Annotated in this window: 53 protein-coding genes and 1 tRNA gene (1 of these 54 only partly in view); 28 read left to right on the forward strand and 26 right to left on the reverse strand. The window is 70.8% G+C overall.

The window, feature by feature from the left end:
• The first annotated feature begins 1,545 nt into the window (after positions 1-1,545).
• Positions 1,546-2,871 carry a PIN-like domain-containing protein gene (locus tag K1T35_RS33145; protein ID WP_220255704.1) on the forward strand — a complete coding sequence of 442 codons (1,326 nt, stop codon included), beginning with the start codon at positions 1,546-1,548 and terminating at the stop codon, positions 2,869-2,871.
• Positions 2,872-3,150: 279 nt separating this feature from the next.
• Complete coding sequence (locus K1T35_RS33150; protein WP_220255705.1) at positions 3,151-3,354, forward strand: hypothetical protein; 204 nt, start codon at positions 3,151-3,153, stop codon at positions 3,352-3,354.
• Positions 3,355-3,797: 443 nt separating this feature from the next.
• Here the strand turns inward: K1T35_RS33150 and K1T35_RS33155 are convergent, their stop codons facing one another.
• Positions 3,798-6,404, reverse strand: a complete 2,607-nt coding sequence (locus tag K1T35_RS33155) for a LuxR C-terminal-related transcriptional regulator (RefSeq protein WP_220255706.1) — start codon at positions 6,402-6,404, stop codon at positions 3,798-3,800.
• 351 nt (positions 6,405-6,755) lie between these two features.
• Between K1T35_RS33155 and K1T35_RS33160 the strand changes: the two genes are divergently transcribed.
• The 3 genes from K1T35_RS33160 to K1T35_RS49875 all read left to right on the forward strand — a co-directional run bounded on the left by K1T35_RS33160 (position 6,756) and on the right by K1T35_RS49875 (position 8,907).
• Entirely contained in the window at positions 6,756-7,685 is a 930-nt protein-coding gene (locus tag K1T35_RS33160; RefSeq protein ID WP_220255707.1) for an NADP-dependent oxidoreductase, read from the forward strand.
• A 46-nt stretch (positions 7,686-7,731) separates the two neighbouring features.
• Complete coding sequence (locus K1T35_RS33165) at positions 7,732-8,550, forward strand: alpha/beta fold hydrolase (RefSeq protein ID WP_220255708.1); 819 nt, start codon at positions 7,732-7,734, stop codon at positions 8,548-8,550.
• 69 nt (positions 8,551-8,619) lie between these two features.
• Positions 8,620-8,907, forward strand: a complete 288-nt coding sequence (locus tag K1T35_RS49875) for a tyrosine-type recombinase/integrase (protein ID WP_220255709.1) — start codon at positions 8,620-8,622, stop codon at positions 8,905-8,907.
• Between the two features lie 6 nt (positions 8,908-8,913).
• Here K1T35_RS49875 and K1T35_RS33175 read toward each other — a convergent pair.
• Positions 8,914-8,988, reverse strand: a tRNA-Ile gene (locus tag K1T35_RS33175).
• A gap of 203 nt (positions 8,989-9,191) precedes the next feature.
• On the opposite strand from K1T35_RS33175, the gene K1T35_RS33180 reads away from it, so the two are divergent.
• Positions 9,192-9,554 (forward strand): VOC family protein, encoded by a 363-nt coding sequence (locus K1T35_RS33180; RefSeq protein ID WP_220255710.1) that lies wholly within the window; start codon positions 9,192-9,194, stop codon positions 9,552-9,554.
• 174 nt (positions 9,555-9,728) lie between these two features.
• On the opposite strand, the gene K1T35_RS33185 is transcribed toward K1T35_RS33180, so the two are convergent.
• Complete coding sequence (locus K1T35_RS33185) at positions 9,729-10,661, reverse strand: DoxX family protein (RefSeq protein ID WP_220255711.1); 933 nt, start codon at positions 10,659-10,661, stop codon at positions 9,729-9,731.
• 114 nt (positions 10,662-10,775) lie between these two features.
• Here K1T35_RS33185 and K1T35_RS33190 point away from each other — a divergent pair, with 114 nt between their 5' ends.
• From K1T35_RS33190 to K1T35_RS33205, 4 genes are read left to right on the forward strand one after another with little or no spacing between them, the layout of a single operon-like run.
• Entirely contained in the window at positions 10,776-11,720 is a 945-nt protein-coding gene (locus tag K1T35_RS33190) for an ROK family protein (RefSeq protein ID WP_220255712.1), read from the forward strand.
• Positions 11,721-11,760: 40 nt separating this feature from the next.
• On the forward strand, positions 11,761-13,230 hold the full coding sequence (locus K1T35_RS33195; protein ID WP_220255713.1) for a hypothetical protein: 1,470 nt from the start codon (positions 11,761-11,763) through the stop codon (positions 13,228-13,230).
• A gap of 40 nt (positions 13,231-13,270) precedes the next feature.
• Entirely contained in the window at positions 13,271-14,878 is a 1,608-nt protein-coding gene (locus tag K1T35_RS33200; protein ID WP_220255714.1) for an alkaline phosphatase D family protein, read from the forward strand.
• A gap of 10 nt (positions 14,879-14,888) precedes the next feature.
• Entirely contained in the window at positions 14,889-15,410 is a 522-nt protein-coding gene (locus K1T35_RS33205; protein ID WP_220255715.1) for a GNAT family N-acetyltransferase, read from the forward strand.
• On the opposite strand, the gene K1T35_RS33210 is transcribed toward K1T35_RS33205, so the two are convergent.
• The 3 genes from K1T35_RS33210 to K1T35_RS33220 all read right to left on the reverse strand — a co-directional run bounded on the left by K1T35_RS33210 (position 15,391) and on the right by K1T35_RS33220 (position 17,025).
• Positions 15,391-15,993, reverse strand: a complete 603-nt coding sequence (locus K1T35_RS33210) for a hypothetical protein (RefSeq protein WP_255621014.1) — start codon at positions 15,991-15,993, stop codon at positions 15,391-15,393. The genes K1T35_RS33205 and K1T35_RS33210 overlap by 20 nt on opposite strands.
• Positions 15,990-16,199, reverse strand: coding sequence for a hypothetical protein (locus K1T35_RS33215; RefSeq protein WP_220255716.1), 210 nt, complete (start codon positions 16,197-16,199; stop codon positions 15,990-15,992). Before K1T35_RS33215 ends, K1T35_RS33210 begins: the two co-directional genes overlap by 4 nt.
• Positions 16,200-16,278: 79 nt before the next feature.
• Positions 16,279-17,025, reverse strand: coding sequence for a maleylpyruvate isomerase family mycothiol-dependent enzyme (locus K1T35_RS33220; protein ID WP_220255717.1), 747 nt, complete (start codon positions 17,023-17,025; stop codon positions 16,279-16,281).
• Between the two features lie 73 nt (positions 17,026-17,098).
• Between K1T35_RS33220 and K1T35_RS33225 the strand changes: the two genes are divergently transcribed.
• The 3 genes from K1T35_RS33225 (at position 17,099) to icmF (ending at position 21,380) form a co-directional block, all read left to right on the forward strand.
• Positions 17,099-17,374: a hypothetical protein gene (locus tag K1T35_RS33225; RefSeq protein WP_220263317.1), complete on the forward strand. Its 276-nt coding sequence runs from the start codon at positions 17,099-17,101 to the stop codon at positions 17,372-17,374.
• 53 nt (positions 17,375-17,427) lie between these two features.
• On the forward strand, positions 17,428-18,024 hold the full coding sequence (locus tag K1T35_RS33230; protein ID WP_370645180.1) for a phosphotransferase: 597 nt from the start codon (positions 17,428-17,430) through the stop codon (positions 18,022-18,024).
• 158 nt (positions 18,025-18,182) lie between these two features.
• Positions 18,183-21,380, forward strand: a complete 3,198-nt coding sequence (icmF, locus tag K1T35_RS33235; RefSeq protein ID WP_220255718.1) for a fused isobutyryl-CoA mutase/GTPase IcmF — start codon at positions 18,183-18,185, stop codon at positions 21,378-21,380.
• A gap of 25 nt (positions 21,381-21,405) precedes the next feature.
• Here icmF and K1T35_RS33240 read toward each other — a convergent pair whose 3' ends face one another.
• Genes K1T35_RS33240 through K1T35_RS33250 form a run of 3 tightly spaced genes read right to left on the reverse strand, consistent with a single transcriptional unit; the run spans position 21,406 to position 24,020 of the window.
• Positions 21,406-22,653 (reverse strand): MFS transporter, encoded by a 1,248-nt coding sequence (locus tag K1T35_RS33240; RefSeq protein ID WP_220255719.1) that lies wholly within the window; start codon positions 22,651-22,653, stop codon positions 21,406-21,408.
• Positions 22,650-23,126, reverse strand: a complete 477-nt coding sequence (locus K1T35_RS33245; protein WP_255621015.1) for a MarR family winged helix-turn-helix transcriptional regulator — start codon at positions 23,124-23,126, stop codon at positions 22,650-22,652. Before K1T35_RS33245 ends, K1T35_RS33240 begins: the two co-directional genes overlap by 4 nt.
• A 33-nt stretch (positions 23,127-23,159) precedes the next feature.
• A complete protein-coding gene (locus K1T35_RS33250) occupies positions 23,160-24,020 on the reverse strand; it encodes an NAD(P)-dependent oxidoreductase (RefSeq protein WP_220255720.1) in 861 nt (286 codons plus the stop codon).
• 240 nt (positions 24,021-24,260) lie between these two features.
• Between K1T35_RS33250 and K1T35_RS33255 the strand changes: the two genes are divergently transcribed.
• Positions 24,261-25,040, forward strand: a complete 780-nt coding sequence (locus tag K1T35_RS33255; protein WP_220255721.1) for a phosphotransferase — start codon at positions 24,261-24,263, stop codon at positions 25,038-25,040.
• On the opposite strand, the gene K1T35_RS33260 is transcribed toward K1T35_RS33255, so the two are convergent.
• A complete protein-coding gene (locus K1T35_RS33260; RefSeq protein WP_220255722.1) occupies positions 25,029-25,907 on the reverse strand; it encodes an NAD(P)H-binding protein in 879 nt (292 codons plus the stop codon). The two genes, K1T35_RS33255 and K1T35_RS33260, sit on opposite strands and share 12 nt — an antisense overlap.
• Before the next feature lie 89 nt (positions 25,908-25,996).
• Between K1T35_RS33260 and K1T35_RS33265 the strand changes: the two genes are divergently transcribed.
• Entirely contained in the window at positions 25,997-26,863 is an 867-nt protein-coding gene (locus tag K1T35_RS33265; RefSeq protein WP_220255723.1) for a LysR family transcriptional regulator, read from the forward strand.
• A gap of 1,216 nt (positions 26,864-28,079) precedes the next feature.
• Here K1T35_RS33265 and K1T35_RS33270 read toward each other — a convergent pair.
• Genes K1T35_RS33270 through K1T35_RS33305 form a run of 8 tightly spaced genes read right to left on the reverse strand, consistent with a single transcriptional unit; the run spans position 28,080 to position 36,731 of the window.
• Positions 28,080-29,120 (reverse strand): NAD(P)-dependent oxidoreductase, encoded by a 1,041-nt coding sequence (locus K1T35_RS33270; RefSeq protein ID WP_220255724.1) that lies wholly within the window; start codon positions 29,118-29,120, stop codon positions 28,080-28,082.
• Positions 29,117-30,199 (reverse strand): ABC transporter ATP-binding protein, encoded by a 1,083-nt coding sequence (locus K1T35_RS33275; RefSeq protein ID WP_220255725.1) that lies wholly within the window; start codon positions 30,197-30,199, stop codon positions 29,117-29,119. The genes K1T35_RS33270 and K1T35_RS33275 overlap by 4 nt, the downstream gene beginning before the upstream one ends.
• Positions 30,196-31,308: an ABC transporter ATP-binding protein gene (locus K1T35_RS33280; protein WP_220255726.1), complete on the reverse strand. Its 1,113-nt coding sequence runs from the start codon at positions 31,306-31,308 to the stop codon at positions 30,196-30,198. The genes K1T35_RS33275 and K1T35_RS33280 overlap by 4 nt, the downstream gene beginning before the upstream one ends.
• Entirely contained in the window at positions 31,308-32,177 is an 870-nt protein-coding gene (locus K1T35_RS33285; RefSeq protein ID WP_255621016.1) for a carbohydrate ABC transporter permease, read from the reverse strand. Before K1T35_RS33285 ends, K1T35_RS33280 begins: the two co-directional genes overlap by 1 nt.
• On the reverse strand, positions 32,177-33,115 hold the full coding sequence (locus K1T35_RS33290) for a carbohydrate ABC transporter permease (protein WP_220255727.1): 939 nt from the start codon (positions 33,113-33,115) through the stop codon (positions 32,177-32,179). The genes K1T35_RS33285 and K1T35_RS33290 overlap by 1 nt, the downstream gene beginning before the upstream one ends.
• Positions 33,116-33,127: 12 nt before the next feature.
• A complete protein-coding gene (locus tag K1T35_RS33295; protein WP_255621017.1) occupies positions 33,128-34,564 on the reverse strand; it encodes an ABC transporter substrate-binding protein in 1,437 nt (478 codons plus the stop codon).
• Positions 34,561-35,226: a histidine phosphatase family protein gene (locus K1T35_RS33300; RefSeq protein WP_220255728.1), complete on the reverse strand. Its 666-nt coding sequence runs from the start codon at positions 35,224-35,226 to the stop codon at positions 34,561-34,563. Before K1T35_RS33300 ends, K1T35_RS33295 begins: the two co-directional genes overlap by 4 nt.
• On the reverse strand, positions 35,223-36,731 hold the full coding sequence (locus K1T35_RS33305) for an FGGY-family carbohydrate kinase (RefSeq protein ID WP_220255729.1): 1,509 nt from the start codon (positions 36,729-36,731) through the stop codon (positions 35,223-35,225). Before K1T35_RS33305 ends, K1T35_RS33300 begins: the two co-directional genes overlap by 4 nt.
• A 225-nt stretch (positions 36,732-36,956) precedes the next feature.
• Here K1T35_RS33305 and K1T35_RS33310 point away from each other — a divergent pair, with 225 nt between their 5' ends.
• The 4 genes from K1T35_RS33310 to K1T35_RS33325 are packed head-to-tail and all read left to right on the forward strand — an operon-like array spanning position 36,957 to position 41,600.
• Complete coding sequence (locus K1T35_RS33310) at positions 36,957-37,775, forward strand: DeoR/GlpR family DNA-binding transcription regulator (protein ID WP_255621018.1); 819 nt, start codon at positions 36,957-36,959, stop codon at positions 37,773-37,775.
• Positions 37,776-37,786: 11 nt separating this feature from the next.
• Entirely contained in the window at positions 37,787-38,434 is a 648-nt protein-coding gene (locus K1T35_RS33315; RefSeq protein ID WP_220255731.1) for a class II aldolase/adducin family protein, read from the forward strand.
• On the forward strand, positions 38,431-39,900 hold the full coding sequence (locus K1T35_RS33320) for an FGGY-family carbohydrate kinase (RefSeq protein WP_220255732.1): 1,470 nt from the start codon (positions 38,431-38,433) through the stop codon (positions 39,898-39,900). The genes K1T35_RS33315 and K1T35_RS33320 overlap by 4 nt, the downstream gene beginning before the upstream one ends.
• The gene (locus tag K1T35_RS33325) at positions 39,897-41,600 is read left to right on the forward strand and encodes a glycerol-3-phosphate dehydrogenase/oxidase (protein ID WP_220255733.1); all 1,704 of its coding nucleotides are present in this window, start codon (positions 39,897-39,899) and stop codon (positions 41,598-41,600) included. The genes K1T35_RS33320 and K1T35_RS33325 overlap by 4 nt, the downstream gene beginning before the upstream one ends.
• A gap of 655 nt (positions 41,601-42,255) precedes the next feature.
• Here the strand turns inward: K1T35_RS33325 and K1T35_RS33330 are convergent.
• From K1T35_RS33330 to K1T35_RS33345, 4 genes are read right to left on the reverse strand one after another with little or no spacing between them, the layout of a single operon-like run.
• On the reverse strand, positions 42,256-42,975 hold the full coding sequence (locus K1T35_RS33330; RefSeq protein WP_220255734.1) for an SDR family NAD(P)-dependent oxidoreductase: 720 nt from the start codon (positions 42,973-42,975) through the stop codon (positions 42,256-42,258).
• Between the two features lie 34 nt (positions 42,976-43,009).
• The gene (locus tag K1T35_RS33335; protein ID WP_220255735.1) at positions 43,010-44,020 is read right to left on the reverse strand and encodes a 1-aminocyclopropane-1-carboxylate deaminase; all 1,011 of its coding nucleotides are present in this window, start codon (positions 44,018-44,020) and stop codon (positions 43,010-43,012) included.
• An 11-nt stretch (positions 44,021-44,031) separates the two neighbouring features.
• On the reverse strand, positions 44,032-45,309 hold the full coding sequence (locus K1T35_RS33340; RefSeq protein WP_220255736.1) for an MFS transporter: 1,278 nt from the start codon (positions 45,307-45,309) through the stop codon (positions 44,032-44,034).
• Positions 45,306-46,697, reverse strand: coding sequence for a M20 family metallopeptidase (locus tag K1T35_RS33345; RefSeq protein WP_220255737.1), 1,392 nt, complete (start codon positions 46,695-46,697; stop codon positions 45,306-45,308). Before K1T35_RS33345 ends, K1T35_RS33340 begins: the two co-directional genes overlap by 4 nt.
• 142 nt (positions 46,698-46,839) lie before the next feature.
• Between K1T35_RS33345 and K1T35_RS33350 the strand changes: the two genes are divergently transcribed.
• Positions 46,840-47,769 (forward strand): LysR family transcriptional regulator, encoded by a 930-nt coding sequence (locus K1T35_RS33350; protein ID WP_220255738.1) that lies wholly within the window; start codon positions 46,840-46,842, stop codon positions 47,767-47,769.
• 12 nt (positions 47,770-47,781) lie between these two features.
• Positions 47,782-48,405 (forward strand): maleylpyruvate isomerase family mycothiol-dependent enzyme, encoded by a 624-nt coding sequence (locus tag K1T35_RS33355; protein WP_220255739.1) that lies wholly within the window; start codon positions 47,782-47,784, stop codon positions 48,403-48,405.
• Here the strand turns inward: K1T35_RS33355 and K1T35_RS33360 are convergent, their stop codons facing one another.
• Complete coding sequence (locus K1T35_RS33360; protein ID WP_220255740.1) at positions 48,406-49,596, reverse strand: alcohol dehydrogenase catalytic domain-containing protein; 1,191 nt, start codon at positions 49,594-49,596, stop codon at positions 48,406-48,408.
• Positions 49,597-49,684: 88 nt separating this feature from the next.
• On the opposite strand from K1T35_RS33360, the gene K1T35_RS33365 reads away from it, so the two are divergent.
• The 3 genes from K1T35_RS33365 (at position 49,685) to K1T35_RS33375 (ending at position 51,595) form a co-directional block, all read left to right on the forward strand.
• Positions 49,685-50,485 (forward strand): SDR family oxidoreductase, encoded by an 801-nt coding sequence (locus K1T35_RS33365; protein WP_220255741.1) that lies wholly within the window; start codon positions 49,685-49,687, stop codon positions 50,483-50,485.
• Positions 50,486-50,495: 10 nt separating this feature from the next.
• Entirely contained in the window at positions 50,496-50,978 is a 483-nt protein-coding gene (locus K1T35_RS33370) for a GNAT family N-acetyltransferase (protein WP_255621019.1), read from the forward strand.
• Between the two features lie 170 nt (positions 50,979-51,148).
• Entirely contained in the window at positions 51,149-51,595 is a 447-nt protein-coding gene (locus tag K1T35_RS33375) for a DUF4383 domain-containing protein (protein WP_220255743.1), read from the forward strand.
• A gap of 37 nt (positions 51,596-51,632) precedes the next feature.
• On the opposite strand, the gene ligD is transcribed toward K1T35_RS33375, so the two are convergent.
• Complete coding sequence (gene ligD / locus K1T35_RS33380; protein ID WP_220255744.1) at positions 51,633-52,667, reverse strand: non-homologous end-joining DNA ligase; 1,035 nt, start codon at positions 52,665-52,667, stop codon at positions 51,633-51,635.
• A gap of 32 nt (positions 52,668-52,699) precedes the next feature.
• Between ligD and K1T35_RS33385 the strand changes: the two genes are divergently transcribed.
• Together K1T35_RS33385 and msrB are read left to right on the forward strand one after the other, a co-directional pair.
• A complete protein-coding gene (locus K1T35_RS33385) occupies positions 52,700-53,005 on the forward strand; it encodes a hypothetical protein (protein ID WP_220255745.1) in 306 nt (101 codons plus the stop codon).
• Positions 53,006-53,106: 101 nt separating this feature from the next.
• Positions 53,107-53,532, forward strand: a complete 426-nt coding sequence (gene msrB, locus K1T35_RS33390; RefSeq protein WP_220255746.1) for a peptide-methionine (R)-S-oxide reductase MsrB — start codon at positions 53,107-53,109, stop codon at positions 53,530-53,532.
• Here msrB and hemQ read toward each other — a convergent pair whose 3' ends face one another.
• Both hemQ and K1T35_RS33400 read right to left on the reverse strand, forming a co-directional pair.
• On the reverse strand, positions 53,533-54,228 hold the full coding sequence (gene hemQ / locus K1T35_RS33395) for a hydrogen peroxide-dependent heme synthase (protein WP_220255747.1): 696 nt from the start codon (positions 54,226-54,228) through the stop codon (positions 53,533-53,535). It lies immediately after the preceding gene.
• 24 nt (positions 54,229-54,252) lie between these two features.
• On the reverse strand, positions 54,253-54,855 hold the full coding sequence (locus K1T35_RS33400) for a TetR/AcrR family transcriptional regulator (protein ID WP_220255748.1): 603 nt from the start codon (positions 54,853-54,855) through the stop codon (positions 54,253-54,255).
• 94 nt (positions 54,856-54,949) lie between these two features.
• Between K1T35_RS33400 and K1T35_RS33405 the strand changes: the two genes are divergently transcribed.
• Both K1T35_RS33405 and K1T35_RS33410 read left to right on the forward strand, forming a co-directional pair.
• Positions 54,950-55,582, forward strand: coding sequence for an NAD(P)-dependent oxidoreductase (locus K1T35_RS33405; RefSeq protein ID WP_220255749.1), 633 nt, complete (start codon positions 54,950-54,952; stop codon positions 55,580-55,582).
• A 78-nt stretch (positions 55,583-55,660) separates the two neighbouring features.
• A protein-coding gene (locus tag K1T35_RS33410; protein ID WP_255621020.1) for a S8 family serine peptidase crosses the window boundary here: on the forward strand, positions 55,661-56,757 show its 5' portion. The gene runs 121 nt beyond the window's last position; only the first 1,097 of its 1,218 coding nucleotides appear in the window; the start codon lies at positions 55,661-55,663; its stop codon lies beyond the right edge, outside the window.

Below are 56,757 nucleotides of genomic sequence, written 5' to 3' on the forward strand. Positions count from 1 at the left end.
CACCGCGTGATCATCGTCTGTTGCGTCGACATCAGAAGATCGCGCCATCGCGACCGCGGTCGGTGTTTCGGCGCCACATTCCCAGGTACCGAATTACCTCTCGGCCCGTCGCTGGATCCAGCCCCGCGTAGACGCGCACCTGCAGGGAGCCGCCGCGCTCGCGGATGCTCCCCCGCCGCCGTTCCCATTCCGGCTGTTCGAGCTGGTCATGAGGGCAGCGCATGCCGCTTCTTCATGGAAGCAAGCATGGACGAGAACAGCCGAAGATCACGGGTGGGAGCGGTTAATGCTGGTCAGCGTGTGGGGCGGGTGGGACTCGAACCCACGACCTGACGGATTCGTTCCGGACACTTCGGCCGTCTGCGGTCGATCGTCGACACAGCCTCCTACTTGCACAGACCATCTGGGCTTTGCACCGGCTGTTCATGGTCGACAGCAATGGCATACCGACGTTTGAGGTGAGTAAAGGGTGGCTGCCTCGCCTCTACAGACCGTCGCACCCTCGTCCCCAGAGCCTTGGCGAGAGCCTCGTTGCTGTTGCTCGGCCCTCAGGCCAGGCCACGGCCGCCAGCCCTAGAGTGGAGCACCTCTATGAAAGTTCTCGTCGCCGCGAGAGGGCATTCCTGCTTGTCCATGTCGAGCACCGCAAGATTGCAGGTAACTCACGCAAAATTGCCGGTCGTTGTGCAGGCGAAGCGCCTCGAATCGCACGATAGACAATCAACAGACGAAAAGTCGCCGAGATGAGGGTAACTAGGACCGTTACTCCGACCCACAGCATGGGACTGAAGATCGCGTCCATGACTTGCGGTCCTCCCTCGGCAATGGTCGTCTTGTTCATAGCGGCGACTGCACCTCGGCCCGCCATTTGGGCGGCCCGAAGTACCCCGCCTGCGGCATGCTTGCGCAGAGGATTATCAACGAGATCGACAGGTACGACTGCAGTCGGCACTACAAGCAGTGGCTACCCCTCGCACCAGGTGCAATCCTGAGGGGCAGGCGTAACGGTACCGCCATCCGGCTACCTTTCGCAAGTTAACCCGATTGGACGATGACACGGAGGCCGTCCCCAGTCATCGAGAGCCTCGAGTGGGCAGGCTTCCGGCTCGGATCCTGGGCGGCGCTCAGTTGACCGGAGCGACGTCGTCCCTTGGCAACTCAAGATCGTGGCCGCCCAGGGATGATCAAGCGCCGGGTGGCCCTCGCGCCCAAAGCCTCGGCGAGATGCGTGCTGCGGATACGAGCGAGCGGGACTGCGATCAGAGGCAGCGTCACGGTAGTGCTCCGACTGAGGTGGCTGCTACGTGAGCCGGTTACTACACGGCTGCTACATGTCAGTTGGGGCTACTCGGGGACCAGGAAGCCGACTACCTGGGTCCAGACGCATACGTCAGGTAACAGGTTTGGGCCCATGCACGATCTTCTTCAGGAAGACAGACAGGGGGCGAAATGGCTCGCGAGCCTATAGATTTGCATTCTGCGTTCGCTGCGTGGTCTACACAGAAGGAAGAAGCTCGACAACGAGCGTTTCAGGCCGGACTTATTGTGCCTGACGCGAATATCCTGCTCGCATTCTACGAGGTCGGCACTACGGCTCGCGAGGAAGTATTTTCTGTCTTTGAAGCTCTTGGGTCTCGCCTTTGGGTGCCGCATCAGGTAGCTCTTGAGTTCAGTCGGAATCGCAAACGTGTCGTGATTGAGCGACTTTCTCGGTTTAAAGACGCTCGCCGGTCCCTTAAGGCTGCGACAGGGGAAGCTATTGACTTTCTTGAGGCCGCAATCGATCAGGTTCTAAAGCTGCGCGATCGCAATAGGACGGCGCGTGAATGGAACCTGTCGAGCGTGGAGCTTGACCGTGAGTCTCTGGAGAAGCGTCTCGATGGAGTGCTGGCAGCTGCGCTGATCGAGCTGGACTTACTTGAAAAGGAGCATGATACGCACCCCTCTCGTCCGGACCGTGCTGACGAGATCTTTGATCGCATATCGACGATGTTGAGCGGCAAGATTGGCGATGCTTTCGAGGTAGCCGACCTTCGTGCGATCGTGGAGGAGGCCGTCTCCTTCAGATATCCAAACCAGATTCCCCCAGGATACCGCGACGCGAAGAAGGAGAATGCAGTTCGTGCGGCTGGCGATTACATACTTTGGCGCCAGCTAATTTCGCACGCCCGTACAGTCGACATGAGCGCTGGAGTGGTGCTAATAACAAGTGATGTCAAGCCTGATTGGTGGCTAGATGACGGTAAAGGTCGAATCGTAGGTCCAAGACCTGAACTGGTGCAGGAGATGCGCGACTTGGCCGGCGTAGACCTTGTCCTGACATCACTTTCAGACTTCTTGGATGGCGCCTCGTCCTATTTGGCCGCGAGGGTTTCGTCTGAAACCGTCCAGCAGGTTCGAGCTGCAGAAGACGAAGCGTCGTCATCTTCCGATGGTGAGCCGGATGGCTCCATCCTTGAGCTTTCGGTGCTTGGCTGGCGAGAGCTTGAAGATCTCGTGCGTACCCTATTTCTCGCAATGGGCTATAGTGAAATGGAGGGCCACCCGAATCCTTCAATGGGACCAGACCTCGTCCTGCGAGACGAGAATGCACTCTTCCCTACTAAGGTAATTGTGGAGGTAAAGCGCTACGCTCACTCCCTGCCTAGCAGTGCAGTGCAGCAAGTTTTGGGCATGATGATGCAAGAACCCGACGTTTCAGGCGCTATCATTGTCACGATTGGAACAGTAACAAATCAGGCCAAGGCGCTAGCGAGCAAGAGTTCGGTTCGACTGATCGACGGGGCGGAGCTGGCGAAGTTGCTTCGCGCTCACTTGTCGATTGATGCAGTTGCTGCGTATGGCGGCGATAGTGATAAGCGATTCTCATAGCCTTGGAGCCGCCGTCGACCGGGGCGCTCGAACCATCACGATCAACGCCAACCTCGTCCGCGTCCGGGGTGTTGGTCTCGTCCGACATAGCGGCAAAATCTTCTCCGCCCGACGGGTCTTGCCGTTGCCGACTTTCCTTGTCGAGATGTTCGACGCTCGCGTCCTTCATGATGCCGCAACTGGGGACCTGTTGTTCCCGAACACCGAAGGTGGCTGGCGCGATCCCCACAACACCGGAGCGCGCCTGCGAGACGCGATCGACGGGCCGGATTCGACTGGGTGACGTCCCACGTCTTCCGCAAGACCGCCATCACCGTTCCCGATCAGGCCGGTCTCTCCGCGCGAGCCATTGCCGGCCACAGTGGCCACCCCCGGCCGTCGATCACCCAGGACGTCTACATGGACCGGCGCGCAGATGGGCGGCAGGCGGCCGACGCGCTCGACACAGCCATGGGGTTTCATGCGTCCCCGGGTTTGGAGTGAGTAAAGGGTGGTTCTGATCTTGAGCTTCCGCCATCGCATCACTCTGACCAGCATCGGAAGTGGGGCGGGTGGGACTCGAACCCACGACCTGACGGATTATGAGCCCGACGATTGATGTCGCTTACAGCGACTTCCTGGGCGTTCGTCGACCGTGGTTGCTGCACACGGTGCCTGAGAGGCACGCGCAGACCGTGCTTCGCACCCACTCTCGCACCCACGAACCCGAACCAGGGACGCCGCCATCCATCCTGGCCCTTGTCACGTCGCGCGCCAGGCACACCGTTGAGGAGACTCCACCGGCAAGACAGAACCATTCGTAGATCAATTTGCAAATTGGTGACGATTCTAGGTTTAGCGCAACGCCACGCGAGACCAGACCCGACGATCAAGACCCCGAGCTGCCTGAGAAGTTCAAACCCAGGCACTGACGGAGATGTCCGAGGTTAGGACCGGAAGGCGTGAGGTGCGAGCAGGCCAAGGTCGCGAGCGCGAGCGACGGTCTCGCCCCGGCGGTGGGTGGCGAGCTTGGCGTACAGGTTGCGCATATGAGTCTTGACAGTGTTCACCGAGACATACAATTCGCCGGCGATTTCCGGCGCGGTCAGGTTGGTCGGCAGATAGCGCAGCACGCGCAGTTCGCTGTCGCTCAGCGGCTGGAGCGGCGACGGGCTCCCTCCAGGCAGCGGCGCGGGCGCGTGCCCGGCGAGCAGGCCCCGGATGTCGCCGATCAGGGCCGCATGCGTGGTGCCGCGCCGGGCATGGCGCTCCAGGAGGACGGGAACCGGATGCAGCACGAAGGCTGAGAGCGCAGTGTCGGGCTCGGCGAGGTCGAGCGCTCGCTCCAGTGCGCGGCCAGCGGCATCCGGGTCGCCGAGAGCGTCCCGGGCGGCCGCCTCCAGCGTGAAGGCCAGAGTAAGGAAGGCCCGGGCTGGGTTCACGCGGGCGGAGCCGTCCAGGACCGGCGCGAGCGCGACGGTCGCCCCGTGCGGGTCAGCCTGGGCGAGCCGCAGTTCGGCTGTGGCGATGCGCACCTCCCCGTGCTCTCGCTCTCGTTCTTCGAGGTCGGCCAGGGTCTCCTCGGCGCGCTGGGTTTCGCCGAGGCGCACCAGGGCGATCAGCAGCAATGTCCGCGCCCGCGGAGCCAGCAGGTGCGGCGCGGCCAGAAGCCCGGCTAGCCGTTCGGCGTCCCGCAAAGCGGTCAGAGCGTCGCCGTACTGACCTCGCACCAGCTCCAAGAACCCGCGGGCATAACGGACCCCCAGCCCGGCCGCGGGGTCGGCCTCCGTGCTGACGATGTGTTCAGCGCGCTGGACCCAGGTGTCAGCCTCCCCGAGCCTTCCCTGCCAGGCGAGCACTGCGCCGAGTATCATGCATGCGGTACCTGCCGCCGACTCGTCCGACCAGCCGTGCCGATCGGCCAGCTCGATCGCCTGTCTGCTGAACTCGGCGGCCCGCGCCAACGACCGTGAAGCCTCGATCGCCCCCTGGTGGGCCAGGCCCGTGAACTCGAGATATGGCCGACCGATCCGGCGCGCCAGCGCGATCCCCTCCGCCAGGTGTTCTGCGTGGTTGTGGTGGCCGGTCCAGCCCCGGGCATAACCGAGGCTGATCAGCGCCAGCGCGCGTAAGTCTTCACCCAAGTACGGCTGCGCCGCCCCCAAAGCCTCGGACATGGCCTGCAGCCGCTGCGCCGCCTCGGCCTCGGCCGGCGGGTTCCCGCGCTGGCGGGCCGCCAGCAGCCCGACGACCCCTGACAGGAGCTCCAGCTGGCCGCGCTGGGGGTCCGGTACCGTCTCCGTACCCCGCTCGGCCAGGCGCAGCAACCGCTCGGCCGCCTGCAGCGACCCCCGGGCCAGCTCATCACCTGCGGCCACCGCCGCCAGCCCGGCATCCGTCGTGAGCAGGCCGGTCGGGAACCCGGCGAGCAGCTCGTGCACGGCATCGGCCCGCCCGCTCAGGTAGAGGCCGGACCAGTGCTCGGCAAGCAGCCGGGTGGCCAGGGACCAGTCCCGCGCCGCCTGGGCATGCCGGACCGACTCCGCCGGGTATCCGTGCCCGCCAAGCCATCCGGCGGCGGCCCGGTGCAGATCGGGGACCTCGCCCGGCGCGGCGCGCCGCAACTCCATCTGCAACAGCCCGGCGAACATCTGGTGATAGCGGAACTCCGAACGTGCGGCGTCCAGCGACACGACGAACGCGTTCGCCTGTTCCAGGTCCTGCAGCACCCGCTCCCCGCCCTCGCCCCCGGCCAGCAGGTCGGCCAGCTCCCCGTTGACTCGCTCCAGGATGGAAGTCCGCAGCAGCAGCCACCGCACCGGGTCGGGCTGCCGGTCCAGCACCTCGGCCATCAGGTACTCCGCCACCGTCCGCTCGGTGCCGGAGAACTCCGCGGCGAACCGCGACGGATCGGGGTGCCCGGCCGCCGCCAACGCGGCTAGCCGCAGCCCCGCCGCCCACCCTTCGGTCCGCTCGTGCAGTACCGCCACCGCCGACTCGGGCAGCTCAACCCCGGCCGCGGCGAGCAGTTCCTCCGTCTCGGTCAGGCTGAACCGCAGATCATTCGCTCGGATCTCGGCCAGGTCCCCGTCCAGCCGCGGCCGGTGCAGCCCCAGCCGCACGTCATGCCGCGCGGCGAGAACGAACCGCAGCGTCCGCGGGGCGCGCATCATCAGCAGCTCCAGTTGCCGCAGCGTCTCCGGACCCAGCTCATGCACGTCATCAACCACGAGCCACAACTGCTCCTCCAGCGCCGCCAGGTCCTTCAGCAGCCGCTCCGTGATCGCCCACCCGTCCAGGTCCGGCGCCGCCGTCAACGCCCGCACCAGCGCCGCCCCCGGGCGGGTCCGGCGAAGCGCGCCGAGCACCGATAGCCAGAATCCCGGCGGATCCCGCTCCTCCCGCCCCGCTGCCACCCACGCAGCGCACTCCTCCAGGCCCGTCTGGCTGATCCAGGAACGCAGCAACACGGTCTTGCCGCTGCCAGGCGGCGCCGACACCAGCGTCACCCGGGCCGGCCCGCTCAGCCGCCTCAACAGGTCTGGACGGGCCACAACCCCTCCCGCACCAAGATGAGCGGCCCGCATCGGCCCGGCATCTGCTCCCTCGCCAGTTCCCACACCCGGAATCATCCCACGGCGCCTTGATCAGGCTGGCGACGCATTCACACCTAACAAACAATCTCTGCTCACCCAATGACGGCTTGACCATTTCGCACATTCGATGTGATTCCCGCAGCGGGCAGGCCCGGGGTCAAGCGGATCGCGCCGGTGGCTTCGTCGCGCGGCTGGCTGATTGCCTCTCGGCGCGTGCCGGGCACGATCAATCACACGAATCAGGTGACACCCGCTCACACGGCTGGTCTCTAGCGTCTGATCGTAGGCACACGTGAGGAGACCACGGATATGAAGGCAGTGCGGTACAACCAGTACGGCGGCGTTGACGTCCTGCAGGTAGAGGACGTCCCGTCCCCGTCACCCGGCCCCGGCCAGGTGCTGGTGCAAGTCAAGGCGGCAGGCCTCAACCCCGGCGAGGCTCACACCCGGGAAGGCCTCATGCAGGCGGTGTATTCCGTGACGTTCCCGGCGGGGCAGGGCCACGACCTGGCCGGGATAGTGGTGTCGGTGGGCGAGGGCGTTACCGAGGTCGCCGCTGGTGATGAGGTGATCGCCTGGGTGGATCCGCTATCGAGCCAGGCGCAGTACGTGGTCGTGGAGGCGGACCACCTGATCCCGAAGCCCGCTGGCGTGACATGGGAGGTCGCAGGCGCGCTCGCGTCCGCGGGGTTCACCGCTTGGGCGGCCGTCCGGGCCGTGGAGCCGGCCGCAGGGGACACGGTGGTCGTGGCGGGGGCGGCCGGCGGGGTCGGCTCGATCGCGGTCCAGCTGGCCGTGCGGGCCGGGGCGACTGTGATCGGCCTGGCGAGCGAGTACAACCACGACTGGCTGACTGCGCACGGCGTGACCCCGGTGGCCTACGGACCGGGCGTGGCCGACCGTATCCGGGCAGCGGCGGGGTACGGCAGGATCGACGCGTTCATCGACACTCAGGGCGCGGACTACGTCGAGATTGCGCTCGACGACCTGGGCGTCGCACCCGGGCGGTTCAACACGATCGTACGGTTCGACGCGGTGCAGACGCACGGCGTCAAGTTCGAGGGGTACGAGGTCGGCATTAGCTCCGGCGCTGCGGTGCTCGCGGAGCTGGCCGGCCTGATCGCCGCCGGCGACCTGGAGATCCCGATCGCCGCGACCTACCCGCTGGCCGAGGTCCGCAAGGCCTTCGATCAGCTTGAGGGCGGCCATGTCCGGGGCAAGATCGTCTTGGTCGCTTGAAGGCCCGTAGTACTCCGCAGTCAGCGCACACCACGAAGGAAGAACCATGCAGGTCGACAGCGGTGGCATCAAGCTGAACGTCGAGCTCCACGGGCCAGAAGAAGGGAAACCGGTCTTGCTGTTGCACGGTTTTCCGGACACCGGCCGCGTGTGGTCCAAGCAGATAGCGCCACTCACCGAGGCAGGCCTCCGGCTGATCGTCCCTGACCAGCGAGGCTACGGCCGTTCGGACAAACCGAGCGACATCGAGGCGTACAAGATCACCAGTCTCACCGCCGACGCGGTTGCCATCCTCGACCAGCTGGGCCTGGAGAAGGCGGCTGTCGTTGGGCACGACTGGGGCGCGAACGTGGCGTGGAGCATGGCCACGTTCGCCCCGCAGCGGGTTGACCGGCTGGCAGTGCTTTCGGTCGGCCACCCGTCGGTGCGTCGGCCTGGCAACATCCTGGAGCGGCAGAGGACCTGGTACATGCTGCTCTTCCAGTTCGAGGAGATCGCTGAGCGCTGGCTGTCCGAGAACGAATGGACGAACTTCCGGAACTTGTTCCAACACCCCGACGCCGACGCCGTGATCGCCGATCTGGAAGCCAGCGGGTCCCTGACCCCGGCCATCAACTGGTACCGGGCCAACTTCCACCCCAAGATGCTCGTCGGGCCGGCGCCAGAGTTTCCCAAAATCACCGTGCCCACGATGGGGATATGGGGTTCAGCCGACTTCAACGCGGGCGACGAACGAATGGCCGGCTCCCACGAGTTCATCGCCGCTCCCTGGCGCTACGAACGGCTTGACGGACCAGGCCACTGGCCGCAGTGGGAAGCCCCCGATGAGGTCAACCGGACTCTCCTGGATTTCCTCACCTCCTAGCCCCGCCGTTTCGGTTGGGACGGTGAGGCTGGCCGGAAGAAGCTCGGGAAGGACGCCGCGCTGTCGCGGGTGTGGCGCCCGGGGCTCGTCGACATCGGGCCGCTGACGATCCACGACCTGCGCCACACCTACGCGTCGTGGCTCATCCAGGACGGGGTGTCGATCGAACAGCTCAGCGGGCTCCTCGGGCACGCCCAGATCTCCACTACGCAGCGCTACTCACACCTCGGGCAGACCCAGTGGAGCAAGGTTCGCGCGGCGCTTGACGCAAGGGCTGCCCCACTTCTGCCCCACAACGATCAGATCTCGATCATCGAAGATCCACAAGTTCGCGGTTTGCGTAGGTCAACCGGCTAGTTCCGGTGGGGCGGGTGGGACTCGAACCCACGACCTGACGGATTATGAGTCCGCTGCTCTAACCAGCTGAGCTACCGCCCCGACCCCGCGAGGCTACCGAACCCCCACACCCCTCTCACCGAAGCGGTCACATACCCCACCAGGACCAGGCGCACAGGGCCGGGCCTGCGCGCGGAGGCGCCGCAGGTATGCGCCGGGCCGTCGGCGTCGCGATGAGTCCGCACACCGGAAGCAGTCATACCCCGCGAGACCGGCCCCCAGCCGGTCCGGACGTGCGGAGAGCCATGCCGAGCACGATCCAGTCGTTGATCATCACGAAGGACCTTCCGCGCCTGCTGCGCTTCTACGAAGGCCTGTTGGACGCGACCGAGACGACCCGGCTTCCTGAGGACGGGCCGATGTTCTTCGTCGGGCTGCGGGTCGGGAACTCGGAGCTCGGGCTCGTCAGCGACGACGGCGCGGCGGCCGACGCGGGGCAGCGCATGCTGATCAGCGTCGCCGTCGACGACGTGGATGCGCTGCTCGACCGGGTGGTGGAGTTCGGCGGGCGGGTTCTCGGGCCGCCGACGGACATGCCGTGGGGGCAGCGGGTGGTCCACATCCACGACCCGGACGGGAACGCGGTCAACCTGACCCACCAGCTCTGATTTCGAATTGCTGCCGGGGCGGCGTTCGCCGACCAAGGGGAGATGGTCGCCAGTCGATCTCCAACAGCAACCATCCGCCCTTGATCGCCGCTGCCGGATACGACGACCTCGCCCGTACTGCACTGTGCCGGTGCAGTACGGGCGAGCTCCGCCAAGGCGTGGACAGCCGGCAGCTCAGCGGGTGAGGGCGTGGGCGCGCTTGCGCGCGTCCTTGGCCAGCCCACCGGCCTGGTGCGCCACCTCGCTGCCCACCGCGGACACACGGGCGGTGAGGGGGGTGGTCCGGTCCAGCCGCTTCGCCGCGCGCTTCCGCAGCTGGGCACCACGCTTCTCGGCCGCCTTCTGCAGCTGGGTGCTGCGCTTCTCGGCGGTCTTCTGCAGCTTGGCGCCCCGCTTCTCCGCCCTGCGGCGGGCCTTGGCGGTGCGGCGCGACACCTCGGCCGTGATCTCGTCCGCCAGCGACGAGAGGTCCGAGCCGGTCCGCGAAGCACGCGAGGAGACGGCAGCGCCTGCGGCGGGAGCGAGGCCCGCGAGGCCTGCGGCGAGTCCGGCGAACGTGCCACCGGCCTGGCGAGCCGAGCCGGAGACCTTGCCGCTCGCGTCGTGCACGGCGCCCGTGACGCGCCCGGTGACGTCGGCCGCCGCGCCCGTCACTGCGCCGGCCTGCGTCGCGGCGAGCCTCGCTGCCCTGCGTCCGCGCCAGCCGAGGGAGGGTTTGCCGTGGGTGTCGGCGGCGGCGATCAGGAGGCCGCCGAACAGGCCGACGTTCTTCATGAAGTGGACCTGCTGCTCCTGCTTGCGCGCCGGGTCGGACTCCTCCCAGAACCGGTGCCCGGCGAGCGTGGTCGGGACCAGCGTCGCCGCCAGCGCGGTGGCCGCGAGGCGGGGGAACTTGCCGAAGGCGAGCATCGTCCCGGCGACGATCTTCACGCCGGCGTCGAGCTTGATCAGCAGTTCGTCGTCGGGCCGCTGGTCGACCGGGGCGGCCTCGGTCGCCTTGTCGACCGCCGGTGCCACCGCGTCGAGCACCGGCTTGGCGGCCTGCGCGTGCGCCTCCGGGGCACGGAGGGCGTTGATGCCGCCCTGGATGAACAAGGCGGCGAGCATGGGGCGAGCGACTCGTCGAAGGAGCATGTCGAGCGCATCCCCGCGTAACGGGGCACCCAAACGCTGATTCGACCGAACGCTGTATCGATCAACGGGTGATGCCATCATTCGAGGGTGACGACCCCAAGGCTGGCCATCGGGCTCGACATCGGCGGCACCAAGATCGCGGGCGCTGTTGTCGACGAGCACGGCACCGTGGTGACGGAGATTGTCGAACCGACTCCGGAGGAGTCCGACGCCGAGTCGGTCACCGCCGTGCTGCTCTCGATGATCGAACGGCTCAGGGCGGAGCACGGCGTCGTCACGATCGGGGTCGGCGCGGCCGGGATCGTCGAGTGGCCCGCGGGCAAGATGCTGTGGGCCCCGAACAACTCCTACCGCGACTGGCCGGTGCGCGAGCAGCTGGAGAAGGTCACCAACCTGCCGGTCACCGTCGACAACGACGCCAACGTCGCCGCGCTCGCCGAGGCGCGGCTCGGAGAGCCGTACCCGAACATGGTGCTGGTGACGGTCGGCACCGGCATCGGCGGCGGACTCGTGATGGACGGCAACATCTACCGAGGGCCGACCGGTCTCGGCGCCGAGCTCGGCCACATCATCCTCAACCCGGACGGCCCCCGCTGCGGTTGCGGCAACCACGGCTGCTTCGAGGCCTTCGCGTCCGGCACGGCGCTGACGCGGATGGCGCGGGAGGCCGCCGAGGACGATCCGGAGGGCCTGATCGCGCGGATCGGCGCCGAGGACGGCGAGGTCACCGGGCACACGGTGCTCAAGGCGGTGCAGCAGGGCGACGAGGTCGCGAAGGACCTGTTCGCCCGGCTCGGCCGCTGGCTCGGGGTCGGCATCGCGTCGCTGGCGAACATCTTCGAGGTCGACGCGGTGGTCGTCGGGGGCGGTCTGGTCGAGACGGGCGAGCTGTTGCTCGCGCCCGCACGGCGGACCGCTCGTCAGTACGCGTACGCCCCCACCGCCCGCGGGGTCCCGCCCGTCGTGCCCGCGACGTTCGGCGGCGACGCCGGGAAGATCGGCGCGGCGCTGCTCGCGCTCGACCACGCCTGAGCCCGGTATCACCGGAGGTGCCCTGCCCCTCCATCAGTGCGTGGACCATCACGACCTGACCGGCTACTACACCTACCGCAGCCTGCTGAACCGGCCGGAACCGGCGGACGACTTCAACCGGATCCGGTTCGGGGAGGGCGATCTGTTCCTCTGGGTCGCGCCGGACGGCCGGATCCGCGGCACGCTCGGTTTCCCGGCCGACCCGCTCGGGCCGGAGAAGGACTTCATGGACGTCACCGGTCGGGTCACGAGCTGGGAGCCGGTGAGCATCGAGCTGGCCGGTCTCGGCCGGCCCGGCTCCGGAACGGCGGACTTCGACTACCGGTACCACGTGACGATCGCGCCGTCGTTCGCCGATGCGGTCAGGCAGCGGGCTGCCTTCGTAGGCTCGGTCCTGCGGGCCAAGCCGCACGGGACGGCACTGGCGGGTGCCACGGCCTCGATCGTCGCGGTCCGCCGGGACTTCCTGCCGCCGCGCGGCATCCCGGGCGTCGCGCTGCACCCCGACGCGGTCACGATGCTCGCCTCGCGGCGGCACCGGCTTCAGCACGCGGTGTGGCACACCGTCCGCGGACAGTGGCACGCGCTCAACGCCGACCAGACCGTGGTGCGGGAGATCGACCGCCGAGGCTGGTGGCCCACCCGCCCGCCGTTCCTCCCGACGCGGGTCCTCGACCTGGAGAACGGCGCGGGCGAGGACTTCCTGTTCATGCACCGCCGGATGATCGCGATGGTGCGCGAGGTCCACCAGCAGGCGGGCGCCACCGCGGCGAAGGGGTGGACCGACATCCCCACCCCGGCGACGCCGCAGACCGTGTACCGGGAGAAGACCGACTCGAACGGGACGCGGTTCGTGCTCGACGCCGACGCGTCGGGCTTCATGGTCCCGCCGCCCGCCCGGGACGACGACACCGACCGCTCCGTCAAGTCCCCCAGCTTCTTCACCGGGGTCATGCGACCGCTCGCCGGTCTGTTCCGGTCGCCGCGGTACCTGTCGGCGCTGACGCTGGGACAGCTGGGCAACCTGCTCGAGTTCACGATCCACGGCTGGATGCACGTGCGCTGGACCCACACCGCGTACACGGCGGACGGCGAGCCGATCGGCCGCGAGAACCTCTTCGACATCGACCCCCGGTGGGACGTTCCCTCGAACGACGACCTGGGCGACTTCTACTCCTCGCACGTCCACCCGGCGTTCTGGCGCCTCCACGGCTGGATCGACGACCGGATCGACGACTGGGCGGCGGCCAACGCCGGCCATGTCCGGCCCCGGACGCTGGACGGCGTCCCGTGGTTCGCCATCGACGGGCAGCGGGTGCTCGTCGAGGAGCCCTTCACCTGGCCAGGCCATCACGACCACGGGCATGGTGACGCGGACGTCCAGCTGATGGAGGAGGTCATGACGATCATGCGGGACGCCCTCGTACCGACGGAACGCGCAGTGAACCGGCCTGCGCGGCTGGCGTTCCGCGAGCTCCTCCTCGGGGTCACGCTGCCCGAAGATCTGTGACCCCACGGCGGTGAGGCCCGTCACTCACTAGGGTGGGTCCGTGACCCTGGTACTCGGGCCCGTGCTGCGCCACGTCGGCGAGACGACGGCGTCCGTGTGGGTCCAGACGGGGAGCGCGGCCACCGTGTCGGTGCTCGGATGCAGCGCGCGGACGTTCGAGGTGGCGGGGCACCACTACGCGCTCGTGCCCGTCACGGGGCTCGCCCCGGGCAGCGTGACGCCCTACGAGGTGGAGGTGGACGGCGAGCGGGTGTGGCCACGGGCCCCGAGCCCTTACCCTCCGAGCGTCATCCGCACACGCGGGGGCGCAGAGGCCCACCGGGTCGTCTTCGGGTCGTGCCGCTACTCCAAGGTGGGCGACCCGAAGCTGGCGGCGCAGCTCGGGATCGACGCGCTCGACGCGTACGCGGCGCGCATGGCCGGGCGGCCGCAGGAGGAGTGGCCCGACGCGCTCCTGCTGCTCGGCGACCAGGTGTACGCCGACGAGCTGACGCCCCGCAACCAACGCCGGATCGCCGCACGGGCCGACCGGCACCCGGACTGGCCGGACGACGAGATCGTCGGTTTCGACGAGTACGTCGGCCTGTACTGCGACTCGTGGACCGACCCGGAGATCCGGTGGCTGATGTCCACCGTGCCCACGGCGATGATCTTCGACGACCACGACGTGCGCGACGACTGGAACACCTCGGCGGCATGGCGCGCGGAGATGAGCGAGAAGCCGTGGTGGCGCGAGCGGATCCGCGCCGCGCTCGCGTCGTACTGGGTCTACCAGCACATCGGCAACCTGAGCCCGGAGGAGCACACGTCGAGCGCCGACTACCGCAAGCTCGTGGAGCACGACGGTGACACGTGGCCGTTGCTCGTGGAGCTCGCCGACCGCGCCGACGCCGAGGTCGACGGCGAGAAGGGCGTGCGGTTCAGCTTCCGGTGGGACCTCGGACGCAGCCGGTTACTGATGATCGACTCGCGGAACGGGCGGATCCTCGAGGGCGGCAGGCACCTCATGCTGAGCGAGTCGGAGTTCTCGTGGCTCGAGCGCCAAGCCACGGCACCGGGCGAGGTCGACCACCTCCTGATCGGGACGTCGGTCCCGTGGCTGCTGCCGCACGCGATCGGCGACCTCGAGACCGTCAACGAGATCGCCGCGGCCCGGCCCGGCCGGCGCGGCCGGCGGGCCGAGACCATCCGCCGGGCCGCCGACCTGGAGCACTGGGCCGCGTTCCGGGCCTCCTTCGACCGGCTCACCGCGATGATCGGACGCGCGGCCGCGAGCGGGGTCGCCACCGTCACGGTGCTCTCCGGCGACGTGCACCACAGCTACGTGGCGCGGGCGGACATGCCGGGAACCCCGGGGGCCCCGGTCCACCAGCTCACCTGCTCGCCGGTGCACAACAAGATCCACTGGTTCATCCGGCCGGGGTTCCGGCTCGCGTGGTCCCGGGTGGCGCGCCGGCTGGCCGAGCAGTGGGCGCTGCGTGCCGGCGCCGGGCCATTGCCGCTGCGCTGGCGGCGCCTGCTCGGGCCGCTGTTCGGCAACACGATCGCCACGCTCGACCTGGACGGACGCCGTGCGGAGGCGATCTTCGAGCAGCCGCGCTCGTCGGCGTCGCTCGTGGAGCGCGCCCGTCTCGATCTCACGCGATGAAGAGGTTCCCATGACGGTCACCGCCACCGAACCACCGTCCGCGATCGCCGGCCAGACCGTCGTGCTGCGGCCGACCACGCCCGAGCACGTGCCGGTGTTCCTCGAGATCCTGCGCCACCCCGAGATCGCTCCGTGGTGGGGCGGCTACGACCTGGAGCGGGTGCGCCGCGAGCTGCTGGGGCCGCAGGGCTACGCGATCGAGCTGGCCGGCGAGGTCGTCGGCCTGATCCTCTACCGCGAGGAGACCGACCCCGATCACCGGCACGCCGCGCTCGACCTCGCGTTGCATCCCGATCACCAGGGCCAGGGCCTCGGCTGCGACGCGCTGCGGGCAATGGCGCGGTTCCTGTTCCGCAGCCGCGGGCACCACCGGGTGACCATCGACCCGGCCGCCCACAACGAGCGGGCGATCCGCAGCTGCGCCCGTGCGGGGTTCCAGCCCGTAGGGGTGATGCGCCGGTACGAGCGGTCGACCGAGGGCGGGTGGCACGACTGCCTGCTGATGGATCTCGTCACCGACGACCGGCCGTAAAGCGCGAACTAGCCCGCGAACCACAGCTCTCCCACAGCGGCCCGGCCACGAGCCAGATCCCGACGACCACCCACACCCGTCCGATCCACCACGTGAGCGGGCCGGACTGCTCCGACGTGGCGACGAAGAGCACGAGCCCGCCCAGCACCACCGATGTGATCACAGCGGCGACGACCACGCGGTTCCACTCGCGCCACAGGTGCGCGACGCGCTCCGGGGTGCCCTTCGCCGGTTTCACCGGCGCCGGCCCGCCCGCGAAGCGGTGCGCGAACCGGACGTCGGCCCAGCGGGCGATGCTGGGTCCGAACGCGACGCTGAACCCGAGGTACACGCCGGCGAGCCCGTGCACGGACCGCGGCTCGGCGCCGTTCAGCAGGTCGAGCGTCACCGCGACGACCAGCACGACGTCGAGCAGCGGGATCGCGGCCAGCAGCAACGTGCTGAGCGTGCGCAGCCGCAGCAGGTAGCGCGCGACGAGACCGAGACCGAGCAGGATCCACAATCCGACCTCGCAGGCGAGGATCAGGGCGACGATCGGATTGTCCTTGACCAGTTGAATCAGATTCTCCACGTGGGTGCTCACGCGGACTTCCGACGGCGCTTACCGGCGGTCGACCGCAGCACCAGCAGCGCGCCGACGACGCCCATCGCGACGCTCACCGGCAAGTGCAGCGCGTCCGGGAGCAGGTGCAGCTGCAGCCACCACCCCTTGGATTCGCTTTCGGCAAGGCGGTTGATGACCCCGCCCACTCCTTGCACGATCAGGATGATCCCGATTGTCTCCAGCATTTGCCGAGATTCGCACCGTCCCCCCGGACGGCACATCGGGAGTTGGCTGTATCGCCCCGTCATTCCTTCGAACGACGGCTCAGAAGGGCGTGCGCTCCACCCAGGTGCGCCACGCCGCCTCGTCACCCAGCACGTGCAGGCGCGGGTCGTCGGCCGGTATCCGCCGCAGCACGGCCTGCAGGAGGTCGGCCGCGCTCCCCCGCACCGCGACGGCACCCTTGCCGTGTCCGTGCTCCCACGCGACGCGGCCGTCCTCGGAGCGCACCAGCCACTCGCCGTCGGCCCCGAGGCCGTCGTCGGTGGCGTGCAGGTGCAGGGTCGCGCCGTCGGGGAGAGCGGGGCCGTCGGCAGGGACCGGGCGGGCGGTCAGGATGTCGAGCCACTCGGAGACGCCGTCGGCGGCGAGCCCCGCCTCGATCTCGTACGGCACGCCGAGGGCGATCGCGGCGTCGGCGCGGTGCACCGTGGCTTCGTGCAGCCGCCGCCGGATCCACCATGCCGCGGGCTTCGGGCCGGTGAACGTCCAGACGGGGACCTCAGGGCCCGTGGTGGCGACCGTGTCGACCAGCAGCCGGGCGCTGTCGGCCAGCCAGCCGATCGGGTCGTCGGCGGGCGGCTTGCCGTTCGGCACGGTACGGGTGTCGACGCGCTCCTCAGCGCGCTCGCGCACGATCGTCGCCGCCCAGCGGTCGCCGCGGCCAACGTGCGTGAGCAGCTGCCGCAGCACCCATCCGGGACATGTCGGGACAGGGGTCTCGGGGTCGGCCGTAGCGAGAAGTTCACCCAGCCGACGATTCTCGTCGACGAGCGCATCCGCAGGGTTCATACCCTGACGCTAGACCTTTAGGGGTACTGGGGGTGCGCGCATGGCTGAGGACGGGACCGGGTAGGAAACGCATATGGCGCCAGAGAAACGGGAATGGTCGGTCCCCGGCCCGATCCGGGCACTCCTGTGGTGGCCCGGAGTCGCGTTCGTGCTGGTCATGGTCGCACCCGAGGCAGCGGCGGTGGGAATAGCCGCCTCCGGCGCCGGGCTGATGATGCTCGGTGCCGTCGTCCCGCTCGTGTCCCGGCGCCTGCGGCGCACCCGTTCCGCACCGCCACGCAGCATCGACGACCGGCCGACGGTCGAGCTGCCCACCGTCGAGCTCCCCCCGGTCGGGCGAGTCGCCTGAAGCTCATCGGGTCCGGCCGCACCGCCGACGTCTACGCGCTCGACGACCAACGGGTGCTGCGCCGGTACCGCGAGCCGGGCCGCGGGGAGGTCGCTCGCGAGGCGTTGGCGATGGCGCACGTCACCGCCCACGGCTTCCCCGCACCCGTCGTGTTCGGGGCCGAGGGCACCGATCTGGTGATGGAGCGACTGCACGGGCCGGTGCTCCTGGACGCCGTGGCGGCGGGCGACCACGACCCCCGCGACGCCGGCGGCATGCTCGCCGACCTCCACACCCGCCTGCACGCCCTCCCGTCCCGCTCGGGCGACCCCGAGGAGCGGGTGCTGCACCTCGACCTGCACCCCGCGAACATCCTGCTCACGTCACGCGGGCCGATCCTGATCGACTGGACGAACGCGACGGACGGTCCGCCCGACCTCGACGTCGCCCTCACCGCGGTGATCCTCGCCCAGGTCGCGGTCGAACCCGGACACGAGTACGCCGCCGTCGCGACGGACATGCTCACCGCCTTCCTCGGTGCGACGGACGAGGACCCGCTCGCCATGCTCGACCGCGCCATCGCGCGGCGCGCGGCCGACCGCTCGCTCACCGCGCAGGAGGTGGGCCTGCTCGACGGGGCCGCCGCCCTCATCACCGCCGCAGCGGGCTGAAGAACGCCCCCGCCCCAGTCCCGCCCTGGGTGGATCACGGAACCTCTAAACGTTGGCGAGACCAATGTTAGTGCTGCCAACGTTGCCCGCGTCACACAGCTTGCACGTCCGATACTCGGACGCCAAACTAAATTGAGATACGGGTGAGAGGACGACCCATGGCAGAGCTGCACGAGCCGGTCCACCCGGTGCGCTTCGTCACCGCCGCCAGCCTCTTCGACGGCCACGACGCGGCGATCAACATCATGCGGCGGATCCTGCAGCGGCAGGGTGCCGAGGTGATCCACCTCGGGCACAACCGCTCGGTCGACGAGGTCGTGACCGCTGCCATCCAGGAGGACGCGCAGGGCGTCGCGGTCAGCTCCTACCAGGGCGGCCACATCGAGTACTTCACCTACCTCGTCGAGCTGCTGCGCGAACGCGGTGCCGGGCACGTCAAGGTCTACGGCGGGGGCGGCGGTGTGATCGTCCCGCGGGAGATCGAACTGCTGCACGAGCGCGGGGTCTCGCGGATCTTCTCGCCGGAGGACGGCCAGCGGCTCGGGCTCCCCGGGATGATCAACAGGATGATCCGGGAGTGCGACGTCGACCTCGCCGCCGCTCCCCCGCAGTCCTTCGACGGCGTGTTCACCGGCGAGCCGGCGACCCTTGCCCGCGCGCTCACGCTCGCCGAGGCCGGCCGGCTGCCGGCCGGCCTCGACCTGACGCCGCGACGCCCCGTGCCGGTGCTCGGCATCACCGGCACCGGCGGGTCCGGCAAGTCCAGCCTCACCGACGAGCTGGTGCGCCGCTTCCGCCTCGACCAGGAGGACAAGCTCCGCATCGCCGTGCTCGCCGTCGACCCCACCCGCCGCCGCGGCGGAGGTGCGCTGCTCGGCGACCGGATCCGGATGAACTCGCTCACCGGGGACCAGGTGTTCTTCCGCTCGATGGCCACCCGCGGCACGGAGAGCAGCCTCCCGGAGCGCCTCGGCGACGTGATCGGCGTGCTCAAGGCCGCCGGGTTCGATCTGGTGATCGTCGAGACGCCCGGCATCGGGCAGGGCGACGCCGGCATCGTGCCGTTCGTCGACCGCTCGCTGTACGTCATGACGCCCGAGTTCGGTGCCGCGTCGCAGCTGGAGAAGATCGACATGCTCGACTTCGCCGACGCCGTGGCGATCAACAAGTTCGAGCGCAGGGGCGCCGAGGACGCCCGCCGCGACGTCGGCAGGCAGCTGGTGCGCAACCGTGAGGAGTTCGGGGCGTCCTGGGAGGACATGCCGGTCTTCGGCACCAGCGCCGCCACGTTCAACGACGACGGCGTCACCGCGCTCTACCACCACGTGCGCGACCTGCTCGCGAAGGACGGTCTCACCGTTGGCGAGGGGAGGCTGCGGCGCCCCGAGCGCAAGACGTCGAGCGACTACGCGGCGATCATCCCGCCGCAGCGGGTGCGGTACCTGTCCGAGATCACCGAGACCGTGCGCGGGTACCACGACGACACGGCGAAGCACGTCGAGGCGGCGCGGCGGCGCCAGCACCTGCGGACGGCGCGCGAGCTCGTCGGGGACGCGGTCGACGAGGCGCTGCGGACGGCGGAGCAGGAGCTGCCTGCGGCGTCGGCGGCGCTGCTGGACGAGTGGCCGCAGATCGTCGAGGCCTACTCCGGCGACGAGATGGTCGTGAAGGTCCGCGACAAAGAACTGCGCACGCAGCTCACCCGCGAGACGCTCTCGGGCAACAAGGTGCCGCGCGTCGCGCTGCCGCGGTTCACCGAGGACGCCGAGCTGCTGCGGTTCCTGCGCGGCGAGAACCTGCCCGGCCGGTTCCCGTTCACGGCGGGCGTGTTCCCGTTCAAGCGCGAGGGCGAGGACCCGGGCCGGATGTTCGCCGGCGAGGGCGATGCGTTCCGCACCAACCGCCGCTTCAAGCTGCTGTCCGAGCACTCCGAGGCCAAGCGGCTCTCGACCGCGTTCGACTCCGTCACGCTCTACGGGCGCGACCCGGACACCCGCCCGGACGTCTACGGCAAGGTCGGCACGTCCGGCGTCTCGATCGCGACGCTCGACGACATGAAGGCGCTCTACGACGGCTTCGACCTGACCTCGCCCACGACGTCGGTGTCGATGACCATCAACGGCCCCGCGCCGACGATTCTGGCGTTCTACCTGAACACCGCGATCGACCAGGTGATCGACCGGTTCCGGGCGGAGGAGGGCCGCGAGCCCGACGCCGCCGAGCGCGAGGAGCTCACCGCGTTCGCGCTGCAGAACGTCCGCGGCACGGTGCAGGCCGACATCCTCAAGGAGGACCAGGGCCAGAACACCTGCATCTTCTCCACCGAGTTCTCCTTGCGGATGATGGCCGACATCCAGGAGTGGTTCATCCAGCACAAGGTGCGCAACTTCTACTCGGTCTCGATCTCCGGCTATCACATCGCAGAGGCCGGGGCGAACCCGATCAGCCAGCTCGCGTTCACGCTCGCCAACGGGTTCACGTTCGTGGAGAGCTACCTCGCGCGCGGCATGGACATCGACGACTTCGCGCCAAACCTGTCGTTCTTCTTCTCCAACGGCATGGACGCCGAGTACTCCGTGATCGGACGGGTGGCGCGGCGGATCTGGGCGATCGCGATGCGGGAGAAGTACGGGGCGAACGAGCGGTCGCAGAAGCTCAAGTACCACGTGCAGACCTCTGGCCGGTCGCTGCACGCGCAGGAGATGGACTTCAACGACATCCGCACCACGCTGCAGGCGCTCTGTGCGCTCTACGACAACGCCAACTCGCTGCACACCAACGCCTTCGACGAGGCCGTGACCACCCCGACCGAGGCGTCGGTGCGCCGGGCGATGGCGATCCAGCTCATCATCGGCAAGGAGTGGGGCATGTCGATGAACGAGAACCCGCTGCAGGGCTCGTTCATCATCGAGGAGCTCACCGACCTCGTGGAGGAGGCGGTGCTCGCCGAGTTCGACCGCATCTCCGAGCGCGGCGGCGTGCTGGGCGCGATGGAGACCGGCTACCAGCGCGGGCGGATCCAGGACGAGTCGCTGCTGTACGAGCACCGCAAGCACGACGGAACGCTCCCGATCATCGGGGTCAACACGTTCGTGCGCGAGGAGTCGACCGAGCCGCAGGAGATCGAGCTCGCCCGGGCAACAGAGGCGGAGAAGAAGAGCCAGCTCGACCGGCTCGCCGACTTCCAGCACCGCCATTCCGGGAACGCCGCCGACGCGATCCGGCGACTGCAAGAGGTGGCGACGGGCGACGGCAACGTCTTCGACGAGCTGATGAAGGCGGCCCGACTCTGCAGCCTTGGTCAGCTGACGGAGGCATTCTTCGAGGTGGGCGGGCAGTACCGCCGCAACATGTGACCCGGGAAGTTCAGTAAGGCCACATTCAGGGCGATGCAGTACAGGAATGTGGCTTTCCTGAACTTTGCGGCCGGCGCAGGGCCGGGGTCGTCAGCGCCACCGCCGCGATGCCCAGCACGCACAGGAGGCCGCCCGAGATCGCGGCGAAACCGGCCGTGGTCGCGCCGGCCACCAGCCCGGCCCGGAAGTTGCCCAGGTACGGCCCCGCCATGCCCACGATGTCCTCGACGGCGCTGACGCGGCCGCGGTAGGCGTCCGGGGTGGCGAGCTGCACCAGGGCACCGCGGGAGATCACCGACATCGTGTCGGCGGCGCCCGCGACCGCGAGGCAGCCGAGCGCCGACCACACCGACGGCGCCATCCCGAACGCCGCGAGCGCGCCACCCCAGACACCCGCCGCGGCGAGCATCACCAAGCCGGGCCGGCCGGCGCGCGTGACGGAGCCCGACGCGAGCCCGGCCACGACGCCGCCGACCGCGATCGCGGAGAGGAACAGGCCGAGCGTCTGCGGGTCGCCGTCGAATCGCTCGGCGTTGACGACCGGGAAGAGCGCGATCGGCATGGCGAGCACGGTGGCGATCAGGTCGGTCAGGAACGCCCCCGCCAGCACGGGCCGGCCCGCGATGAACCGCCACCCCGCGACCACGGCCGAGAGGTCAGGGCGGGCGACCCCGCCGTCGGGAGGCAGCGCCGGGAGGCGCACCAGCCCGTAGAGCGCGGCGAGGAAGGTCAGCGTGTCCACGGCGTAGCAGGCACCCACACCCCAGCCCGCCGCGACGACCCCGGCGATCGCGGGACCCACGAGCATGGAGACCTGGAAGCCGAGGTTGATCAGCGCGAGCCCGCCTCCGACCTGGTCGGCGGGCAGCAGCCGTGCTGCGAACGTGCGGCGGGCGGGGGCACCGAGCGCACCCGCCGCGGACTGCAGCGCCACCAGTGCGAGCAGCACCGAGAGCGAGCCGAACCCCGCGAACGCCTGCACGGCCAGCGCACCGGCGACCACCATCTGACCGAGCGTCGTGACGAGGACGAGACGCCTTCGGTCGATCGCGTCGGCGAGTGCACCGCCCACCATCCCGAACACGATCATCGGCACGGCCTGAGCGAGCCCGATCGCGCCGACGGCGACCGGGCTGGCGGTGAGCTCCCAGGTCTGCTGCAGGACGGCGACGACGGCGAGCTGGCCGCCGACCGTCGAGAGGACGCCACCGGCCCACACCCGGCGGAACGGCGCACTGGAGCGCAACGGCCGCGTGTCGATGAGCGCCTTCACGAGTCCGCGATCCGGTCAGCGATGCGATCGTGGAAGGAGCGGCGGGCGAGCGCCGCCCGTAGGTCGAGGACCACCTGGCTGAGCGCGTACGGGATCTCGGCGTCCAGCTCGGCGACCACCGCCTCGGTGGCCCGCCACTCTGCCTCGAGGAAGGGCAGGATCTCCCGTCCCCGGTCGGTGAGCACCACCTCCCGAGTACGGGCGTCCGCTCCCGCCGATGTGCTCACCAGGCCGTCGCGCTGCAGGGCCGCGACGGTCTGGCTCATCGCCGAATGCGTGACCTCGAGCGACTCGGCCAGCTGCCTGATGGTCATCCCACCCCGGCGGCCGAGCCGGATCAGCGGCGCGACGAACCGTGGCCGCACCCCGCTGATCCCGCGCTCGGCGTAGAGGCGAGCGATGTCGGCGTCCATGGCGTCGAGCAGCTGGCGCACCGGGCGCCAGCGGTTCTGCTCGGACGGGTCGGAGCTCATGCAGGGATCGTAACAGCACTTATATAAGTGCTGTTACGGTTTCCTGATGACCTCGGTCAGGCTCGCCCAGCCGTCCCTGCCGTGACCGCGGGCGATGGCCCGGTCGTAGAGGGACTTGATCGCGTCCGGGAGCGCGGTGTCGAGCCCGGCGCTGCGGTTCGCCCCCACCACGTGATCGGCGGTCGCGCCCATCATGAGCACGTTCGCGAGCTCGCCCGGGTACTCGCCCTCGTCGACGGCGCGGGCCGCATCGGGCAGGAGGGCCGCAACGTCCTCGCCCGGGGCCGCGCGGCGCAGGAACTCCCGCGCCGGGATCCCCGCGGCGGTGAACATCGCGAACGACTGCAGGTACGCGGCGAGCGTCGTGAGGAACACCTGCAGCTGGGCCTGGTAGTGCAGCTGCGCGAGCCCGTGGTCGGACCCCAGGTACTCGGGCCGTCCGAGCACGGCGAGGGTCGCCTCGTGCGCCTCGAAGGACGCGCGGGGGCCGCTGTAGAGCACGGACGCCGCCTCGGTGCCGACGACGTCGGCCGACGCCAGCACCCCACCGGCCACGAGCTCCGCGCCGCGGTCGGCGAGCCAGGCCGCCGCGGCGCGCGTGGCGTCCGGGGTATCGGAGCTGAGGTTGACGACCACCCGGCCGGCGAGCGCGCTGCCTGCGCCGCCGAGGATTTCGTACATCGCTCGGTAGTCGGTGAGGCTGAGCACCACCAGCTCGCTCGCGGCCACCGCCTCCGCCGCCGTCGCGGCCCGCACCGCCCCGGCCGCCAGTTCGTCCGCCCGCCCCGGCGTCCGGTTCCATACCGTCGTCGGCCGGCCCGCCGCCAGGAACGTGCGCACCATCGCCCTGCCCATCGGGCCCAGCCCGATCACCGTCACACCATCCGAGTTCATGACCCGACGCTCGCAATTCGCGCGCACGGTTCTCGCACGGAATGCGATGCTGGCGCCGTGATCACCGACGGCGTGCTCACGCTCGCTCCTCTTCGGCTCACCGACGCCGCCACGCACCTACGCCGCGTCGACGCCAAACCACGCCGATGGAGTCTGGCCATCAGCCGCGCGTGAGGATCATGAGCACCGGACACGCAACGGGGGTGCGGCGCCGAGGCGCCGTGGGCGACGCTGTCCGGCGTGCTCGAGGAGATCCCGCTCGCCGGGGGCAACGTCAGCGCCGGTGTCGTCCGGGTCGGCGACACCGTGCGCCGCCCCGCAGGCCCCTGGACCCCGGCCGTGCACGCACTGCTGGTCCACTTGCACGAGGTCGGGTTCCGGGCTGCGCCGCGCCCGCTCGGGCTCGACGAGAAGGGCCGTGAGGTGCTCGAGTTCGTACCGGGGGACACGGTGTGGCCGGACCGGTTCGCCGAGGTCGGGCCGCGAGCCCGGCTGGCGAGGGTCGGCCGGATGATTCGCGAGTTCCACGACGCGGTCGCGGGCTTCACCCCGCCGCCGGACGCGGCATGGCGGGTCGTCATCCCGCCGGAGGACGACGGCGGCGGCGAGATCATCGCCCACCACGACCTTGCGCCGTGGAACCTGGTGACCGACGGCGACGCCTGGACCTTCATCGACTGGGACGTCGCGGGCCCCGGCTCCCGGCTGTGGGACCTCGCCTACGCGGTGAAGGCCTTCGTCCCGCTCTCGGCGGATCCAGGCTGGCAACGCCCGGACGCCGCGGCCCGCGTGCGCGTACTCGCCGACGCCTACGGGCTCGACGAGCAGCAGAGACGCCGCCTGGCACCGATGCTCGCCCGCCGTTCCCGGGCGATGTACGACCTGCTCGCCACGGGCCACGCGAACGGCACGCAGCCGTGGGCACGCCTGTGGGCGGAGGGGCACGGCGAGGTCTGGCGCCGGGACGCCGGATACGCCGAGATCCACGAGGAGGAGTGGCTGGCGGCCCTACTCCGCTGAGAGCACTGCAGGCTTCAGGACCTCCTCGCACCACTGGCGGAAGCTCGTCGGTGCGGTCGGGTCGGCCGGGCCGCAGTTGTAGGTGCCCCGATCGGTCGCGGCGGCGATGGCCACCATCCCCCGGACCCAGGCCTCGGACATCCCGGTGCGCAGGAGCGTGGCCGCGTAGGCCTCCTCGGAGATCTGCTGGTACCGGACGGACCGGCCCAGCACCTCCGACATGACCCGCGCCATGTCATCGGAGGACAGCAGGTCGGGGCCGACGATCGGCACGCTCTCCTGTCCGGTCCACGAGTCGTCGGCCAGCAGGGGCGCCGCCGTCGCCGCGATGTCGCGCACCGCGCAGGTCAGGAACACCCGGTCCCCGGACAGCGAGGAGAAGAACGCGCCATGACTCCTGATGGACTCGACCTGCCAGAGCAGGTTCTCCATGAACGACGGCGGGCACAGCGATCGGTAGTGCACTCCGGTGCTCTCGATCAGGTCGTCCATGGCGTAGGTCGCCGAGACCTGACCGGCGTTCCGCGTGATCCCCCGCCCCAGGGTCGAGACGGCGACGACGCGCTCGACGCCATGGCGGTCGACGGCCTCGCACAGCGGTCGCACGAAGCCCAGGACATGCTCCTGGATGCTCTCGGCGCGCGGGTTCGGCGGGACGAGCCAGAACACCGTGCGCGCACCGGTGAGAGCCGCCATGACGACGTCCCGGTCATCGTGCGAGCCCCGCACCACCTCGACGCGCTCGCGCACGTCGGGCGCGAGGCGTTCGGGGTCGCGCACGATCACACGGACCTTCTCCGCGCGGCCGAGGAGGTTGTCGAGGACGTGCCGGCCGATGTGGCCGGTCGGCGTGGTGATGACGATCATGTCGACAACGGTGCGCCTGCGCACCGCGGAACTGAAGGATCACGCTGCTCCCACTTGTTACCCTCAGGGCAATACCGATCGGGGAGGCCGTGGAGTCCCGTCCGCTGCGCTATTTCGTCGCCGTCGCCGAGGAGCTGAACTTCACGCGCGCGGCCGAGCGGCTCGGCATCTCCTCGCCACCGCTGTCCCGCGCCATCCGCAGGCTGGAGGTGGACCTCGACGTCGCCCTCTTCGAGCGCACCACCCACAGCGTGGCCCTGACCCCGGCCGGCGCTGTGCTGCTGGAGGAGGCGCGGATCGCCCTCGACGCCCTGCAGGCCGCAGAACGGCGCACGCGACGCGCGGCGGGCCCCGAGCCGAAGCTGGTCCTCGCCGTGAAGGCGGACGGCGGAGCAGACCTGCTGGACGCGATCCTGGCCCGCTACTCCACCGACCCCGCGGCCCGGCCCGTGGCCATCCACCTGTGCGAGTGGGGCGAACAGCCGCAGCTCCTTCGCCAGGGCGAGGCCGATGCCGCGCTCGTCCACGAGCCGTTCGACCGCACCGGCCTCGATGCCGAGACGGTGACGGTCGAGCCGCGCGTCGCCGCGATCCCGGCGGCTCACCCGCTCGCCGCCCGGGACGACCTCCGCCTCGCCGATCTCGGCATCCCCCACGGCGAGCTGCGCCGCTACCTCGACCCGAGAGCCGCCGCGCGGCGCGGGATGCACGGCCTCGCCCCGCTGCTCACGCTCGTCGAGCTCGGCGAGCTCGTCCAGCTGTTGCCCGAGTCGGTCAGCGTCCGGTACCCGCGCCCCGGCGTCGCCTACCGCCCCGTCCCGGACGCGCCACCCGCCGTACTGGCGATCGCATGGCCCCAGCAGTCCCGCTCGCAGGCCACCGCGGCCCTGGTACGGGCCGCGACGTCCCTCGAGGACCGCGGCCGGGCGTCCATGATCATCGAAACCGGGACATAACGCTCATATGTGAGCACTATGTCCCGATCCTGGCGATCACGGCGGGCAAGCTCTAGTACCCCAGCCGGACTTCGTGATCATTCCTCTGATCGCAGGGCTCGGCCACATCTCGGCACGGCGGAGCTGCCGGCGCAACCCGTGTCGGTCGACGCAGCCCGTCGCAGGTCAGACACCCCGTCGACCGGGCGCGCCACCCGAGAACGAGCGCGCCGGGCTCCCGCAGCTCCCGGGTGGGGCGGTCCGGCGAGCCTGTGATCATCAGGTCGGCGCCTTTCCCGACGCGGGGCGTCGGGTTTCGCGCCGAGCCGCTGATCACCGCTCGGTCGCGGGTGTGTTCCGCGGAACGCCTCCCCGGGGTACGGCCCGGTGCCGGACGGGGGTGGCTGGGTTGGGTGCGCTACCGGATCATGTGGTTGCTCGGGCGGCCGTCCCCGACGCGGGGGCACGCCCGTTCTCGACGAGACCGCCGCGGTTTGGGTGCTACGCATCTGGCTGTGGTCCCGTCCTCGCCCCTGGCCACGGCTGGAATCTGGGGTGTGATCAGCGGAATCGGGACCTGGCTGCACCCCTGCGGCTGGTGTTCTGACCGGGGAGGCACCCCTGCAGCGGGTGTCCGGTCCTGCTGATCATGGGCCTGCGCGTGGGCCCTGACCCTGGGGTCGTCTGGCCGTGATCATCCAGGAGATGGGCTGGGTGTGGAGGGTCGGGACCACAGCCGGTCGCGTGGCACCCGGCAGGACGGTCTCGTCGCAACGGGCCTGTGCCCGCGTCGGGGACGGCCGCCCACGCAACCCCAGGGGACGGTAGTGCACCCAACCCAGCCACCCCCGCAAGGCGACTGGGTCGATGCAGCCGCGGACACACACGCGGAGCCCGGATCACGAGGCGGGCGCCGGGCGGCCCGGGCCGGGAACGGCGCGCCCACCGGCAGATGCTCGACCAGACCGACCCGTTGGATCGACCCGATCGCGCCCCGACCGCCAGGCGCCCGATCGGCGGCGGGCAAGATCGGAACTATCGGGTGCCCATGGCTGCACCCGCGACCATGAGCACCCGAAACTCCAGATCATGCCCGCGAAGATCGCAAGTAGCGGGTGCTCATGGTTGTCGCCACAGCCATGAGCAACCGATACTGCGGATCATGGGCGCGGCCACCGCCGAACGGGGCCCAGCGGCAGCGCCGAAACACCAATGATCACAAAATCCGGCTGTAGGACTAGGGCACGTCCAGCAACTCGGGGTTGGCGCAGTTCGACGGGCGGCCACCCGACAGCACCGCGGCGACCTCCTTCGCGATGCGGGCCGCCGACTCCTCCGCCACCTGACGGGACGCGCCCGCAAGGTGGGGCGTGGCGAACACCTCGGGCCGCCGCGGCAGGGGGTCGTCGGGGGCGGGTGGCTCCGGGTCGAACACGTCCAGCACGGCGGCGCGCAGGTGACCGGCCGCCAGCGCGTCGTCGAGCGCGCGGGTGTCGACCAGCTCCCCACGGGCGGTGTTGACCAGCACCGACCCGGGGCGCATCGCGGCGAGCGCGGCCGTGTCGATCATCTGCTTCGTCTCGGGGGTGAGCCGCGCGTGCAGGCTGACGACGTCGCTCGCGCCCAGGAGCTCCGGCAGGTCCACCAGCCGGACGCCCACCCGCTCGGCGTCCTCCGCGGAGGCGTACGGGTCGTGGGCGAGCACCCGGGAGCCGAAGCCGCGCAGCAGCTCGGCCACCCGCAGCCCGACCGCGCCCAGCCCGACGAGCCCGACGGTCGCGGCCCGCAGTTCCAGCCCGGTGCGCTCGTAGCGGAACCCAGCGGCGTCCCAGCGCCCTGCCGCGAGGCCCGCGGCCGCGGCCGGGAGGCCCCGCATCGCGCAGATCATCGTGCCGACGCAGAACTCGGCCACCGCGCCCAGGTTCCGCCCTGGCAGGTACGCGACGAGCACGCCGGCGGCGGTCGCCGCGGGCACGTCGACGTTCACCGGCCCGCCCCGGGTCACGCCGACCACGCGCAGGGACCCCTTGCCGGCTTCCAGGACCTCGGCCGTGAGCGGGGCGAGGTGGGTGACCAGCGCATCGGCGCCACGTACCAGCTCCGCGATCCGGGCCGGGTCGCCCGCCGCCTCGCGCACGCCGTCCAGGGACCCGAACGGCTCGGTGGGCCAGGCCGTGTCGATCCGGCGGAACTCCGCCTCGACACCGGCCTCGACGAGCGCGCGGGCGAGCAGGTCGGCGGAGATGAACTCGTCTCCGGCACACACCACCACGCTCATCGGAGCCGCTCTCCGGTAGCCGGGTCGAAGACGTGTACGCGCTCCGGTGGCGCCCCGATCGTGATCGGGTCACCCGCCCGCAGCGGGTGACCCGGCTCCACCTGCGCGACGACCCGGGTGTCCACCCCGGGCAGCTCCACGGTGGCCAGCCCGAACTCGAGCAGGTCCTCGAACACCAGAACGGTCCCCTCCAGGCCGGGGCCCTCGGTCGGATGGCAGTCCTGCGGCCGCAGCCCGACCAGCACGTCCTTGCCATCGGGCACGTGCACCGCCGCGGCCAGCCCGCCCACGCCGCCGACCCGGACGCCGCTGCCGGTGCCGACGCCGGGCAGCAAGGTGATCGACGGCTCCCCCACGAAGTCGGCGACGAACGTGTCGGCGGGCACGTCGAAGATCTCGTCGGGTGTGCCGAACTGCTTGATCACGCCCGCGTCCATGACGGCCATCCGGTCGGCGAGGCTGAGCGCCTCCAGCTGGTCGTGGGTGACGACGATCGTGGTGTAGCCGAACTCGCGCTGGAGCACCTTCAGCTCCCGGCGCACCCGCTGGCGCTGCCCGGCGTCCAGGTGGGAGAGCGGCTCGTCCAGCAGCAGCACCGGCGGGTTGCGCACCAGCGCGCGGGCGAGCGCCACCCGCTGCTTCTGTCCGCTGGAGAGGTTGGCGGGCCGCATGTCCAGCAGCTCGGTCATCTCGAGGCGCTCGGCGATCGCGTCGACGCGGGCGTTCGCGTCGCGAGCCCGCCGCGCCTTCAGCCCGTACGCGAGGTTCTCCCGCACCGTCAGCGGCGGGTAGAGCGCGTAGCTCTCGAACCCGACGCCCACGTTTCGCTTGCCAGGCGGCAGGTCGCCCACGGAACGGTCGCCGATCACGATCCGCCCGGCCGTCACGGTCTCCAGCCCGGCGATCATCCGCAGCGTGGTGGTCTTCCCGCACCCGGACGGGCCGAGCAGCGCCACCAGCTCGCCCGGCTCGATGTCGAGGTCGATGCCCTTCACGGCCTCGAACGGCTCTCGGCCGCGGGCGGTGTAGGTCTTGCGCAGCGACTCCAGCCGCAGGCTCTGCGCCGTGGGAGTGGTCATCGGGTCCCTCCCGTGAGCGCCGCGCCCTCCGGGCGCCGCGCGGCGCCCAGCCGGGCGCCGTCGGCCCCGAAGACGTGCACCCGCCCCCAGTCGGCGGCGAGGGTGACGGAATCGCCCTCGTGGACGCGATGGTCGGAGGTGACCGTGATGATCCGAACCCCGGCCACGTCCACGGACAGCTCCACCAACCGCCCGAGCCGTTCGGCCAGCGCGACCTGCCCGCGCAGCACGAGCCGCTCGGCGGGCGGGTCGCCGGACACGATCTCCAGGTCCCTCGGCCGGATCCCGACCTGCACGGCACCGTCGGCGTCCGGCGGCGCTCCGATGGTGAAGGCGTCGCCGACCCGCGCGATCCCGCCCTCGACGCCTGCGTCCAGCAGGTTCATCTCGGGCTGGCCGAGCGCGCGGGCGACGAAGGTGTCCACCGGCTCCGTCCAGACCTGCACGGGCGTGCCGACCTGCACCAGCCTGCCCTCGCGCAACACCCCGATCCGGTCGCCGAGGGCGAGGGCTTCCTGGTAGTCGTGCGTGACGTACAGCGTGGTCGTGCCCGAGAGCTCGCCGAGCTGCTTGAGCTCCGCGCGCATGGCGGCGCGCAGCTTGGCGTCCAGGTGCGAGAGCGGCTCGTCGAGCAGGTAGACATCCGCGGGACGCACCAGCACCCGGCCCAGCGCGGTGCGCTGGCGCTGCCCGTTGGACAGCTCGCGCGGGAAGCGCTTCAGCAGGTGGTCGATGCCAAGGGTCATCGTGACCTGCTTGATCCGCTCGGCCTGCTCCTGCGGCGTCCAGGTGCCGTTGCGGCCGGAGCGCAGCGGGGAGGCGAGGTTCTCCTCCACCGTCTTCTGCGGGTAGAGCGCGTAGCTCTCGAACGCCATCGCGACGCCGCGGTCGTACGGCTCGACACCGGTCATGTCGCGGCCGGCAATGCGGATCTCGCCCCGCGCGCCGTCGACGAGCCCGGCCACGCTCTTCAGCGTGGTGGTCTTGCCTGCCCCGGACGGGCCGAGGATCACGAAGAACTCGCCGTCGGCCAGCTCCAGGTCGATCCCGTGCAGGGCGACCGTCTTCCCGTAGCGCGCGGTCAGGTTCTTGACCGAGAGTGATCCCACTACGCCTTCACCGCCCCGAACGACAGCCCGCGCACGAGGTACCGCTGGATCGACAGCGCCACGAGCAGCGGCGGCAGCGCGGCGATCAGCGCGGCCGCGGCCGTCAGGTTGTAGTAGGCCTGCCCGCCGCCACCGAGGAACCGCGTGACGGCCACGGTCACCGGTGTGTGCTGGCTGCCGGTGAGGATCAGCGGGAACACGTAGTTGTTCCAGGCGAAGATGAACGCGAGCAGCGCCGCCGCCGCGATCCCCGGCCGCACCAGCGGCAACGCGACCATCACGAACGCGCGCCGCCGCGTGTAGCCGTCGAGCAGCGCCGCCTGCTCCAGCTCGGCGGGCATGTCCTGGAAGTAGGAGCGCAGGATCCAGACGATCAGCGGCATCGTCACCAGCTGCAGTACCCAGATCATGCCGACGTTCGTGTCGAACAGACCGATCTGGTTGTAGATGACGAAGAGCGGCACGATCACCATCAGCTCGGGCGCGAACCGGAACGACAGGATCGTGAACATCACGTCGTTCGAGCCGCGGTACTGCCAGCGGCCCGCCGCGTACGCCGCCGGGATGCCGATCACGAGCGAGACGATCACGGCGCCCACGCAGTTGATCACGCTCGTGAGGATCGCGTCGGTGAAGTTCACGCTCGTCAGCCGCTCGCCCTCCGACGAGAGCACGGTGGCGAAGTTCGACAGCGTCGGGGTGAACGCGAAGTAGGTGCTGATCTGCTCCGCATTGGTCTTGAGCGCCAGCAGCACCATCCAGACCAGCGGGAACAGCGAGAACACGAACCACACCAGCAGCGCGGCATCGGCACCGACGGACGCCGGCGAGAACCGCCGCTCCCCCGGCCCCAGCTCCCTAGAAGCCACTATTCCTCCGATCCTGCGGCGCGCCGCTGGGCCTTGCCCAGCACGCTCACCAGGTAGCGGGCGGTCAGGAAGACGATCGCCCAGAGCAGGAACATGTACGTGCTGCCCTGCGAGTACTGCAGCTGGATGATCGAGTTCTGGTACGCGCCGATCTGCAGGGTGCGCGTGGCGTCGCCAGGGCCGCCCGCCGTCAGCACGAAGACGTGGTCGAAGATCTTCAGGCAGTCCATGAACCGGAAGATCACCGCTACCAGGATGTACGGCCACATCATCGGCAGCATGAGCCGGCGGAACATGTAGAACCAGCTCGCGCCGTCCACCGCCGACGCCTCGAACGGCTCCTTCGGCAGCGACCGGATCCCGGCCAGCACGAGGATCGCCACGAACGGCGTGTAGATCCACACGTCGACGAGGATCACCGACCAGATCGCCGTGCCCTCACCGAGCCAGTCGAACGTCGAGCCGAGGCCCAGCACGTAGTTCAGGACGCCGTACTGCGGGTTGAACATCAGCCCCCAGATCACGCCCGCGATCACCGGCGCGATCATCAGCGGCAGGATCAGCACCCGCTCGAAGATCCGCCCGATCAGGGTCGACCGGTTGAGCAGCAGCGCGATCCCGATACCCAGCACCGTCTCGACCACGGTGGCGGCCACCGCGTAGTGCAGCGTGACCCGCACGCTCGTCCAGAACGCCGGGTCGGACAGGATCTCGGCGAAGTTCGCCAGCCCGATGAACACCGGGCGGCGCACCACCGCCGCGTAGTTGAGGAACGCGTAGTAGGCGCCGAGGACGAACGGGTACAGGATCCCGACGATGATCAGCACCGCCGGGATCGACAGCACGTACGGCCGCAGCCCGCGCCGCCAGGCCGGCACCGGCCGTGGCTCGCGCTGCACGGCCGGTGTCGGGGTCCTCGGTGGGGCGGTGGTGGTCACGAAGGCCCTCCGTCAGCTCGCACGGTTCACCGCCGTCGTGTTGGCCGCCGCCAGCGCGTCCAGGCGCGTCTTCGCATCCTGCCCCGCATAGATGTCCTGCAGGGCCACGGCCCACTCCTCGGTCGTCTCGAAGAACTGGGTCTGCGGCGTGAACTTGATGTCGGTGGAGGCGATGACCTTCTCGAAGGTCTCCTGGTAGCCGGGGAAGTTGCCGAGCGTCTGCTTGAACGCGCCGTCGAAGACCGACTGGCGGGTGGGGTCGGCGAAGCCGGCCTGCCCGGTCTGCACGGCCTTGGTCTGGGCGTCCTTGCCGGTGGCCCACTGGATGAACAGCCACGCGGCGAGCTTCTTCTGCGAGGCCGAGTTCATGGCGAGCGACCACGTCCAGAGGTTGGTGTCGTAGCTGCCGTCCGCGCCGGCAGGGCCCGGGTGCCATGCGAGGTTGCCCGCCTGCGCGCTGTTGCCCGCGATGTTCTGCGGGTACGTGGCCGAGTCTGCGTCGTACACCATCATCGCGGTGCCCGCGCCCAGGTCGCCGGTGCAGTCGGGGTACTCGTAGTTGGTCCACGAGGTCGGGCCTGCCGAGCGGGCGAGCTCCACCCACTTGCGGGTGAAGTCGACGGCCTGCGGCGAGTTCATGGTCGCCTGGAGCTGGTCGCCCTGCTTCTCGTAGTCCTTGCAGCCCTCGCGGGTGAACTGGGTCATGAAACCCGGGTGGATGGTGGCCCACGACCGCGACCCGCGGAACGCGATGCCGTACTTGTTGCTGGCCCGGTCGGTGAGGTCGGTGGCGAGCTGGATGAGGTCGTCGAAGGTCTCGGCGGGCCGGATGCCGCGGCGGTCGAACTCGGTCTTGTTGTAGCAGAGGACGTTGGTCTCGAAGCCCCACGGGATCGCCCACTGCCCGCCGGTGCCCAGCGGGCTGCCGACCTGGAAGTCCCATGACGTGGACCGGCGCAGGCCCTCGTAGATGTCCTCGAAGTCGTAGTCGGGGTTGGTGGCCGAGCTGTTCTGCAGCCAGGGCTTCAGGTCCTCCATCCACCCGGGAGGCCCGTAGGTCCAGATGAAGTAGGCGCCGGTCATGAACGCGTCGTAGTTGCCGGCGCCGCTGGCGAGCTCGGTGTTGAGGCGCGTGAAGTAGTCGGCCTCCGCCACCAGGTCGGCCTTCACCGTGATGCCGGTGAGCTCGGTGAACTCGGCCAGCAGCGGCTGGAACGCCACCTGGTACGGGTGCGGCGTCTGCAGCACCGAGATCTCGGTGCCCTCGGCCTTGCGCCAGTCGAACCCGCCGGTGACCTCGGCGGCACCGTTCTCGGTCGAGGATTCACCACCGCCGGTGCCGAGGCCGCACGCGGCGAGCAGCGACGATGCGCCGACGGCTGCGCCGCCGACACCGAACATGCGAAGCAGGTCGCGCCTAGTGGGGTTCCAGAGCTCGCGGCGGGTCATGCGGTCCTCCCTGCGGTCGGGGCCGGCTCGTCTGCGGTGACGGCCGGTGAGGTGGGGACGTTGAGGGCCAGCAGCGCCGGCGGGGCGGCGGCGTCGGCCGGCACGCGCAGGCGGGTGGCTGCGGCGTTCTCCAGCCGCGGGAACACCGCGCGGTATCGGGCGAGGGGGATGCCCAGCCACGTGCACAGCGCGAGGCGCAGGAGCGTGTTGTGCGCGACCACCAGCACGGACCGGCCCTCGTTGCGGGCGGCGACGTCGCGCAGCGCGCCGACCGCGCGCTCGGCGGCAGCGGCCGGCGACTCGGCGCCGGGGAACGGGTGCGCCACCGGGTCGGCGACGAAGGCCTCTGCGGCCTCGGGGTGGCTCACGCGAAGCTCCGCGAGGGTGCGGCCCTCGGCGATGCCGAAGTCGACCTCCCGCAGGTCGGTGACCACCTCGGGCCGGAGCCCGAGCGCGGCGGCCACCGGCGCGGCGGTGGCCACCGCGCGCGGCACCGGGGAGCAGACCAGGACGTCGAAGTGCTGGTTGGCGGCCCACCGGGCGAGCGCGACGGCCTGCGCGCGCCCGGTGTCGTCGAGGGGGACGTCGCTCACCCCCGCGTAACGGTTCTCGGCGTGCCAGACGGTCCGCCCGTGCCGAACGAGGGTGAGTTCGGTGCTCACGAGGCACCGCCCGCGGTCCCTGAGTTCAGGGATGTGGCTTTCCTGAACGTCGGCTCGAGCCAACCCCGCTCCTCGAGCGCCACCACCAGCCTGCCGTAGCCGTCCGTCAGCTCGTCCGCTCGGCCGGGATCCGGTTCGAACCTTCGTCGCATCCGCACCATCTCGGCGGCGGTGGCCGCGAGCCGTCCGGGCGCGGCCGCGGCGAGCACGGCCGAGCCGACCGCGGAGCCGGCGTGTTCCGGGACGGCGACCGGGCGCTGCAGCACGTCGGCGCGCAGCTGGGTCCACCAGTCGTTGTTGCTGGCCCCACCGGTGGCGATCACCGGGCCGGAGACGTCGGCGCCGAGCCCGGCGAGCACGTCGAACGCGAGCCGCTCGACGTACGCGACGCCGTGCGCCACCCGCTGGAACCGGGTGGCCGGATCCGGGTCGGCCGGGCCGCCGATGTCGAACCCCTCCGCGCCGTCCGCGACGAACGGGAACCGCTCCCCCCGGCCCGCCAGGGGGTAGGTGGCGCCCGCGGGAACCCCTCGCTCCCGCGCGCGCTCGGTCAGCGCGTCGAGGTCGGCGCCGGGGAGCTCGCTCGCGAGGACGCCCGCCCCCGTGCTGGACGCGCCGCCCGGCAGCCAGCCGCCGTCGGGGTTGCGGTGGCAGTACACGGCGCCGGACGGGTCGTGCAGCAGGTCGGGCGTCGAGCCCTTCAGCACCAGCGTGGTACCCAGCGCCGAGCACCACTGCCCCGGCGCAAGCGCGGCCGTGGCCACCTGCGCGGCACACCCGTCGGTCATCCCGGCGACGATCGGCGTGCCGGCGGGGATGCCCGTCTCCTCGGCGGCGGCCGCGGACACCGTGGCGACCCGCTCGCCGGGGGCCACCACGGGCGGCAGCAGCGCCGGGTCGATGCCCAGGCGGTCGAGCACGGCGGTCGGCCATGCGTCGCCGAGCAGGTCGTAGCCGGTCTTGAGCGCGTGGCTCCAGTCGGTGGGCACGGGGTGACCGGCGAGGCGCGCGCCGATGTGGTCGGCCTGGTGGGCGAGCCGGTGCCCCGCCGGCACGACATCCTCGGCCACGAGCCAGGCCACCTTCGGCAACGCCCAGCTCGCCTGCATCCGGTACCCGAGCGCGGTCCACAGCTCGGCGCCCTCGTCCTGGACGCGGACGGCCTCGGCGGCCGCTCGCCGGTCGTCGTACATCAGCGCGGGCCCTGCCGGGTTCCCCTGCGCGTCCTGGACGACGAGGGTGCCGGACGTCGAGTCGATGCTCACGCCGCCGACGGGCCGCTCGCCTCGCCCGGCGAGCGCGACGCGGGTGGCGAGGCAGGTGGTCCGCCACCAGTCGGCGGGGTCCTGCTCGTGCCGCCCATCGCCGCGCACGTCGTTACCCAGGGGCGCCGACCCGCTGCCGAGCACGGCGCCCGCGCCGTCCACGAGCACGGCGCGCACACCCTGTGTGCCGAGGTCGATCCCCACCCAGAGTGGGTCCTCGACGGGCGAGGGTTCGGGCACCGGTGCTCCTTCGTTCGACGCAGCTGTGCGCGGCGACACAGTAAGACGGCCCTCATCTCACGTCAACACGTTGTTGTCACACTGCGATCCGTGAAGTCCTGGCCGCCTCGGTGCAGTAGATCCAGAACTTCACACCGAAAGCAGCGTTGTTCACACCGAAGCTTGACGGATCCCGTTCGGCACGCTGTGATGCCAGTCGCAGCAGACCGGCGAAGGAGGCGAGCGGTGACAGAGCGGGAGGTGGACGCGCCCCGGACGCTCGGACCCGAGGGCCGCCAGGCCCGGATCACCGATCTCGTGCTCAGCACCGGCTCGGTGTCGGCACAGGAGCTCGCCGAGACTTTCGGCGTCTCGGTGATGACGATCCACCGCGACCTCGACGAGCTGCAGCGCCAGGGCGTGCTCCGCAAGGCCCGCGGCATCGCGACGGCGCAGCCCAGCGGCACCTTCGAGTCCAACGTCGAGTACCGGGCGAAGGCCAACATCGAGGCCAAGCGGCTCATCGCGCAGCACGCCTGCCGCCACGTCGAGCCCGGGATGTCGGTGCTCCTCGACGACTCCACGACCGCGCTGCAGATGCTCCCCCACCTTGCAGCGCTCGCGCCGCTCACGGTCGCGACGAACTACCTCGCCGCACTCGTCGAGCTGGCCAAGGTGCGCGACGTGCAGGCGGTGGCCCTCGGCGGGCACTACGACGTGCAGCACGACTCGTTCCTCGGGTCCACCTGCGTCGACGCGGTGCAGTCCATGCGCTTCGACGCCGCGTTCGTCAGCACGTCCGCCGTGAGCGGCGGCTACGCCTTCCACCAAGAGGACAAGATCGTCACGGTGAAGCGCGCGATGGTGGACGTCGCCACCCGCAGTCACCTGCTCATCGACCACACGAAGCTCACCCGCAGCGCCCTGCACCGGCTGCTGCCCCTGCACCGGTTCACGACCGTCGTCGTCGACGCCGGCGTCACCCCCCGCGACCTGGCCGCGCTGCGCGAGAACGACGTGCTCGTCGAGGTCGCGAGCACTGCCGTTGCGAGTAATGCCGATTGAGAGGATCGCCCATGCTCCTGTACGACGAACGCGTCCAGCTGGTGGAGTACTGCCGCCGGATGCAGGCCGACGACCTCACGGTCGGCACATCGGGCAACCTGTCGGTCCGCTCGGGGGACCACGTCGCGATCACCCCGAGCGGCGCGGCCTACGAGGACCTCACCCCCGAGTCGATCTGCGTGATCGACCTGGACGGCAACAGCGTCGAGGACGGATTGGAGCCCTCCTCGGAGGTGCCGATGCACACGTCGGTCTACAAGGCCACCGACGCGCAGGCCGTGGTGCACACCCACCCGCTCTACGCGAGCACGCTCTCCGCGGTGGTCGACGAGCTGCCAGCCGTGCACTACATGGTCGCGCTGCTCGGCGGCCCGGTCCGCGTCGCCCCGTACGCGACGTTCGGCAGCCCGGAGCTGGCCGACAACAGCATCAAGGCCATGGAAGGCCGCTTCGGCGCCATCCTGCAGAACCACGGCGCCACCACCTACGGCGACAGCCTCGCGAAGGCCTACACGCGCAGCGTCTACCTCGAGTGGGTCTGCCAGATGTACTACCAGGCGAAGCTGCTCGGGCAGCCGAACATCCTGCCCGATGAGGAGATCGCCCGCGTCGCGGAGAAGCTGACCACCTACGGGCAGACGGTACCGAGCTCGTCATGACACGCACCTGGCTCGGCATCGACGCCGGGACGTCGGTGGTGAAGGCCGCCCTCTTCGACGACGAGGGCGAGGCCCTCGCCATCGCGGGCCGACCCCTCGAACTCGTCCACGCCGCCGACGACGGGGTGGAGCAGGACCTCGAAGCGATCGTGGCGGCGATCGCGGACGTCACGCGCGAAGTCTCGGCGGGGCGCACCCCGCACGTCGTCGCGATCACCGGCCAGGGCGACGGCTGCTGGGTCACCGACGAGTCCGGCCGAGCGGTGCGGCCCGCGCTCTCCTGGCTGGACGGCCGGGCGGGTGAGCTCCTCGGCCGGTGGAACGCCGACGGCGTGACCGAGCGCATCTTCCGCGTCAACGGAACCACGGTCTTCCCCGGCGCGCCCGGCCCGCTGCTGGCATGGCTCGACACGCACGAGCCCGACGTCCTGGACCGGGCCACCACGGCGGGGGCCTGCAAGGACGCCGTGTTCACCCAACTGACCGGCGAGCGCGCCACCGACCCGAGCGACAGCTCGCTGCCCTTCGGCGACGGCACCGGCACCGGCTACAGCGACGTCGCCCTCGACGCGATGGGGCTGACCCACCGCCGCGACCTGCTCGCGCCGATCGCCGTGGTCCCCCAGGCGCCGCTGTCCAGCGCGGGTGCCCAGCTCCTGGGCCTGCCCGCGGGGACTCCGATCAGCTCGGGACCGTTCGACTTCCCCGCGTGTGCGCGCGGCGGTGGCGTCCGCGCGATCGGCGACGCGCTGCTGATCGTCGGCACCACGCTCGGCTGCATGGTCCATGTCGACCGCCTCGCCACCGACGGCGATCCCGCCGGGTTCTCGGTGGCCACGGGCGAGCCGGGCCGCTGGCTGCGGGCGATGCCGGCGATGGTCGGCACGGCGTCGATGGACTGGATGTTGCAGACCCTCGGCCTCGGCGTCGACGCGATCGACGCCGCTCTCGCGGTCAGCCCGCCCGGCGCGGGCGGCGTCGAGGTGCTGCCCTACTTCGCGACGTCGGGCGAGCGGGCCCCGTTCGTCGACCCGCACGCGTCCGGGCAGGTCACGGGTGTGCGGCTGACCACCACCCGGGACGACCTGTTGCGGGCGATGTGCGAGGGCCTCGCGTACGCGGCCCGGCACTGCTTCGACGCGGCCGGTGGGGCCACGCGGATCGTCGCGTGCGGGGGTGGCACGCGGTCGCGGCCATGGCTGCAGGTGTTCGCCGACGTGCTCGGCGTGCCCCTCGAACTCGCCCGCACCCCGGAGGTCGGGGCTCGTGGCGCCGTGCTCGCCGCGGCCGCCGCCCGCGGCGAGGACCTCGATGTCGAGACCTGGACGGCCGCGGAGGACGTCGTGGAACCGGATCCCGCCCGCCAGTCGCGCTACGCAGACGGCTACGCCCGCTACCTCGACCATGTGAAGGCCGCGCGGCCGTTCTGGGCCACGCGGCAGGCGTCCGCGGCGGTGGCGACGTGACCGCCGACCTCTCCCCCGCAGGCCGGGAGGCCGCGCTCGCGGCCGCGAAGGGCGGCACCTTCGACGTCGCCGTGGTCGGCGGCGGCGTCACCGGTGCCGGCGTCGCGCTCGACGCCGCGGCGCGCGGCCTGTCGGTCGTGCTGCTCGAGGCAGGCGACCTGGCGTCGGGCACGTCGTCCCGGTCCGGCAAGACCGTGCACGGCGGGCTGCGCTACCTCGAGCAGCTCAACTTCGCGCTCGTCGCGGAAGCGTTGCACGAGCGCGACCTGATGGTGCGCACGCTCGCCCCGCACCTGGTCACGCCCGAGCCGTTCCTGTTCCCGCTGACGAAGCGCTGGGAGCGGCCCTACATCGGCGCGGGCGTGCTGCTCTACGACCTGATGGCGGCCGCTGGGCGCACCGGTGGGCGCGGCGGCGTGCCGCACCACCGCCACCTGACGCGGCGCGGCGCGCTGCGCGAGGCGCCCGGCCTCGACCCGCGCGTCGTCACCGGAGCGCTGCAGTACTACGACGGCCGCATGGACGACGCGCGGCACACGCTCGCCGTCGCCAGGACGGCCGCCGCGCACGGGGCCGTGGTGCTCAGCCATGCGCCGGTGGTGGACGTGCTGCGGGACGGTCCACGGGTCACCGGCGTGTCCGTCGAGGCGTCCGGCAGTCGGTTCGACGTCACGGCGTCGGTGGTGGTCAACGCGGCCGGGGTGTGGGCGGCCGACGTCCAGGCGATGGCCGGCCCGCCGACCTTCGCGGTGCAGCCGGCCAAGGGCGTGCACCTGCTGGTGGACCAGGGCGCGTTCGACTCGCGGACGGGCATCCTCGCCCGCGCCGAGGACTCCGTGATCATCCTGCGGAAGTGGTTCGGGCACTGGCTGCTCGGCACCACCGACACGGCGTACGACGGGGACCGACGCGCGCCGACCGTGGCGCGGGAGGACGTCGACTACCTGCTGCGCAACGTCAACCGCTACCTCGCCCGCCCGCTCTCCCGCGACGACGTGCTCGGCACGTTCGCCGGGCTGCGCCCGCTCCTCGCGCCGGTCGCTCGTGATGCCGCCACGACGTCGGCGCTCTCACGCGATCACACCGTGATCGAGGAACCCGCCGGGATGGTCACGGTCGTCGGCGGCAAGTACACGACGTACCGGCGGATGGCGCGCGACGCCGTCGACGCGGTCGGCAGGGCTCTCGGCCACACCCTTCCGCCGTCCCCGACCGCCGGCCTCCCGCTCGTGGGGGCAGCGGGCTGGCAGGCGGTGGCCAACCGCGTGCCTCGGCTCGCCGCGGAGTACGGCGTCCCGGAGGAGCACGTGCGCCGGATGCTCCACCGCTACGGCGACGAGCTCCCGGACGTCCTCGCCCCGATCCGCACCGAGCCCGCGCTGGGCCGCCCGCTCCCCGGAGCCGATGGCTACCTGCCGGTGGAGTTCCAGCGGGCCGTCACGCACGAGGGCGCCCTCACGCTCGTCGACGTGCTGCACCGTCGCACGCACCTGGCGATCGAGCGCACGGACGCCGGGCTGCCCGCGGCCCCGGCCGTCGCCGCCCTGCTCGCCCCGCTGCTGGGCTGGGACGCGGACCGGCAGGCGCTGGAGGTGGCGGCGTACCGGGCGGAGGTGGAACGCGACCGGGCGGGCCTCGCGGCGGAGCAGCCGCGTGCGCCGGTCGACGGTGGAGCGAGCGGCACGATCGCTCGCACCTAGTGCGGTGACCACGGTCGTTCCCCGGGTCTGGTCGGGCGGGGTGGTTGTGGGGGCCTCCGGTGGCGCCGCGCCCTCTTCAAGCCGAGGCTGCAGGGCCTCCGGTGGCGCCGCGCAGTGTGCGGGGCCGCCCCTCCCAGGTCAAGGGCGCTCCGCGTCGCTTCGCGATCGCTGCGCGACCCTGACCTGCGAACCTCTGCGACCCCTCTGGGCAGTAGCACGGGCAGGCCAAGGGCCTGCCCAGATGGGCGCGCGGCGCCACCGGAGGCGGTTCTGACGGACATGATCGAGGCTTCGGCGCGTTCTCGGGCGAAAATGACCCGGGAACGCGCCGAAACACCGATCAAGAGGCCACGACGGCCCCAGCAGGGGCGGCATCCCAGGCGACCGCGGGCATGATCGGCCCGAGATGTGCCTCACGGCCCGCGCAGAGGCGATGGTGCGCATCTCGGAATGATCAGCGCCGGTCACGCACCCGTTCTCGGCCCACGCGACCCGTCGACGGGTCGCATGACCCGAAACGGGGTGCGTGAGCGGACACCGGGTGCGCGACGGCATCACATGCCCGAGACACCGGCCGCCTGGCGGCGGGCGCCGTGAGCACCGGTTCGGGAGTGGTGCGCGGACATCCGGCGGAGCAACGTGAGACCGGGCCGCGTCAGCCTCGCCTTCTGTCTGGGATCATCACGACCCGGCCCGCCGCCGAGTTGTCACGCACGAGGTCCACGACGGCGTCGGCGACCTCGTCCATCGGCACCGGGATCGGCGCCGCGGCCAGCTCAGCCGGCGTCATCGCGGCGAGCTCGGCCTCGGCGCGCTCCGTCGCGATCCAGCCCGGGACCACGCAGTTGACCCGGACCCCGGACAGCGAGCTGGCCGCGGTGGTGAACCGGACCAGTCCCGCCTTCGCCGCGGCGTACTCCGGCGACTGGTACGACCCGGTGCCGACGCCAGCGCTCGAAGCGATGTTGACGACCACGCCGCCGCCGGAGGTGCGCATTGGCTCCAGCGCGAGCTGGGTGGCGCGCATCGCGCTGGTCAGGTTGAGCTCGAGCTTCGCGGCCCACGTCGCGGCGGGCGCATCGGGGAAGTGTGGGCCGATGTGCCCGCCGCCCCCGGCGTTGTTGACCAGGACGTGGAGGTCGCCGAACCGGTCGACCGCCGTCGCGATCATCGCCGAGAGGTGCTCGTCGCAGCGCACGTCGACCGGCACGAACGCCGCGGCCGGGCCGATCAGCTCGGCGGTGCGGGCGCCGTTCGCCTCGTCGATGTCGGCGACCACGACGGCGGACCCCTCCGCGCCGAGCCGTCTGGCGAGCGCACGGCCGATCCCGACCGCCGCTCCTGTGACAACCGCGACCTTCCCCGTCAGCTCCATCCACCCATGCTGAGCCCGGGCACCGACACCTCTGTCAGTCCACCAGTGCGCTGTAGCCGTTCAAGGCGGGTTGGCCGCCAAGGTGGGCGTAGAGCACGGTCGAGTCCGCCGCGATCTCACCACGGGACACGAGGTCGATGAGCCCGGCCATCGACTTCCCCTCGTACACCGGGTCGGTGATCATGCCCTCGGCGCGGGCGGCCAGCTTCATGGCATCGATCGTCGTGTCGTCGGGGATGCCGTAGATGCCGGCGTGGTAGCGCTCGTCGAGCAGGATCTCGTCGTCGCCGAGCTCGCGCTCGACCCCGATGAGCGCCGCCGTGTTGCGGGCGATCCGCGCGATCTGGTCCCAGGTCTCCTTCGGCTTGGCCGAACCGTCGATGCCGAGCACTCGCCTCGGCCTGCCACCGAGCGCGGCGAAGCCGGCAATCATGCCGGCCTGCGTGCTCCCGGTCACCGAGCACACGATGATGGTGTCGAAGAAGACCCCGAGCTGACGCTCCTGCTCGGCGACCTCGAACGCCCAGTTCGCGAAGCCGAGCCCGCCGAGGCGGTGGTCGGAGGCGCCTGCGGGGATCGGGTACGGCTTGCCCCCGCGTTCCTCGATCTCGGTGAGGGCCTGCTGCCAGCTCTCCTTGAAGCCGATGCCGAACCCGGCCTTCACCAGCCGGACATCCGCGCCTGCAAGGCGGGACAGCAGGATGTTGCCGACCTTGTCGTACACCGCGTCGGGCCAGTCCACCCAGCTCTCCTGGACGAGCACGCACTTCATCCCGACGCGGGCCGCCACGGCGGCGACCTGACGGGTGTGGTTGGACTGCACGCCGCCGATCGACACGAGCGTGTCGCAGCCCTTGGCGAGCGCATCCGCGACGAGGTACTCCAGCTTGCGGGTCTTGTTGCCGCCGTAGGCGATGCCGGAGTTGCAGTCCTCCCGCTTCGCCCAGATCTCGGCCCCGCCGAGGTGCGCGGTGAGCCGGTCGAGCCGGTGCACGGGGGACGGGCCGAACAGCAGCGGGTAGCGGTCGAAATCGTCGAGTGACAAGGTTTCCTCCGTCAATGAATTCCCATGCGGCGCCGTGCGATCACCACGCAGGCGAGGCTCACCACGGCCAGCGCCATCAGGTAGTAGGTCACCGCAAGCTTGTCGCCCGTCGCGTCGACAAGCCAGACGATGACGAGCGGGGTGGTGCCCCCGAAGGTCATGACTCCGATGTTGTAGCTCACCGACATGCCGGTGGCGCGGTTCGTCACCGGGAACAGATCGGCCATCATGGCGGGCAACGGCGCGAAGTACCCGGCCTTGAGCGCGCCGACCACGAACATCACGACCAGGATCACCGCGAAGCCCGGGTACGCGACGAGGAACGCGAAGCTCGGGTACACCAGTGCGAGGATCAGCGCCGCGAAGAGCAGCATGATCCGGACGCGACCGAACCGGTCGGACAGGTGTCCCACGACGGGCGTCATGACGGTCAGCACGATCCCGCTGACCAGCGTCGCCGCGAACCCCGTCGACGCGGGCAGGCCGAGTTCCTTCATGGCGAAGGTGGGCATGTAGGTGATCAGGTAGCTGATCGCCGTGGACACCGCGAGCGCACCGATCGCGACGAGCATGCGGCCCTTCTGAGTGCGGAACGTGTCCTGCACCGGCGCCCGTTCGGTGCCGGCGGCCGCGACGAACTCGCCTGCCTCGTCCACGTAGCGGCGGATGTAGTAGCCGACGGGTCCGATCAGGAGGCCGAAGAGAAAGGGGATGCGCCAGCCCCACGACTCCAGCTGCGCGTCGGTCAACGTCGCGGTGAGCACGGTGCCGAACGCCGACGCGAGCAGCGTCGAGAAGCCCTGGCTCGCGAACTGCCAGCTGGCCATGAAGCCCCGTCTCTCGGGCGCGTGCTCGACGAGGAACGCGGTGGCGCTGCCGAACTCCCCTCCGGCCGAGAATCCCTGGATGAGCCGGGCGACCAGGATCAGGATCGGCGCGATCACGCCGATCTGCGCGAAGGGCGGCATGATCGCGATGAGCAGCGTGCCGAGCATCATGAGCCGGATCGACAGCATCAGCGCCGCCTTGCGGCCGACGCGGTCGGCGTAGGCGCCCAGCACGAGCGCGCCGAGCGGGCGCACCACGTAGGCCACCGCGAACGTGCCGAGCGCGAACAGCAACGACACGGTCTCGTCCGCCGACGGGAAGAACAGCTTGGAGATCGTCGCGGCGAAGAACCCGTAGACGATGACGTCGTACCACTCCAGCGCGTTGCCGATGGACGCGGCGACGATGACGCGGCGCGGATTCGTGGTCGCCGCGGACGTGTGGGCGGCAGTGGACGTCATATGCGGCTCCTTGACGGTGGGGTCTCGCCCAGGTCCCAGAACAGACCGGCCATGATCTGCAGCCCTTCGCGGGCCACCGGCGCGAGCAGGTGCTCGTCGGGGGCGTGCTGGGAGCACGCCGGGTAGGAGTGCGGGATCCAGAGGGTGCACAACCCGAGCTCGTCGGCGAAGGCGTCGTTCGGGATGCTGCCGCCGAGGTTGGGCAGGAGCGCGGGCTTCGCGCCCGTGGTGTGGCCGATCGAGGCGAGCGCCCAGCGCACCCACGCGTCGTCGGGGTCGGTGCGGGTCGGCGGCATGGTGCGGCCGACCTGGACCTCGACCATCGGGAACCCGTGGTCGTCCAGGTGCTGCCGGAGGATGACGGCGAGCTCGTCGACGTCGGTTCCGACGACGGAGCGGAGCTGGCAGTGCGCGTGGGCGGTGCCGGGGATGGCGTTCACCGGGGTGTCCGCGTTACCCGCGGCCAGCGAGAGCACCTCGAGGCTGTTCCAGCCGACGAGCCGCTCGGCCGGGGTGAGGCCGGGCTCGCCCCAGTCCTCGTCGATCGCCGGGTCGTCCGGGCCGCCGCCGAGGGTGATGTCGCTCAGGGCCTGCCGGACGTTGGCGGGGATCTCCGGCGGGCGAAGGCCGGGCACGAGGATACGACCGCGCGCGTCGACGATGGACGCGAGCGCGCTCGCGAGGACCGTCGCCGGATTGCGCAGCAGCCCGCCCCAGTTGCCGGAGTGATGGGCGCCGTCGCGCAGGTCGGCCCGCAGGGTGAACGGCGTGGAGCCGCGGGAACCGAGGAACAGCGTCGCCCGGCCGGCTGTGACCCGCGGGCCGTCGGAGGCGATGAGCACATCGGCGGCGAGCTCGTCCCGCAGCCGCGCGCACACCGCGCGCAGGCCGGGCGATCCCGACTCCTCGCCGGTCTCCAGCAGGATCTTGAGGTTGAACCCGAGGTGGCCACGCAGGCGGAGCACCTGCTCCAGCGCCGCGAAGTTGATCGTGTGCTGGCCCTTGTTGTCGGCCGTGCCCCGGCCGTACCAGCGGTCGCCTTCGATCACGACCCGCCAGGGGTCCAGCCCGGGCCGCCACCGCTCCGGCTGGCCGAGGACGACATCGCCGTGGCCGTAGACGAGCACGGTGGGCAACGCGTCGTCCTCGTGCCGAGTGGCCACGAGCAACGGGAAATCGCCCGCCGGGTTGTCGACGACGCGCGCCGAGCAGCCGAGCCGCCCCGTGAGCGCCGGGATCATCTCGTCGGACAGGTACGCACGAAGCACCGACGCCCGGCCCCGATCCTGACTCTCCGTGGGAAAGGCGATCCGGCGACCGAGGTCGGCCAGGAACTCCCCGGAATCGAAGTATTCCGCGGCGAGTTCGGTGACGGCGGCGCGGGTCATCGTCCCCCTCGGGATCCGTAACATTCGATTAACAATGGGCTCGGCGTGATGCGTCGAGGGTAAGAAGACCCGATAGGCAGGTCAATTGCGCGTTTTCGAAGGCTGGGTTGCCGGGGCGGCAATGATCGGCCAGGATCCGTGCATGAACCTGCTGCCGACGCCGCTGCGCTACTTCCTCGAGGTCGCGCGCACCGGCTCGATCAGCGAGGCCTCCGAGCGGCTACACGTGGCGACGTCCGCGATCAGTCGCCAGATCTCGAAGCTGGAACACGACGTCGGGGCGCCGCTGTTCGAGCGTAGGCCGCGCGGCATGGCGCTGTCGGAGGCCGGGGAGATCCTCGTCGCCTACGCCCGGCGGAGCTCCCTCGATGCCGAACAGGTGCTCGCCGATGTGCACGGGGTGCCGGCCCTGCAGCGCAGTACGGTCAAGCTCGCGAGTTCCGAGGGTTTTGCCCGCGAATTCCTTCCGGCGGCGATCGCGACATTCCGCGAGAAATATCCGGGTGTGCGGTTCCGCCTGGACGTCAGCGGCCCGGCGGCAGCGACCCAACAGGTACGGGACGGCACGGTGGATCTCGCCGTCACGTACAGCCTCGCCCCGGAAAAGGGGATCAAGGTCGAATACTCCATGCAGCAGCGGATCTATGCGTTGATGTCGTACGACCACCCACTGGCACTGCGCCGGGACGTCGAACTCGCGGAGCTGCTCGAGTATCCCCTCGCACTGATGGACGAGTCGACGACGATCCGGCAGCTCTTCGACGTCTGCGTCGCGCTCGACGGACTGAGCTTCGAGCCCGTGTTCGAGAGCAACTACTCCGGTGCGCTCCAGACCTTCGCGCAGCTGCGCGGCGGCATCACCTTGGTCGGCCCGATGACCGTCATGCGGCAGCTCGGGCCCGATCGACTGGTGATCGTCCCGATCCGCAACCCGGAGCTGAGCAAGCGCAGTATGCAGATCCAGTCGATGGCGCAACGCACCCTGCCGGCCGCGGTGCGCGCCTTTCTCCACCACCTGACCGAGCAGGTCGATGAAACGGACCCGAGAGTCGGTCGGGTCGCAGGCGAGTAGGGTGCGCCGCCGATGATCTGTACACACCTCGCCCGTGCCGAGCGGGCGGATCTCCTAGCGTTCCTCGCCGGCCTGAGCCCGCAGCAGTGGGACACACCCACGTTGTGCGCGGGCTGGCGGGTCCGCGACGTGGTCGCCCACATGATCAGCTACGAGGGCCTCCGCGGGCGGGAGCTCTGCCGCCGGCTCGCCCGGGGTGGATTCCGGCTGGCGGGGACCAATGCCGTCGGCGTGGCCGAGATGCGCGACTCCGGCCCGGACGAGCTGCTCTCCCTGCTGGAACAGCGGCTGGAACCGAGCGGCCTCACCACCGGCTTCGGTGGTCGGGTCGCCCTGTTGGACGCGATGATCCACCAACAGGACATCCGCAGGCCCCTCGGTGTCCCGCGCACGATCCCGGGTGAGCGGCTCGTCCCCGCCCTCTCGTTCGCCCGCTTCGCGCCACCGATCGGGGCGTTCTGGCGCGCTCGCGGGCTCCGGCTGGTCGCGACCGACCTCGATTGGTCGGACGGGCGCGGACCCGAGGTGCACGGGCCCGGCGAGTCCCTGCTGATGGCGATCGCCGGCCGCCGCGGCGTCGTCGAGGAGCTCACCGGTCCCGGCCAGGCCACGCTCGCCGCCCGCATCGGGAAGTGATCAAGCAGCGGGCTGCAGCAGCGTCTTCACCATCCCGTCCTTCTTCGCCTGGAAGGTGGCGTAGGCCTCCGGGGCGGCGTCGAGCGGGAGGCGATGGGTGGCGAAGCCGTCCACGCCGAGCGGATCGCCTTCGACGAGCAGCGGGAGGATCTCGGGCACCCAGCGGTGGACGTTGGCCTGCCCCATGCGCAGCTGCACCTGCTTGTCGAACAGGGTCAGCATCGGGAGTGGGTCGGCCATACCGCCGTACACACCGCTGATCGAGATCGTGCCGCCTCGGCGGACGAGTTCGACGGCCGCGTAGAGCGCGTTCAGCCGGTCGGTGCCCGCGGTCTCCATGAGCTTGGCCGCCACCGGGTCCGGGAGGAGGCCCGCGATCGTGTGCGCGAGCTTGCCGACGGGCGAGCCGTGCGCCTCCATCCCCACGGCGTCGATGACGGCGTCCGGTCCGCGCCCGCCGGTGCGGCCGCGGATGTGCTCGGCCAGGTCCCGTCTGTGCCCGGTCAGGTCGACCACCATGACGCCGTGCGCGCGCACCCGGTCCAGCCGCTCCGGAACCAGGTCGACCCCGATCACGTTCTCGATCCCCCGGTAGCGCGCGATGCGCGTACACATGTCGCCGATCGGCCCGAGGCCGAGCACGAGGAGCGACCCGCCCGGCGGCACGGCCGCGTACTCCACCGCCTGCCAGGCCGTGGGCAGCACGTCGGAGAGGTACACGAAGCGGTCGTCCGGCGGACCGTCCGGCACCTTGATCGGCAACGTGTTGCCGAACGGGACCCGCAGGTACTCCGCCTGCCCGCCGGGCACGTGGCCGTAGAGCTTCGTGTAGCCGAACAGCGATGCGCCCTTGCCGTGCTCGTGCACCTGGGTGGTCTCGCACTGCGAGTGCAGGCCCTGTTCGCACATCCAGCACGTGCCGCAGGAGACGTTGAACGGCACCACCACGCGATCGCCAGGCCGGATGGCGGTGACCTCGGCCCCCACCTCCTCGACGACGCCCATCGGCTCATGCCCGAGGACGTCGCCCTCGTCGAGGAAGGGGCCGAGGACCTCGTAGAGGTGCAGGTCGGAGCCGCAGATGCCGGACGAGGTGATGCGCACGACCACATCGGTCGGTGCCTGGATCGTCGGGTCGGGCACGGTGTCCACGCGCACGTCGCGCTTGCCGTGCCAGGTGACCGCTCGCATGAGGACTCCTCCCAGGGAAGTCGAACCGGAGGTCGAACCCATGCGATTCCCCGGATGGGTTGCCGGAAACGGGGGTAGGCCGTCGGGCATGACCTCGTCCACCACCAGGCCACTCGCCATGGTCACCGGCGCGTCGAGCGGGATCGGGCGGGAGCTCGCGCGCCAGTTCGCCGAGCACGGGTTCGACCTCGTCGTCAACGCCGAGGACGACCGGCTCGACGCGGCGGCCGCCGACTTGCACACCGCAGGCGCCGATGTCCGCGCCGTGCGCGCGGACCTGCGCACGGCCGACGGCGTCGAGCGGCTCTGGTCGGCCGTCATCGCCACCGGGCGCCCGCTCGTCGCCGCGGCACTGAACGCGGGCGTCGGGAAGGGCGGCGCGTTCGTCGACACCGATCCGCCCGACGATCTCGCGATCATCGACCTGAACGTCACCTCGACGGTGCGGCTGGCCAAGCACGTCCTGCGCGACATGATCGCCCGCGACGAAGGGCGCGTGCTGATCACGTCCTCGATCGCCTCGACGATGCCCGGCAGCTTCCAGGCCGTCTACAACGCGTCCAAGTCCTTCCTGCAGTCGTTCGCCGAAGCGCTGCAGGAGGAGCTGCGCGACAGCGCGGTCACGGTCACGTCGCTCATGCCGGGCCCGACCGAGACCGACTTCTTCCGCCGCGCCGACATGGAGGACACGAAGGTCGGCGCGTCGGCCAAGGACGACGCCGCTCAGGTGGCCCGGCACGGCTTCGAGGCGCTCATGAAGGGCGAGCGGCGGGTCGTCGCAGGCTCGCTGGGCACGAGGGCGCAGGAGGCCGTTGGCAAGGCCGTGCCCGATGCGGTCAAGGCGAAGATGCATCGGCGGATGGCGGAGCCGGGATCGGCCCGCCAGTAGTGTCCAGCAGGTGACGCTCCGGCCCGCCCGACGCGAGGACGCCCCCGCGGTCGCCGAGATCTGGCGCAGCGGCTGGCGCGACGGCCACCTCGGCCACGTCCCCGACGAGCTGGTCGCGGCGCGGACGGACGACTCGTTCGACGTGCGCGCCGTCGAGCGGGCCGGCGACACGGTGGTCGCGGTCGTCGACGGCGCCGTCGCGGGGTTCGTGATGGTGGTCGGCGACGAGGTCGAGCAGGTCTACGTCGCAGCGGCGCACCGGGGCACCGCGGTGGCGGCCACCCTCCTCGCGGAGGCCGAGCGCCTCGTCGGCGCGCGCGGGCACGGGCACGCATGGCTCGCCGTGGTGGCCGGCAACAGCCGGGCCCGCCGGTTCTACGAGCGGAGCGGATGGACCGACGAAGGCCTGTTCGACCACATGGCGGAAGGACCGGACGGCCTCATCCGGGTCCCCGCGCACCGCTACGTGAAGCGGGTCGCGGCGAAGCCGTGAAGTAGCGGCGCCTGCTGTGGCCAAGGGGCGGCACTACCGGAGGCGACGTCCGCCCAGGAATGGCCTGTTAGGACCCCCGATCGGGGGGTATTGCGGTTTCAGGCGAACCGTTCGTCCGGGCAGCCCGAACCTACCTCGTCATCGGAACAACGAGTCCGAGGAGGATGGCCATGACAACAAGTCCCAGCGGTGCCGTCGATGTCCGCCGACCCATTCAGCTCGCCGCACTCGTCGTAGGTGTGGTGTTCCTCCTGGTGGGTGTTCTCGGCTTCATCCCCGGCGTCACGTCGAACTTCGGTGAGATGGCGTTCGCGGGCCACCAGTCCGATGCGATGCTGCTCGGCGTGTTCCAGGTTTCGGTGCTGCACAACATCGTGCACCTGCTGTTCGGCGTCGCAGGGCTGGCGATGGCCCGTACCGCGACCGCTGCCCGCGACTTCCTGATCTACGGCGGCGTGATCTACGCCGTGCTGTGGGTATACGGGCTGGTGATCGGCCACGACAGCGCGGCGAACTTCGTGCCGGTCAACACGGCCGACAACTGGCTGCACCTGGTGCTGGCCGTCGGCATGATCGCGCTCGGCTTCCTGGTCGGGCGGGATCGCCGCACCGTCTGACCGCCGGACACACAACCCGGAGGGCTGACCCGCCTGGTCAGCCCTCCGGGTTGCGCGCGCGGCTGGGCTGCACCCGCATCGGCTCGCCCGGCATCTTCGGGTACTCCGGCGGGTACGGCATGTCGCCGAGCCCTCGGTCGCGCTCGTCGGCGGCGTACCACTCGAGCACCCGCTCCAGCCCGCCAGCCGACTCGTCCATCGCGGCGTGCGGGTCGCCGTGCTCGGCGTAGAGCCCGGGGACGGTGCGCACGTCGAAGTCCTCGGGCTCGACGTCGGGCAGCGTCTCCCACGTCAGCGGCATCGAGACCGTGGCCCGTGGCCGCCCGCGCACCGACCACGCGGACGCGACCGTGCGGTCGCGCGCGGCCTGGTTGTAGTCGAGGAACACGCGCTCGCCGCGCTCCTCCTTCCACCACGCGACGGTCGCCTTGTCCGGCGACCGTTCGGCGACCCGCCGGGCGATCGCGATCACGGCGTGCCGCACGGCCACGAAGTCCCACTCGGGGCGGATCCGGCAGAACACGTGGACACCGCGCCCACCGGACGTCTTCGGCCACCCGACGAGCCCGGCCTCGTCGAGCACCTCGCGCAGCACCGCCGCGACCGCGACGGCGTCGGCGAAGTCGGTGCCCGGCTGCGGGTCGAGGTCGATGCGCAGCTCGTCGGGGCGATCGGTGTCGGCGCGCCGGACGGGCCACGGGTGGAAGTCGAAGGTGCCCATGTTCGCCGCCCACAGCAGCACGGCCTGCTCGGTGGGGCAGAGCGAGTCGGCGGTGCGTCCGCTGGGGAAGGTCACCCGGGCGGTCTCGACGTACGGAGGGGCGCCCTTCGGCAGCCGCTTGGCGAAGAACGGCTCGCCGTCCAGGCCGTCCGGGTAGCGCTTGAGGTTGGTGGGCCGCTCGCGCAGCGCGGTGAGGAGCGGCGCCGCGACCGCCCGGTAGTACTCGACGACCTCGCCCTTGGTGATCCCCCGCTCCGGGAAGTACACCTTGTCCGGGCTGGTCAGCCGCACTTCGCGATCGCCGTCCGGGCCCGGAACCGACAGCAGCACCGCCGCGCTCTTGCTCGCCACGACCGCGGACGCTACCCGCTACGCTGGCCGGGATGCCCGATCTCCACGAACCGGACCACCCGGGTCGATCCCGGCAGTTCGACGACGAGCTGCTCGGGCTGGACCCGGACGACCCGGATGCGCAGGCCTTCGCCGAGCACCTCGACCGCATGCAGCACCAGCGCCCCGCCTTCACGGTGGAGGGCTACCTCGAGGGTGTCCGCGACTTCGCCGAGTCGGCCAACCGGGCCAAGGGCGGGCGCCGGTGGGCGGCCGTCGCGGTGGTCGCGCTGCTGCTTCTGGGCGTGGCATGGGTCGTGTGGGAGGCGCTGGTGTTCATGCTGGTCACGTTCCTCTAGCGGGCGCCGGCGCGGGGTGCCACGAGGGCACGTTCGTACGCGAACTGCCGGCCGCGGCCGGGTCGGTGCACCGGCCGAATCGCGGACATAGTCTGGGAAGCATGGATCCCGCCACCGAACCCGCCCCGAAGGTCGTCAAGTCCGATGCCGAGTGGCGCGCCCAGCTCACGCCCGCCGAGTACCAGGTCCTGCGCCAGGCCGGCACCGAACGGCCGTTCACCGGCGAGTACACCGACGCCAAGACGAGGGGCGTCTACTCCTGCCGTGCCTGCGGCGCCGAGCTGTTCCGCTCCGACTCGAAGTTCGAGTCGCACTGCGGCTGGCCGTCGTTCTTCACCCCGCTGGCGGGCGACGCCGTGATCGAGCGCGTCGACACCAGCCTCGGCATGCGCAGGGTCGAGGTGGTGTGCGCCACATGCCACAGCCACCTGGGCCACGTGTTCGAGGGCGAGGGCTACCCCACGCCCACCGACCTGCGGTACTGCATCAACTCGGTGTCGCTCCGGTTGGAGCCCGACAGCGACTGATCAGGGGAGCGTCGCGACCAGTTCACCGGGCTGCACCCGCGGCCCGGTGAAGAACGGCGTCTCCTCACGGACGTGCCGGCGGGCGTCGGTGCCGCGGAGATGGCGCATCAGGTCGACGATCCGGTCGAGCTGGTCGGCCTCGAACGCGAGGATCCACTCGTAGTCGCCGAGCGCGAACGACGACACCGTGTTGGCGCGGACGTCCGGGTAGTCGCGGGCCTCCATGCCGTGCTCGGCGAGCATCTTGCGGCGCTCGTCGTCGGGCAGCAGGTACCACTCGTAGGAGCGGACGAACGGGTAGACGCAGATGTAGCGCCTCGGCTCCTCGCCCGCGACGAAAGCAGGGAGGTGGCTCTTGTTGAACTCGGCGGGCCGGTGCAGTGCGACCTGGCTCCACACCGGCGTGCTCGCCCGGCCGAGGGCGGTGGTGCGGCGCAGGTCGGCGTAGGCGCCCTGGAGGGCCTCGACGTTGTCGGCGTGCCACCAGACCATGTAGTCGGCGTCGGCCCGCAGGCCTGCCAGGTCGTACACGCCGCGCACCGTGACGCCCTTGCCGGCGAGCGCGTCGAGGAACTCGCCGAGCTGGCTCGCCGCGGCTCCGCGGTCGTCGCCGAGGCGCCCGGGCTCCACCCGGAACACCGACCACATGGCGTAACGAATAGCGCTGTTCAGCTCTGCGTAGTCGAGGCGTGCCACGCGTCCATCCTGCCACTCACGCCCTCAGCCACCGCCGGTGCCGGCAGTGGCGAGCAGCACGGTGGCGACGAGGCGGCGCGCGAGGTCCGCCAGCCGATCCTCGGCTGGCGCCTCCCCCGCGAAGTCGGCGAGGAACGCCTGCTGGAAACAGGCCCCGAGCAGCAGCTGAGCCACCGCCCGCGGGTCGGCGGATGGGACGAGCCTGCCCAGGCGCTGCTCGGCCGCGAGGTAGCGCGTCAGCCGTTCCTCGGGCGCGTGTGGCCCGCCGCCCAGCTCGCGGACCCGGTCCCGGTGGGCAGCCAGCAGCGCCCGTGAGGAGTACAGCGAGACCGCGATCGGGAAGGAGTCGACGTAGAACCGGACGGCCGTGGCGACCAGCTCCTCCAGGTTCTCCCGCAGGTCACCCGCGCCTGCCCGCCGGTCGAGCTGGCCGAGCAGCGCGGCGAGTCCGGGCGTCTCCTCCTCGAGGACGCGCAGGAAGATCTCCGTCTTGTCCTGGAAGTGCTTGTAGAGCGTGGCCTCCGAGTAGCCGGCGGCACGCGCGATCTCCTTGGTGGTCGCCCACGCGTAGCCCTGCTCGCGCATGATCCGGGCCGCCGCGCCCAGGATTTCCTCCCGTGTCCCCACGCAGCCTCCTCAGCAGGTCCTCAGCCGCCACTTGACGGGTGAGTGAGTACTCACTCACCCTAGCGGTGAGTGTTCACTCCCCCAAGGAGGACGCATGAACATCACCGTGTTCGGGGCCACCGGCGGAACCGGGCGGCACGTCGTCGCACAGGCGCTCGACGCCGGGCACCAGGTCACCGCCGTCGTCCGGGACGCCGCCCGGCTCACCGTGCCGGCGCGGCCGGGCCTGACCGTCTTCACCGCCCCGCTCGACGACCGCGCGGCCGTGCTGCAGGCCGTCACGGAGGCCGACGCCGTCGTCGATGCGCTCGGGGTGCGCGTGACGGGCCCGACCACCTTCCGCGCCGACACCGCACGCGTCGTCACGGCGGCGATGCGCGACGCGGGCGTGCGCAGGCTCGTGGCGGTGAGCGCGAGCGGCGCGCACACGACGGGTGACAGCCTCCCGATCCGGCTGCTGGTGAAGCCGGTACTGGGGCAGTTCCTCCGGCACCAGTTCGCCGACATGCTGGCCATGGAGGAGGTCGTGCGCGCGAGCGGCCTCGACTGGACGATCGTGCTACCCCCTCAGCTCACCGACCGGCCGGCCACCGGGCGGATCCGCCGCCGTGTCGGGGGCAACGTCCGCGGCTCCTACACGATGACCCGCGAGGACCTCGCCACCGCCGTGCTGCAGGCCATCACCGACGTGGAGGTACGCGGCGCCGCGCTCTCGGTGGCGGGCTGATCCCCCGGTTCGCCGCGCCCGCCACCCACCGGCACGATGTGACCCCGACGGGTGACGATGATCGGAAGGGGCCGAGTGGTGGAGAACGTCGGGGCGGGGCTGACGGGCCGCTACCTGCTGGTGTTGAACGAGGACCTGCTCGGCGACGACGACGCCGCCCGCGCGGTGGTGGAGGAGCTCAGTGGCACGGAGCGGGTCGTGAGCACCCATGACGTCACGACCGCTGTCCATCCGACGCTCTTCTCCGAGCTGGGGGTCGCCGTCGCGGATCTCTCGGCCGAGCAGCTGGCGGCCGCGCGCGCCGACCAGCGGCTGCTGGGCGTGGAGCCGGAGCGGGTGCAGCGCGCGATCGGGCTGTCCGAGGAGTACCTGCGCGGCTTCCGCGACGCGGCGCAGTTCCTGCACTCCCAGGTCTCGGGCACGGTGGCCACCGCGCAGTTCGGCGACACCGACAAGCTCACGTGGGGCCTGCAGGCCACCGGAGTGGCCGACTCCCCCGAGACCGGCGCCGGGATCACCGTCGCGATTCTGGACACCGGGCTCGACCTCGACCACCCCGACTTCGCCGGGCGTGACATCGAGGCCAGGTCGTTCGTCGAGGGCCAGAGCGCGCAGGACGTGCAGGGCCACGGCACGCACGTCACCGGCACGGCGTGCGGCGCCCTCTCCCCCGGCACCGGACCGCGCTACGGGATCGCGCACGAGGCGCGCATCCTCGTCGGCAAGGTCCTCGGGGACGACGGGTCCGGCACCGACGCCGACATCCTCGCCGGCATCAGCTGGGCGATCGCCTCGGGTGCCCGGGTGATCTCGATGTCGCTCGGGGCCGATGTCCGGGAGGTGTCCACGGCCTACGAGACCGTCGGCCGCCGCGCCCTCGCGGCCGGCGCACTGGTCGTGGCCGCCGCCGGCAACAACGCCAGCCGCGGCGCCGGCGATCCCGGCTTCGTGGGCGTGCCGGCCAACAGCCCGTCGATCATGGCCGTCGGCGCGGTGGACAGCGCGCTGGCGATCGCCGACTTCTCGGCCGCGAGCTCGACGGTCGAGGGCGGGCAGGTCGACATCGCGGGACCGGGCGTCGACGTCTATTCGTCGTGGCCGGAGCCGCGGGGCACGAACACGATCTCCGGCACCAGCATGGCGACGCCGCACGTCGCAGGCGTCGCGGCGCTGTG

It is taken from the genome of Pseudonocardia sp. DSM 110487 (assembly GCF_019468565.1).
Lineage (GTDB): Bacteria > Actinomycetota > Actinomycetes > Mycobacteriales > Pseudonocardiaceae > Pseudonocardia.

Excerpts from the sequence above, each read along its gene's own strand:
- K1T35_RS33330 (WP_220255734.1), bottom strand. The coding sequence starts at position 42,975 with ATGGAGCTGACGGGGAAGGTCGCGGTTGTCACAGGAGCGGCGGTCGGG.
- K1T35_RS33355 (WP_220255739.1), top strand. The coding sequence starts at position 47,782 with ATGATCTGTACACACCTCGCCCGTGCCGAGCGGGCGGATCTCCTAGCG.
- K1T35_RS33225 (WP_220263317.1), top strand. The coding sequence starts at position 17,099 with ATGGCGCCAGAGAAACGGGAATGGTCGGTCCCCGGCCCGATCCGGGCA.
- K1T35_RS33405 (WP_220255749.1), top strand. The coding sequence starts at position 54,950 with ATGAACATCACCGTGTTCGGGGCCACCGGCGGAACCGGGCGGCACGTC.
- K1T35_RS33270 (WP_220255724.1), bottom strand. The coding sequence starts at position 29,120 with ATGAGCGTGGTGGTGTGTGCCGGAGACGAGTTCATCTCCGCCGACCTG.
- msrB (WP_220255746.1), top strand. The coding sequence starts at position 53,107 with ATGGATCCCGCCACCGAACCCGCCCCGAAGGTCGTCAAGTCCGATGCC.
- K1T35_RS33185 (WP_220255711.1), bottom strand. The coding sequence starts at position 10,661 with ATGCTCGCCGCCTTGTTCATCCAGGGCGGCATCAACGCCCTCCGTGCC.
- K1T35_RS33375 (WP_220255743.1), top strand. The coding sequence starts at position 51,149 with ATGACAACAAGTCCCAGCGGTGCCGTCGATGTCCGCCGACCCATTCAG.
- K1T35_RS33275 (WP_220255725.1), bottom strand. The coding sequence starts at position 30,199 with ATGACCACTCCCACGGCGCAGAGCCTGCGGCTGGAGTCGCTGCGCAAG.
- K1T35_RS33245 (WP_255621015.1), bottom strand. The coding sequence starts at position 23,126 with ATGAGCTCCGACCCGTCCGAGCAGAACCGCTGGCGCCCGGTGCGCCAG.
- K1T35_RS33315 (WP_220255731.1), top strand. The coding sequence starts at position 37,787 with ATGCTCCTGTACGACGAACGCGTCCAGCTGGTGGAGTACTGCCGCCGG.
- K1T35_RS33350 (WP_220255738.1), top strand. The coding sequence starts at position 46,840 with ATGAACCTGCTGCCGACGCCGCTGCGCTACTTCCTCGAGGTCGCGCGC.
- K1T35_RS33345 (WP_220255737.1), bottom strand. The coding sequence starts at position 46,697 with ATGACCCGCGCCGCCGTCACCGAACTCGCCGCGGAATACTTCGATTCC.
- K1T35_RS33220 (WP_220255717.1), bottom strand. The coding sequence starts at position 17,025 with ATGAACCCTGCGGATGCGCTCGTCGACGAGAATCGTCGGCTGGGTGAA.
- K1T35_RS33295 (WP_255621017.1), bottom strand. The coding sequence starts at position 34,564 with ATGACCCGCCGCGAGCTCTGGAACCCCACTAGGCGCGACCTGCTTCGC.
- K1T35_RS33360 (WP_220255740.1), bottom strand. The coding sequence starts at position 49,596 with ATGCGAGCGGTCACCTGGCACGGCAAGCGCGACGTGCGCGTGGACACC.
- K1T35_RS33365 (WP_220255741.1), top strand. The coding sequence starts at position 49,685 with ATGACCTCGTCCACCACCAGGCCACTCGCCATGGTCACCGGCGCGTCG.
- K1T35_RS33320 (WP_220255732.1), top strand. The coding sequence starts at position 38,431 with ATGACACGCACCTGGCTCGGCATCGACGCCGGGACGTCGGTGGTGAAG.
- K1T35_RS33385 (WP_220255745.1), top strand. The coding sequence starts at position 52,700 with ATGCCCGATCTCCACGAACCGGACCACCCGGGTCGATCCCGGCAGTTC.
- K1T35_RS33250 (WP_220255720.1), bottom strand. The coding sequence starts at position 24,020 with ATGAACTCGGATGGTGTGACGGTGATCGGGCTGGGCCCGATGGGCAGG.
- K1T35_RS33215 (WP_220255716.1), bottom strand. The coding sequence starts at position 16,199 with ATGCTGGAGACAATCGGGATCATCCTGATCGTGCAAGGAGTGGGCGGG.
- K1T35_RS33340 (WP_220255736.1), bottom strand. The coding sequence starts at position 45,309 with ATGACGTCCACTGCCGCCCACACGTCCGCGGCGACCACGAATCCGCGC.
- K1T35_RS33180 (WP_220255710.1), top strand. The coding sequence starts at position 9,192 with ATGCCGAGCACGATCCAGTCGTTGATCATCACGAAGGACCTTCCGCGC.
- icmF (WP_220255718.1), top strand. The coding sequence starts at position 18,183 with ATGGCAGAGCTGCACGAGCCGGTCCACCCGGTGCGCTTCGTCACCGCC.
- K1T35_RS33160 (WP_220255707.1), top strand. The coding sequence starts at position 6,756 with ATGAAGGCAGTGCGGTACAACCAGTACGGCGGCGTTGACGTCCTGCAG.
- K1T35_RS33165 (WP_220255708.1), top strand. The coding sequence starts at position 7,732 with ATGCAGGTCGACAGCGGTGGCATCAAGCTGAACGTCGAGCTCCACGGG.
- K1T35_RS33205 (WP_220255715.1), top strand. The coding sequence starts at position 14,889 with ATGACGGTCACCGCCACCGAACCACCGTCCGCGATCGCCGGCCAGACC.
- K1T35_RS33260 (WP_220255722.1), bottom strand. The coding sequence starts at position 25,907 with ATGATCGTCATCACCACGCCGACCGGCCACATCGGCCGGCACGTCCTC.